We start from the raw sequence: 51,997 nt of genomic DNA, 5'->3' as shown, positions 1-51,997 counted from the left end.
GACGAAACCACAGCCTTCACCCCACCCGCAGAGCTCGCTGCTTGACTTCCTAAACACGTGAGATGTCTGCGTCGCTTATTTCCTTTCGAAGATTTCCAGCACCTTGCCCTGGCGGGAGGAGACGCCTCTGTCGGCCCCGTAGAGCACTACGTGCCAGCAACAAAAAAGCAACTGGGGGAGAGGGGAGCTGGCCGGTCACCCAGGCCGCCCGACTCACCCACCATTTCGGCAAAGAATGGAGCACCACCACATGAACGCAGCACCCACACTGGAAATGCTCGACCCGGCAACCTTGAGCGTTGATCTGAACGTCCGCAAAGACGCCGCCCTGACCGCTGACTTTATTGCCAGCATCAAGGAACACGGCGTGATGGAACCCGTGATCGCGCACCGCAAGGACGACGGCACGGTGCATGTGCTGATGGGACAGCGCCGCACCCGCGCCGCAGTCGAAGCCCAGCGCCCTGAAATCCCGGTGATGATCATCGGGTCCCCGGAAGAGGCCCAACGGATCGTTACGCAGGTCGTGGAGAACATCCAGCGCGCGGAACTGACCGAAGCGGACGAGGCAGACGCCTACCACCAGCTGTCCCTGATTGGTGTTTCGGCGGCATCGATCGCGAAGAGGACCGGACGGAAAAAGGCCGCCGTCGAGGGTGCGTTGAAGGCCAAGGCATCCGAGGCCGGGACCGCCGCCCTGGACCGGGGGTGGAGCATCGAGACGGCCCTTATCATGGCCGAGTTTGAACAGGACGAAGCCGCGACGGCCGAGCTTGAATCAGTTCTCATGGACGACCCCGACCAGCTGCTCCACGTCGCCCAGCGGTTGCGGGATCAGCGCGAAAGCGCCGCAGCCTTCGCTGCGCTGATCGCCGAACTCGAAGCCCAGGGTAAGACGATCGTGGAGGAGGCCGGACACCACTCCGACGACGAGAACCTCTACGTCACAGCCGCCAAAAGGGAAGACGGGGAACCGGCCACCGAGGAGGACGCGAACGCCGTCCTGATCACCACGGATTACCGTGGCCAGCACCGGACCCACTCAGTTATCGCTGGCTGGAAGGACACGGACTTCGTCCCGAAGTACGAACGCTACGACGGCGGCAGCAACGTCCAGAAAGGCCCGATGACCGAGGAACAGAAGGCCGAACGGAAAACCCTGATCGCCAATAACAAAGCGGCCGAGTCTGCCACCATCGTAAGGCGGGAGTTTGTCCGGAACCTGTTGGCGAAGAAGCAGGCGCCGAAGGGCTGGCAGCACTTCACCGCGTACGCGCTCACGCACCACCCTGAAACGGTCAGCGGCTACGACGGAAAGGTGGCCGCTGAGATGGTGGGAGCGAAGTCCGACGAGTCCGATCGGTGGGGATGGAACCCGCTGCGGGATCACGTGGCTGCGTCCACGGCCCGGCCTGAGTTCTCTTTGATCGCACTGGTTTGCGCAGGGTATGAGAAGACCATTGCCAAGGACTCATGGCGGTCCCCATCTCAGACCCACCGGGACTACCTGAACCAGTTGGTCGTCTGGGGATACACCGCAAGTGAGACCGAGCAAATGATCATCGACAGCGGCAAGCCAGCCGAAGAAACCGAAGCGGCATAAGAAGCCCTTGCCGGGCGGAACCCCCACCGCCCGGCAAGGACCCGGCCACTCACCACGGGCAGGGCCAGGAACCTCCCGCAGGTCGGGCGGTCCGCCGCCCAGGGCGAACCAGGTTGCCGCTCACCAGCGGCGGACCGCCATAAACGCGCCCACCGTTCATGAAAGTAGGTGCCGCGACTTCACGACAGTCCAACAGCTTGTTCAGTTGTAGTCATGTGCACGGCTTCAGCTAAGCTGGGGCCATAGATTTCCTTTTTTGCCGAAGGACACGAAGGGCCGGCTAACAAGCCGGCCCTTCGTGTTTAAGCCCGTCTTTCAAGAAAGTGGACCCTGCGCTGTTCCTGGTTGTGGTGATCCCCGCCAGTAGCTCGCTGGGAGCCCCCCTGTGCCTTAGAAGCCGGCCATACGGCCCCGGTTCCTGTGCCCGCCCATGCCGGCCCCGCGCAGTAGATATGTTTCGTCCCGGCTGAAAAGAACCCGACCGAGACGGTAGGGGAGACGGCAACGCTCAGGCTTGGACCATGGGAAACTGTTCCGGTTTTTCCTGCCCCGATGGACGGAGGCTGTGCACGGCCACCGCTCGCCCAGGGCAAGGTGTGGACGGTTGGTTACGTGGTGGTTGTGTGCAGCCGGTTCGGTGGGTCCTGTCGTCCACATGTGTGCGGGGCAAGCCCGGAGGAAATAGCTTGCGCCGTGCACATGTGGGCGAGGGGTGACGCTACCAGTTTTCGCTAGTTGTCCCGATCAGTTCCTTCTCACGTGCGGCATCATTAGCTGGCTTTGACTGGCGCGTCGTCCTAGCGCCTTTGGGACGCCCGCCGGCCTTCCTGGCCGGTGCGTCCAGCCCGAAGCCCCGCAGGTCAGATTCGGTCCAGTCGGCCCTGAGGGCTGCCTGGTAGTCCTTTGCATACTTCTGCTCTGCAGCTGCGAGCAACTGCACGGCTTCTTGCAGTTCGACGCTGCTGGCAGCAGCGGTCTTCACTGCGTTGACTCTTGCGTCCCTGACGGCGTCAATTTTCGCGGCCGCCTTTGCGGCAATGTTGTCGATATCCATGCCGTCAGCCTAGTAGTTGAGTTCGGCACCAGAGGCGAGGTTTTCGGGTGAGTTGCACAATTGGTGCCAAAACAGCCTAACGAAACCGTGCGGAGCAAGCTATACATTTACACGGGTGTAAATGGGCGTGTCCTGCACTGCTCCTGCGTCGCTGTTTGGCACACTGGCTTGTGGGTCCCCGTTTGGGGTCGCTGCGCTGGGCCTTTGGAAGGGGGGATTGGAATGTCCGATGAGGAGAACGCTCATCGTCCCAATCTGTCCCGCCGTCGTCGTGCGAACACTCCGGCCGGGACGAAGAAGCGCCGTGACGTGTGGGTCACGGTGGAAGAGGAGGCAGCGCTCGTTGCGAGGGCCGAGCGGGAGAAGGTGACCGTTCCGAACCTGTTGGTTTCGGCGGCGTTGGCCGAGCGCACGGACTCGCCCACGGAGCGTCGAGCTATCGGCGCTGAGCTGATGCAGCTGCACAATCTGTTGGCTCGTTCCTCGAACAACATTAACCAGCTGGCACGTCACGCCAATGCCACGGGTGAGTTTCCCATTGAGGCTCGTGAAGCCTTGAAGCATATCCGCTCGGTTGCTATGCGCATTGACAGAGCTATTGAAGGGCTGATGTAGCCGGTGATCCCGAACATCACCCGCGGTTCCCGGATGGCCGGCCTGATGGTTTATCTGGCCTCCACAGACTCGGACAAGACGAAGAACGCGCACACCGACCCGCACCTGGTTGCCGGCGATGCTGCCGTGATGAGTTGGTACGACGACGGCGTCCTGGACAACGCGGATGCCCTTGCCATCGCCAAGCACCTGGATCAGCCACGGAAGCTGTTCGGCGTCTCCGTTCAGATCAAGGATTTCGCTTGGGATGCGACCAAGAAGCAGCGCGTCCACGTCGGCTACAAGGACGCGAGCGTGTGGCATTGCTCGCTGAGTTTGCGCGCCGAAGAAGGTGCGCTGACGGACCAGCAGTGGGGCGACATCGCGAACGATTTCGTGGACGCTATGGGTTTCACTGCGGCCAGCGGAAAAGCGCAGTGCCGGTGGGCGGCGATCAACCACGGCACGAGCGAGAACGGCAACCACCACATCCACATTGCCGTCTCCCTGGTCCGGGAAGACGGTACCAAGGCATCGACCCATGGGGACTATAAACGCGCACAAAAGACTTGCCGTGAGCTGGAAGCCAAGTACGGCTTGGAGCAACTTTCCAGTGTGTACGCCACCCGTGGTTACGACCGGGCGGAGAAGGCGACCGCCGTACGGGACGAGCGCGAGATGCACAGGGCTTCACTGGCACGGAAGGTCCGTGCCAGCGCCGGCGCCTCAGCGACTGAAGGGGAGTTCGTCCGCCGCGCCCGTAACACGGGCATCCTGATCCGTCCGCGCTATGCGAAGAACACCACCGACGTCATCACCGGGTACTCCGTGGCCGAACGGCCCAAGCCCGGGGAGAAGCCTGTCTGGTTCGGTGGCGGTACCCTCGCATCCGACCTGACTTTGGGTGCGCTCCGTCAAGGATGGATGGACTCACCGCACGCGGCGACCGAGGCAGCAGCCGAGTGGAACGCAGCGGCACGCAACAAGCGCACCGTCTCCAGGACCGGACCTGAACGGGCAACACCGTCGCCCCAGCTGTGGGTTGAATACACCCGCAACGCGACCGCTTTGGCAGAGCAATTGCGGTCCATCCCACTGGACGATCACGCGACCTGGTCGAAAGTAGCACGGGACGCTTCCGGAGCGTTCGCTGCATGGTCCCACCGTCTCGAGCCCACGCCCGGACCACTGGCGGCCACCGCGGCTGAACTGTCGCGCACAGCCCAGCTGCGCGCACCCCGGGAGCACGGACGGCCTGTGGCTTTGCCGTCCATTGCCGGCACGGCCATGCTGTTCCTGGCGGCATCGAGCAAGAACAAGACAGCGGCGCAAGCAGCACTCATGGTGCAACTGGCGAACATGGCCCATGCCATCTACGAGATGCATAAGCAATCCGGCCGAACACGGGAAGCCGAAAGGATCCGCGCCGTTGTCGCGACGCAACTGAAGCCCTTTGCGACCACCATGCCGCCACCGGCTACCGTGGGCGGGCCGGCCCCGGCACCGGAACGCGGCCAGGAACGAAACGCCGTGGAGCTTGGCCTGCGCGGGATGGCTCCGATCCGTCCCGGCTCCGCCGTTCCCGCCACGGCCATACCCGCGAAGACACCCACCCGGACGGGACGGGATGCCGGGCCTGTACTTGACCGATAAAAACACCACTAGTGCGAGGGGAACACCATGAGTGAATCGGACGGAATGGACGACCTGCTGGACGGCGGATTGCGGCAATCGCTGATGATCGCATCCCGGATTGCCGAAACGCTGGCCCGCCACAGGCAGGAAGCACGACGCCAACAGGAACACCACGACGCCCAGGCTGTACACGACGCGCAGGCACGCCTCGCGGCGGAACGCAGCGCCGCCCACGCGGCGCTCGTCCCGGTGGAAAAGGACCAGTGGTGGGACAAAGCCCAGCCCTCCGATATCGCTACGGCGTACACCGTCGCTGAATCGTGGAAGGACCACGACCCGACGGCTCTTTCGGCATCGGAGAAGATCCGTCAGGAAGTCCTGACACGGTACGGCATCGACACCCGCGACGTCGGTACGGACGCGGTGTACCTTGAATCAGGTATCCACACCATCGCCGCCGAAAAGGCACGGCAGGAAGCCCTCGACCGCAGCCAGGAACAGACCCGCAAAGCTGCCGCCGAACACGAAAAAGCCATGCAGCTACTGGCGGCCGCCCGTGCCGAAGAACTCCGTGCCCAGGCTGCAAAACTCGCACCCGAAATGGAACGCCACCATGTGCCAGTGGAATACCTGGCCAACCCCGAACTGGCCCAAGCGCTCCAGCGGGCACACAACGCAAGGACTCCCAAAGCGATGGAAGCCGCGGACGGAGCTATTAGGGAACGCATGTTCCTCATCAGCAAGGACGGCATCAACGGACCCGACATCGACCACCTCAGGCAGGAAACCACCGCGAACGTAAACGGGGCAGGAGAAGAACACTTCAAAGACCCTGCCTTCGTAGACGCCGCCAAGAATCTCCACGAGGCCAAACTCCTGGCCGAGGGCGGATTCACGGGCGACAAATGGTCGACCCAGGAGCAGCGGTACGAGCGAGCTGAGAAGGAACTTTTTGCCCGCATGGAAGGCGTCGGACACGAGATTGAGAAACGCGTCACCGGCAAGAACAGCGGCCGCCTTGAAGACCAAGGACTGAAAGCCGAGACGACCTCGGCCGCCGACTACGGCTCGGCCGAACGTCAAAACGCTTTCGCCGCATCACTTGCCACCACCGGCGCCAACGAGTCACAGGTACGCGGCCGAGTAGCAGCGGAACGCAGCGAGGCCACGCACCCCCGCGCAGGCCTCACCACAGGCAAAAAGGCAGCTAAAGCACGAAAGGCCCCATACGGGGCATCAAGAGGGGCTGAGCGAAGCAAGAACGGACTAGGCCGCTAGCGCTGCTAGTCATCATTCGAGCAAAGCCAGGCCCGAATGTAACGCAAACGCTGCTTCCGATACATAGATAACGGACACGGGTCATCAGACAAGACACGCCGGTGTTCCGACCAGTTCAGCTGTCATTTTCAGAAGTCGTCTGCACTTAATATCCGAAGTCGTCTGCACTAGCCGTCCCCGCGGTGGCACGACTGCAAGTGTGCAGAGACCAAGGACGGATGAGAGCCACCTGTCAGGGCCACAAACTTACCCGGATCGCTGACTGCTCCATGGGGAGGCTTGACCTTCCCCTCTGGTGGAAGGTCGACACTGGTTTCAGGAGATTGTTTTCATTCTTGAGGAGTAATCGTATGTCTAATCGTCCGTCCGCCCCTTCGGGGGGAATCCGGGGCATTTTGTTCGCCGTCGGGGCCGTTACCCTGGCCGTTATCTGTTGTGCCGGCCCGGTTCTGATCGCAGGGGGTGGTCTCGCCTTGGCGGGCGGGGTGATTGGAAATCCTGCCGTCCTCGCAATCGGTGCGCTCGTTGTTGCGGGAGCCGTCGCGTTTACTGTGAGCCGCCGCCGCGCCCGTGCGCGGGCAAATGAAGTACCGGGCGGGCAATCCGAGGGCGGGTCATCCGCTGCTGAGGCTCGTGCCCCGAAGATGGCTGACTGCTGTGACCCCCGGAAGACCGGGGCCAACGCTTCCGCGCAGAAACCGGAAAGCCGGGACACTTCATCCACGAACGGAAGGAACAGCCGCCCATGACCACTTCCACATCACCGTCAGCAACCCGTCCGACACGGCAACACCCGCGCCAGCGGCCCGCAGCACGCGCAGGTGCACTGATGGGCGCGCTGCTGACCGCAATACTGCTCGCCGGCTGCGGCTCGACTACCGGCGCAGGCGCACCGCCGAGTGCAGCGGCTTCCTCAAGCGCCGGCACCGGTTCGGGGTCCGCGGTTGCGTCTGTCTCGGTGAAGACCCTTAACGGCTCGCCGCTGACGCTTCCGACGGGTAAACCGACTGTCATCTATTTCTTTACCGCCTCCTGCGGCCCATGCGCCACCGGGGTGAAGAATGCTGCCTCTGCCCTGGCCAAGGCCGCCCCAGGCGCGCAGGCCGTGACCGTCGATCTTGATCCCAGCGAGCCGACCGAGGTCCTGAACCAGTTCATCGCCTCTCTCGGCAACCCGCCGGTCACGATGGTGCGGGACGACGGGACCCTGTTGAAACACTTCAACGTCGATTCCCTCGGGACGACGGTCGTCCTGAACTCGTCAGGTAAGGAAATCTTCCGCGGCGTCGATCCCTCCGCCGACGAAACTGCCAAGGCCCTCGCGGCCGCCGGCTCGTAGGAGGCAACGCCAAATGACTGGAACACTCGCCTTCGCATTCGGCGCCGGCATGCTTTCGACCGTGAACCCCTGCGGATTCGCCATGCTTCCGGCTTTCTTGGCCTACTACATCGGCCGGGACGACACCGCCACCGGCTCCGCAGGTCCGGGACTGCTCCGCCGAGCCCTCAGCGGCCTCGGCGCAGGGGCCCTGGTCAGCCTCGGATTCGCCGGGATCTTCACCATTACCGGACTGCTCGTTGCTTTCGGGCTGCGCAGCATCATCGGCGCCGTCCCATGGGTGGCCGTCCTGATCGGGGTCCTGCTCGCCGGAGTCGGCATCGCGATGCTCGCCGGCCGGCGCGTGGGGCTGGCCCTGAACTCGAACCGGATCAACCGGCCTGGTCGCGGTCCGGGCTCGATGATCGCCTTCGGAGCCGCCTACGCCGTCGCCTCGCTCTCCTGCACCCTGGCGGTGCTGCTGGCAGTCATCGCCCAGGCCCTGGCAGCGAACAGCATCACAGCCCTGGTTTCGGTCTTCGTGGCCTACGCCGGAGGGGCGAGCATGGTCCTGATCCTGCTGGCGCTCTCCTCGGCACTGGCCAGCGGAGCCTTGGCCAAAGGACTGCACCGGGCCTCACGCTACCTGCCCCGGGTCGCCGGAGCCGTACTCGTACTTTCCGGCGCCTACCTTGTCGCTTACTGGGCGCCCGCGCTGGCTACAGGCCGCCCCAATCAGGGCATCGCCGGAGGGATGAACGTCGTATCTTCGGCAGTGACCGGGTTCATCGGGGCCAATACCGCCATCATCGCGGTTCTCGCCCTCTCCCTCGCCGCGGCCGTGCTGCTCGCGGCCCTCGGGACACGCAGGCGCACCGACGGGCAGGCGCCGAAGGAACCTCAAGAGGACTGCTGCGCACCCGCAGCCGAACCGCATGTAAATGCCGCCAACCACTCCGCCGCGGACCTGAACCGCACGACCCCTGCATCACATGACGTCCCGCCAGCCTGACGGCGGAACACGGAGGCGCCGGGGCAAAGCGGTTTGATGAACACACCTGGACCCCGGCGCCGTCGAGCCCCCGGCCGGCAGTCAGCTGAGCTTGGGTTCGAGACCGTCGGGGAAGATCACGGTCGGCGGCCCCGCAGTGCCCAGAGCGTCTCGCAGGTTGCGGCTACGGCGAGCCCGAACACCTGGTGGGCGGCAAAGCCGCGCAGATGCGTGACCAGCGGGTAGGCGCGATTCGGGGCGCTGAACCCGGCCAAGGGTGTCAGCACTTCATCGGCGATCAACGACATCGCCGTGCCCGTGGCGAGGCCGGCGGCGACCACTCCCATGCCTGTGCTGCGGCGCAGCAGCACATACAGGGGCGACCAGCTCAGCGCGAGACCGTAATGCATGAACAACGAAGCGCGCTCCAGCGCTTTTCCTTCCAGCCGTATCCCGGCGGCACCGAAGATTTTCTTCGCTGCCAGCTCATACGGCGGACCCGGCCGGGCGGCGTCTTCCCGGGCCCGGTCCTGTGCGGATTCCAGTTCGTAGAGTTTCATGCTCACCGGTTCCATGGCCTTGGTCCCGACGTAGCCGGCGACCCAGGCGGTGACCAGGTCTTCGAATGCTTCAGTGGCTTTCATGATGGCCTTCTCCCTTGGTGGCAATCGTGTAATCCCGGATTCCCCGGAGGCAGGCAACAACCTTTGGGGTGTGTGCGGTGGCTAGATGTCGAGTGTGTCCAGGGCGGCCTGGTAGGCCTCGTTGTAGGTCGGGTACTGGGCGACCTGGTCCCGCAGGGTGTCGATGGGGATCCGGGCGCGGATGGCCAGGGAGGCCTGGTGTATCCATTCCCCGGCCATCGGGGCCACTGCCCAGGCGCCGATCAGGACCTTGCGGTCGGTGTCGGCCAAAAGCCCGAGGTGTCCGCGGGGATCCCGTTCGTAGGTCCAGGGCCGGGTGATGGCTGCGGCGAGGTCGATTTCCGTCGCTGTGGTGTTCAGTCCCTGCTGGTCTGCCCGGGCTTGGGTGAGGCCGGCTGCGGCGATTTCCGGGTCGGCGAACACTACCCGGGGAATGCCCTCGTAGAAGGCCTTCCGGGGTTTGCCGAGAATGGCGTCGGCCGCGATACGGCCCTGGTATTTCGCGACGTGGGTGAAGGGCATGATGCCGGTGACGTCCCCGATCGCCCACACGTTCTCGCCGGCCCGGCAGTGTTCATCGACCTGTACCTGCCCGCGGTCGCCCAGGACCACTCCCGCCTGTTCGAAGCCCAGGTCCTGGGTGCGCGGGGTGCGGCCGGTGGCGAAGATGAAGACGTCGGCCGCCACCTCGGTGCCGTCGTCGAGGTCAAGGACGCTCTGCCCGCCTGCACGACGGCCGCGGCGGGCGTTGACTCCGAGGCGGATGTCGATCCCGGCTTCGGGCAGGTATTTGCGAGCCAGTTCACCCGCGCGGGGTTCTTCGCGTTCCAGGAGCCGGTCCCCGCGGTGGATCAGGGTGACCTTGACTCCGAAGCTGGCCAGGAACGTGGCCGTCTCAATTCCGACGGCGCTGCCGCCGACGATGACAGCGCGCTGCGGGAGGGTCGTGGCCGTATAGGTTTCCCGGTTTGTCCAGGCCGTGATCTGATCCAGGCCCTCCAGAGCCGGGATGACCGGGTCGGAGCCAGTCGCGATGATGATGTGTTCCGCGCTCAGTTCCCGGTCGCCGGCCCGGATCCGTTCCGGGCCGGTAATCCGGGCTTCCTCTTTGATGACCACCGCACCGTGGCGGGCGTACCCCTCGATCTGGGCCTTGTCATCAAGATGCCTGATCATGTAATCGCGGTAGTCGCTGGTTTCGGGCCAGTCCAGCTCCGCCCCCGACACCCCGGCCGCCCGGTGCGCTTCCGTGCGGACCTCGGGTGGCCTGAGCACGGTCTTGGACGGCACGCAGGCCCAGTACGCGCATTCCCCGCCGATGAGCTCGCGCTCGATAACAACGACCTTCTTCCCGGCCTTCAGCAGACGGCCCGCGGCGACTTCCCCGCCAGGTCCCATCCCCAGCACTGCCACATCGAAATGTTCGCTCATCGTTTGTCCCTTCAATCGTCATTGGCCGTTCAGGTTCTGGTCGAGCGTCCCGCAAGGGCCCGGTTCCCGCGGAGGATGTTAGCCGCTGTGTAGGGTCTTCTCCCCGGTCTCATGCCGGTGCGGAAAGGTTGCGGGCGGTGGTTGCTGGAGGCACTTGTCGTTCAGAGGCCGGGCGGGAACGCGTATTTCGGCTGGATCATGGCCACTTCGTTCCCGTATACCAGCGCGATCTCGTCATGGGCAGCCAGGACAACTTCCGTCAGACCCCATGTCTTGGCCTTTCCGTTGACGTACACCGTCCACTTGCCCGCTTCTGAACTGCATTCGGGGCCGATACATCCGGTGCCGCCGAGCATTCCCCATTCTTGGAGAACCTGGCCCAGGGTATAGCGCTGGCCTACCGTGGGCGCCTCGATGTGGATTATCCCGGAGGTGTCATGGGTGTGCAGGGAGGATATTCCATTGGGTTTACCGTCCGGGCCGAGAGTAATCCCGATGCCCTCCGGAACCGTCACGGGTTTCCCGTGCACGACCACGTCAAGATGGGCATGAAAATGCTCCGCCGTCCCCTCGGCCGTCAGGACAGGCAGCCCTGCGGCCTGGATCCGCCCGGCAGCGCTGGCCGGATCCAGGCCCCATGTGGGTACGGACGGTCCCGTAGGAGTGGCCGAAGCGGTCGGGGCCGGGGTTGTCCCCGGTGCCGAAGACGTCGGGGCACCGGAACACCCGGCCAGAGCCAGCGCTGACAGGGCGGCGGCGGGCAGGGTCATCCAACGCTGTTTCATGCGTGAGGGGTGGCCTTTCGGCGGGTCCGGGATAGGGGAGGGCGTCGGGGCGGTGGGTGTTAGCAGCTGCAGCTTTGTGCTCCGTTGTCCGGTTTCGTCCTGTTCTGCGGGGTGATGCCGGCGAGCATTTGTTCGGCCATGGCGGAGGCCAGGCGGTATGCCTCGTCGACGGGGATGACGGTGCCGTCGGGGTGGTTAATGAGCCAGGGTTCCGCTTCTTCGGGTGAGGCGAAGAAGTGCACCTGGTTGCAAAAGGATGAGCGGACAGAACTCATGTCCTCCGGATTGACCAGTGAGACCACGGCGGTGGCCGGCTCAACACTTGTCACACCGGCCTTGTCGACCCGCACCCGTACGGGAGCTCCGGTTGATTTGTAGGCGGATTCGATCCGCGCGGAACCACCCAGGAGGGTCGGGAAGATGAGTGTGTCCAGTGCGCACCAGGTGTAGAGCTGTTCGCCGTCGACTTCGAAGCGGTGCTGGGTGGGGCGCTGAGTCAGACCCTGCCCGATGATCCGCCCGGACCCGTCGTACTCGGTGTCGGCCATGGTCTCCAGTGAGGCGCGGATTTCCTCGGTGGTTCGGCCGGTGGCAGCGGTGAGGTCATTGACGTCGACCGGGTCGCCCTGGGCGAGGAGTTTCAGTAGGGGCAGCCACAGCCAGGGCTGCATGCTGGTTTCGGAGGAGGCGAGGCGGTCGGTGACCTGGTTGATGTTGTTTGTCATCGTTTTTCCCTTCTGTTGGGGATTGGGTGTGAGGCTGAGGGTAGGGGTCAGGAGGCGCAGCAAGAGAGTTTGGAGATGTCGGTGGTGAAGGACTGTGCGGCGATCTTGATCCCTTCGGCCATGGTCAGGTACGGGGACCAGAGGTTCGCCACTTGGTCCACGGTCATGCCTGCTTCGAGGATGTAGACCCCGGCGGCGGCGAGGTCTCCTGCTTCCTTGCCCACGGCGGTGATTCCCACGATCCGTCCGGTGGAGGCGTCGGCGACGATCTTGATGAAGCCGCGGGTGTCCCTGTTCACCAGGGCGCGGGGCACGTATTCCAGGGGCAGGACCCGGCACTCGCACCGGATGCCCGCCGCGTTGGCTTCCTTATCGGTCATGCCGACCGCGGCCAGGGCGGGGCTGGTGAAGGTGACGCGGGGCAGGTGCCGGTAGTCGACCTCGCGGCCGGTGTTGTTGAAGGCGTTGTCGACGGCCAGGGAGCCGTGGGCGGCTGCGACGTAGACGAATTCGCGGTGTCCGGTCACGTCCCCGGCAGCCCAGACCCGTGCGTTGGAGCTGGCCAGCTGGCTGTTGACCAGGATCTCGCCGCCGTCCCCGGTCTTGACGCCGACTGCGGCCAGATTCAGTCCGTCCGTGACCGGTCGGCGGCCGGTTGCGACGAGCAGCCGGGCGCCCCGGAATTCCTCCTGTCCGCCGGAAACGGCCGCGGTCGCAATGATCCCGCCGGTGGCGGGGTCCGTCCGTACGGAGGACACGGCCGCACGGCGGACTACCCGGATTCCTTCGTCGGCGAAGACACTCATCAGGGCCCGGGAGGCCTCGGGTTCCTCGGCCGAGGCCAGGCGGGAGCGGACCAGCATGGTGACTTTGGACCCGAGTCGGGCGAAGAGTTGGGCCTGTTCCAGCGCCACGTACCCGCCACCGAGAACCAGCAGGGACTCGGGTACCTCGTCCAGTTCCATCGCAGTCGTGGAGGTCAAATAGCCCGTGTCCGCCAACCCGTCGATGGGCGGCGCCCACGGGGTCGACCCGGTGGCCACCAGATAGTGCGCCGCCCGGACCGATTCCCGGGCACCGTCCTGCCCGGTGATTTCGAGGACCGGATCGTCCTGGCTGCCGGCGAATACGGCATTGCCCTGGCGCAGCTCCCAGCCGTAGTCCGCGATCAGGTCCACATATTTATCCGACCGCATCGTCTCCACCAGGGAACGCTTCCCGCCGATCAGCCCGGCCATGTCCACTTCCCCGGCGGAGGTGCTGATGCCCGGGAACCGTCCGGACGCATCCAGGGCAACGTGCCTTGCCTCGGCCGCCGCCAACAACGCCTTGGAGGGAACACAGCCGGTGTTCACACACGTCCCGCCCACGGTGGACCGCTCGATCATCAGCACGCGCTTGCCCAGGTTGGTCGCCCGGATCGCAGCCGCGAACGCCCCTCCGCCGGAGCCGATGACGGCCAGATCAAAATCAGGTGTCGGTTCAGACATCAAATCCTCCAAAGTCGTACAGCAGCGCCGTCCAGCAATACCCACAACAGCGCCTCGTGAAAGGGTCCGACCCCAGTCTGCACCTTCCACCACAGGGGAAGGTCAAGAGGTGGACTTATCGCCGGCATACATGCGCGGAGCCCCATCCCGGCTTCATGCCGCCGAAAAAGATGAGTTCCCCTCGGTCCGGGGCGGCCCGCACCTGTTCCTATGCCCATCTTTGACCTTCCAGTAAACTGGAAGGTCAAGAGGGAAATTCCCCGGGACGAAGAGGTGCATGATGCGCATTGGCGAAACCGCCGCAGCGGCCGGCTTGACCGCCAAGACACTGCGGTTCTACGAGGACCGGGGCCTGCTGCCGGCCGCCGACAGGGCCCCGAACGGATACCGCGACTACTCCGAGGAAACGGTCAGCCGACTGGAATTCATCCGCCGCGGCCGCACCGCCGGACTGACCCTGGCCCAGATCAGCGACATCCTCTCCGTCCGCGACCACGGGAAGGCCCCCTGCGTACACGTCACGGATCTGTTGGCCAGCCAGCTCCGCGACCTCGATGCGCAAATCGCCGAACTCACAGCGCTCCGGGCAACCGTCGCCGAATTCCATGACGCGGCGGCCGCAGGGGACCCCGCAGCCTGCGACCCCGAACGCATCTGCAGCTACCTCTAACGAAAATCAAAGCCATGCCCCCACTGTGTTCCCCCGACCGGCAACTTGCCCTCGAGTCGTAGGTGCGACCACGAGGGGACAGTTTCAAGCGCGGGTGTTGGGGCACCCGGGGAAGACTCTCAGTTCGTACTCCGCTGCCTAACTGTCTCAGCCTGCATTGCGGGGTGGGAACATGATAACGGCCACTCCGAGCAGGCAGATTGCTGACCCTGCAACGTCCCAGCGGTCGGGTCGGAAGCCGTCAAAGGCGATGCCCCACAGGAGCGATCCGGCGACGAAAACACCGCCGTAGGCGGCGAGTATCCGGCCAAAATGCGCATCAGGCTGCAGCGTCGCTGCGAACCCGTAGATACCCAGGGCGATGACGCCCAGTCCGGCCCACCACCATTCCTTGCCTTCCCTCACGGACTGCCAGATCAGCCAGGCACCGCCAATCTCAGCGGCGGCGGCCAACATGAACAGAAGGATGGTCTTGGCAAGAGTCACAACACCCATCATGGCAGGCAGCCCAGCGGCCGTGCTGCTGCAGGCAGCGGGGGCAGGATACGGCAGCGGGCCGACTATTGCTGTGGAGGCCTCAGGCTGAGTTGCCTGGAGTGGAAGTCGAAGTGTTTGGTCGGGTACGCGTAAACGTCGTTGATGGTCATGGTGGGAGCGAAGAAAGGATCCCAGTGGTCCGGGAAGGGCATCAACCTCCCCAATGAACTGTTGTTTTCGCGTTCCAGCCTTCGGGTGATGGCGTTGATGGTGGTTTCCAGTTTCCGGGACATCCGGCGCTTATTGAAGTAGAGGGCTGCGCTGCGGGAGCCCCAGTAGTTGATGGCGTCGAAGGGGCGCGTGCCCGCGTTCAGGAGTGCGGCGAAGCCCCTGCCGACGGGGGCGGGGAGCCGGCTGATGAGGTGAACCAGCGGCAGCAGCGCGCGGACGACCATGTAGCCGAAGACCATGTGGAAGAGCAGCTCTTCGTTGGTCCACTTGGTGCCGCTGCTTTTGCGGCGAAGATCCGCCAGGGTGGCGTCCGCCAGCCAAGCATCAAGGTCGGTCCGGGCCCGGCGGTAGCCGGCCAGGATCTCTTCCTGTGTCGGTTCCACCTTGTCCTCCACGGTGCCGGTCGGCTGTCTAGATGTTGTCGGAGCGGCGTTCGATCAGGAGCGTGTCGCGCCACTGCCCGGCCATCGGGCCGTGGGTCATCCGGGCGATCCGCTGGCGGCGTCCCACAGTGGTGAAGCCGTGGGCGAGGTGAAGTCGGAGGCTGGCGTCGTTTTCGGGGAAGACGCTGGCTTGGATGGTCCAGATCCCGGCGTTCGCGGTGGAGTTTATGAGTTCTTGGAGGAGGGCTGTGCCGATGCCCTGCCCGCGTGCGGCCGGGTCCACGTACACGGAGTGTTCCACGACCCCTGCGTAGACGGACCGGGCCGAGGCGGGTGAGACGGCAGCCCAGCCCAGGACCGCGCCGTCGGCCGAGGCGGCGACGTGACGGTGGCCGGGCAGCCTGGACTGGTCAAAGGACTCCCATGCGGGGGCGGAGGATTCAAAGGTCGCATGCCCGGTGTCGATGCCTAGCTGATAAATGGTCCGGACCTGATCCCAGTCCGCCGGTTCCATGGCCCGGATCCTCAGGGTCGCGCTCACAGGTTGGCCAGGAGATCTGCGACGTCCTCCAATGCGCCGGGGGCAAGCGAGAAGTACGCCCAGGTGGCACGCTTTTCACGCAGCAGCAGTCCCGCTTCGACCAGGATTTTCAGGTGATGGGACACCGTGGGCTGGCTCAGGTCCAGGGGCTCGGTGAGGTCGCAGACGCAGGTCGACCCGGACGATGAGGCCTTGATGATAGACAGCAGACGGAGCCGGTTCGGGTCAGCCAAAGCCTTGAAAACGATGACTTTCTGCTGTGCTTCCTCAACACTCAAGGCCGGCCTCTCTGCCGGCACACAGCAGGAAACATCGACCACAGGCTCAAGAGTTGGCAGAGAGTTCATGCTCCCCATTATGCACACAAATTGACAACCATCGATATAGCTGGGTTTACTTCGTACATTGATCTTCATCAATTTAAGCGCCGAGATTCAGAGGAGACCCGTGAGTACCCGGAAAGATACAGTGCTGCCCCGTCAGGACAATGCCGCCGTCGTGGGTAAGTTGTCCACCGTTGACCGCTTTCTGCCGGTGTGGATTATCGCCGCCATGGCCTTGGGCCTGCTTCTGGGCAGCCTCATCCCCGGACTGAATACCGCATTGGAGGCGGTAAAAGTCGGTGACGTGTCACTGCCAATCGCCATCGGGTTGCTGGTGATGATGTATCCGGTCTTGGCGAAAGTCCGATACGACCAGGCGCATCGGGTCTTGGCTGACCGGAAGCTGATGATCACCTCACTGGTGATCAACTGGATTCTGGCCCCTGCTTTCATGTTCGCACTGGCGTGGATCTTTATCCCGGACCTGCCCGAGTACCGCACCGGCTTGATCCTCGTGGGTCTGGCGCGCTGCATCGCAATGGTGATGATCTGGAACGATCTGGCCTGCGGGGACCGCGAATCCGCTGCCGTGCTCGTGTTTCTCAATTCCCTTTTCCAGGTGATCGCCTCCAGTGCACTGGGATGGTTTTACCTTCAGTGGCTGCCATCCTTCTTGGGCCTGCCTACCACCAGTGCCGACTTCTCCTTCTGGGCCATCACGCTCTCTGTCCTGATCTTCCTGGGCATCCCGTTGCTGGCCGGCTTCCTGACTCGCACCGTAGGCGAGAAGGCCAAGGGCCGGGACTGGTACGAGAGCAAGCTGCTACCGAAACTGGGGCCTTGGGCTCTCTATGGACTGCTGTTCACCATCACACTCCTTTTTGCCCTGCAGGGCGGGACCATCACGTCCCGGCCGCTGGACGTGGTCCGCATTGCGGTGCCACTGCTGGTCTACTTCCTCCTGGTCTTCGGCGCAGGCATGGTTCTTGGGAAGCTACTCAACCTTGGCTATGCCAAGACCACCACCCTGGCGTTTACCGCGGCCGGCAACAACTTCGAGCTCGCCATCGCTGTTGCAATCGGCACCTTCGGAGTCACTTCCGGACAGGCCCTCGCCGGCGTCGTGGGCCCACTCATTGAGATCCCCGTCCTTGTCGCGCTGGTTTACGCCGCCCTCTGGGCCCAGAAGCGGTTCTTTGCTGACGACATCCTCACGAACGCCTAGCCGGCACAGAGAACAATCGGGTTGACTAAGAAATATATCTCAGTCAAAATTGAGTCAATGAAAACTGATCCAGCTGATGCGTTCCAGTTGCGGGTGGCCCGGCATGCGGCTCTCGCCGATCCGGCGCGCCTGCGCATGGTCGATCTGCTGACCGTTGGCGACTTTTCACCCACGGAACTCCAGGCCGAATTGGCCATGCCGTCGAACCTGATGGCCCACCACCTCCGGGTGCTGGAAGATGCGGGCCTGACCGTCCGCCGCCGGTCCGAGGCCGACAAGCGGCGCAGCTACATCCGCCTGGCAGCCGGTGCCCTGAACGGACTGGCGCCAGGTGCCGAGCGCGGCGCCGCCCGGGTCCTGTTTGTCTGCACGCGCAACAGTGCCCGCTCCCAGATGGCCGCCGCGCTCTGGCGCCAGGTCAGTGAGATACCCTCGACCTCCGCCGGAACGCACCCGGCGGACCGGATCGCGCCCGGCGCCCTCGAGGCGGCCCGCCGGCACGGCGTGGATCTGCCCGAAGTTCCCCCGCGGAAGCTCGAGGAAGTCAGCGCCGGCGATTTCGTCATCACCGTCTGCGACAACGCCCACGAGGAACTCACCAGCCTCGACGGCGTCCACTGGTCGGTGCCCGATCCACTGCGGATCAACACCGAGGAAGCCTTCGAGTCCGCCTTCAAGGACCTGTCCGGCCGCATCCACGACCTCGCCCCCAGGCTGCGCGCCGCCTGACACGCGGCACGTTCCCCAGGGCCTGCCACGCGTCACCCCATGGCGCCAGGTCCGCCCCAAGCCCAATATTGACAATCATCAATAAAGCGTTCGATACTCCATACATTGATAAACATCGATATGTAGATGTGGGATGTGTGGTCGTGGCGACTTCTTTCACACCGATCCACCAACTGATTCCAGGAGAAAACCAGTGAGCACTGAAACCGCCAAGAAGCCCTCCGTCCTGTTCGTCTGCGTCCACAATGCCGGCCGCTCCCAGATGGCCGCCGCGTTCCTGACCACGCTCGGCCAGGGCCGGATCGAGGTCCGCTCCGCCGGGTCCCAGCCCGCCGACAAGATCAACCCCGCCGCAGTGGAGGCCATGGCCGAGCTGGGCATCGACATGTCCGCCGAGGTGCCCAAGGTCCTGACCACCGAGGCCGTGAAGGAGTCCGACGTGGTGATCACCATGGGCTGCGGCGATGAATGCCCGTACTTCCCCGGCAAGCGCTACGAGGACTGGGTCCTGGAAGACCCGGCAGGGAAGGGCGTCGAGTCCGTCCGCCCGATCCGGGACCAGATCAAGACCCGCATCGAAGACCTGATCGAATCCCTCATCCCCGCGGCCAAGTAACCGGCCAAGGACACCAGGAGACGCACGTGAGCACCAACGAAACGCCCGCGGCCGCCACGGCCGAACAGCTGATCATCATCGGCTCCGGCCCCGCCGGCTACACCGCAGCCATCTACGCCGCCCGCGCCGGCCTGGAACCGCTGGTCCTGGCCGGCTCCGTCACCGCCGGAGGCGCGCTGATGAACACCACCGAGGTGGAAAACTTTCCCGGGTTCCCCGGCGGCGTCCAGGGCCCGGAGCTGATGGACGGACTGCAGCAGCAGGCGGAAAAGTTCGGCGCCAAGGTCGTCTTCGACGACGTCATCGAAGTCCAGCTGCAGGGCCACCTCAAGCACGTGGTCACCGGCGGCGGGGAAACCTATGAGGCGCCTGCGGTCATCCTTGCCACCGGGTCCGCGTACAAGGAGCTCGGTCTGCCGGAGGAGAAGAAGTTCAGCGGCCACGGCGTGTCCTGGTGCGCCACCTGCGACGGGTTCTTCTTCCGCGACCAGGACATCATCGTGGTCGGCGGCGGCGACTCCGCCATGGAGGAGGCAACCTTCCTGACCCGGTTCGGAAAGACCGTCACCATCGTCGTCCGCAAGGACGAACTGCGCGCTTCCCGCATCATGGCCCAGCGGGCCAAGGACAACCCGAAGATCCGCTTCGCCTGGAACTCCGCCGTCACCGCCATCCACGGCGAGTCCAAGGTCACCGGCGTCACCCTCACGGACACCATCACCGGTGAGACCCGGCACCAGGATGCCACCGGGATCTTCGTGGCCATCGGGCACCTGCCGCGCACCGAACTCGTGGCCGGCCAGGTGGACCTGGACGACGAAGGCTACATCAAGGTCGATGCGCCCACCACGGTCACCAACCTAGCCGGCGTCTTTGCCTGCGGCGACGCCGTGGACCACCGTTACCGGCAGGCCATCACCGCCGCCGGCACCGGCTGCGCCGCGGCCCTGGACGCCGAACGGTACCTGGCCGCGCTGGCCGATGCCGACAGCATCGCGACTGCCCTGGTCGAGGAACCCATTCACGCATAGACCCGCGCGGGGAGGGAGGTGAGCTGAATGAGGACAGGATGCTGCGGCGACTCCGGCTGCTGCGACGATCAGGACTGCTGCTAACCCCCGCCGCCTGCCGGGCACCCCAAGGGCCCGGCAGGCACCAACCACCATCAGGAAACATGGAAATGAGGACAGCATGGATTCAGCGAACAGCCTTCCCGTTGCCGTGATCGGCGCCGGACCCGTTGGCCTGGCGGCCGCGGCCCACCTGCTCGAACGCGGCCTGGAGCCGCTGGTCTTCGAAGCAGGACCCACGGCGGGCGCCGCCATCGAGCAATGGCGCCACATCCGGCTGTTCTCACCCTGGCGGTTCAACATCGACGCCGCCGCCGCCCGGATGCTCGAAGCCACCGGCTGGGAATCACAGCGCCCCACCGCCCTGCCCTACGGCGGTGAACTTATCGACAACTACCTCGCGCCGCTGGCCGCGCTGCCCCAAATCGAATCCCGGTTACAGACAGGTGCCCGCGTTATCGCCGTCACCCGTCAGGGCCTGGACAAAACCCACGTCCGGAACCGGGACACCACACCCTTCACCGTCCGCGTAGAGCACGCCGACGGCGAAACCCGCGACCACACCGTCGCCGCCGTCATCGACGCGTCCGGCACCTGGTCCCGCCGCAACCCGCTGGGCACCTCCGGCCTGCCCGCCATCGGCGAAGACACCGCCGCGGGCCGGATCTCCGCCCCGTTGCCTGACGTCACCGGCCGGGACCGGGCAGCGTTCGCCGGCCGCCGCGTCCTGGTCGTCGGCGCAGGCCACTCCGCCGCGAACACCCTCATCAGCATCGCCGACCTGGCCAAAGACGAACCGGACACCCGCATCCTCTGGGCAGTCCGGGGGGCTACAGCCGAGAAGGTCTACGGCGGCGGCGACGCGGACGGGCTCCCTGCCCGCGGCCAGCTCGGCGGACGCGTCCGCCGCCTCGTCGAAGCAGGCAAAATCGAACTCCACACCACCTTCGGTATCGCCTCCCTCAAAACCCTCGACTCCGGCGTCATCATCGAGGCCGTTGACGGCCGCACAATCGAAGCTGACGTCATCGTCCCCTGCACCGGGTTCCGACCGGACCTGGACATCCTGCGCGAACTCCGGCTCAACCTCGACCCCGCCGTCGAAGCGCCGGTGGAGCTCGGCCCCCTGATCGACCCCGAATTCCACTCCTGCGGGACCGTCCCGCCTCACGGGGCGAAGCTGCTGGCCCACCCGGACAAGGACTTCTACATTGTCGGGATGAAGTCCTACGGCCGGGCCCCAACGTTCCTGCTGGCTACCGGCTACGAACAGGTCCGCTCTGTCGTCGCCGCCCTCGCCGGGGACCACGAAGCAGCGGACACCGTCCACCTCGAGCTGCCCGAGACCGGGGTCTGCTCCACCGACGCCGGGACCAGCTGCGATGTCCCCACGACCGCCGGCAAGGCAACCGCAGCGGCAGCGGAGGAGAGCGGGTGCTGCGCCGCACCCGAACCGGTCCTCGTCGGATTCCCCACCGGGCTCGCCCACGGCCGCTCCGGAATCAACTGACCCGCAACAAAAAACACTTGGAGTGCTGTCATGACTGAGAACCGTGAGACCAGCCTCGGGCTGCAGGACAACACCGAAATCCTGCACCGCATCAGCGCCCGCCTCGGCGAGAAGTTCCACGGGATCTTCGCACCCGAAACCGTGGAGCGGTACGTCTTCGAGTCATACGCCGCGTTGGCCCGGACGGCAAAAATCAGCAGCTACCTGCCCGCCACGACCGAACACTTCGCCGACGACAGACTGAACGCCCTGGCCAAGTCCAAGGGGGCCATCGCCTCCGAGGTCCCCGAGGTTCTGTTCGTCTGCGTTCAGAACGCCGGCCGGTCCCAGATGGCCGCCGCACTGCTCACCGTCGAAGCCAAAGGCCGGATCCACGTCCGCTCCGCAGGATCCCTGCCGGCCCACGAGCTGGACCCCGCCGTCGTGACCGTCATGTCCGAGATGGGCCTGGACGTGTCCCGGAACTACCCCAAGCCCCTCACCGATGACGTCGTGCGCGCCTCCGACGCGGTCATCACCATGGGCTGCGGGGACTCCTGCCCGATCTACCCGGGCAAACGCTACGAGGACTGGGACCTGACCGACCCGGCAGGCCAGCCCCTCGAGAAGGTGCGGGAAATCCGCGACCAGATCCACGACCGCGTCAAAACCCTCGTCGACTCACTCACCAAGGAAACAACCCACTCATGACTGAAGAAACCACACCCACGAAACCGGCCGTACTGTTCGTCTGCAGCAAGAACGGCGGCAAATCCCAGCTCGCAGCCGGCCTCATGCGGGACCTCGCAGGCGATACCGTCACCGTCTATTCCGCCGGCACCAAACCAGGCAAATCCCTGAACCTGCAAGCCGTGGACTCCCTGGCCGAGCTCGGCATCGGCGTCACCGGCGAACACCCCAAGCCCGTCACCGACGACGTCCTGGACACTGTGGACGCCATCATCGTCCTGGGCACCGAGGCCAAACTTGAACCGCGGGAAGGCACCCGCTTCGAGATCTGGGAAACTGACGAACCCTCCGAACGGGGCATCGAAGGCATGGAGCGGATGCGACTGGTCCGGGACGACATCAAGACCCGGGTGCAGGCCCTCTACACGGAGCTCACCGGGAACTAGCCATGCCCGCCCCTGCGGTATCCCGAACACTGGTCACCGAAGGTGCACCACGCGGCGGGCTCGCCGCGCTGTGCATCACCCAGACCACCGCGTGGGGCGTGCTCTACTACGCGCTGCTGACCGCGGCCGGGCCCATCAGCGAAGACACCGGCTGGGACCAGGCGCTCGTGACCGGAGCCTTCTCCGCCGGACTGGTCGTCTCAGCAGCCGCCGGGATCGCCGTCGGAAGGATCCTGGACCGAACCGGCCCGCGCAACCTCATGGCGGCCGGCTCGCTGATCGGCGTGCTCGCCGTGGCCCTGGCCGGCCTGTCACCAAACCTGATCTGGTTCGCGGCCGCCTGGCTGCTGGCCGGAACCGCGCAGGCAGCGGTGCTCTACCAGCCGGCCTTCACCGTGATCAGCCGCTGGTACGGCCCGGCCCGCATCCGGCCGCTGACCATCCTGACCCTCGTGGCAGGATTCGCGTCCACGATCTTCGCCCCGCTCACCGCAGCCCTCTGCACCGGCATCGGATGGCGTGGAGCCTTCCTCGTTCTCGCCGGCCTGCTCGGCGCCGTGACCGTGCCACTGCACACCCGATACCTCAACCAGACCTGGCCGCAAAAACCGTCCGCGGCCCAGATCCTCGAAGACGCCGCCCAGATACGCCGCATCCGGCGCAGCCGCGAATTCCTGGCCCTGCAAGTCCTCATGGTCCTGCTGTGCCTCGGACTCTATACCGTGACGCTGAACATCATCCCCCTGCTCATGGAAAAAGGAGCCGACTACACCCTGGCCGCACTCGGCCTCGGACTCGTAGGAGCAGGACAAGTCGCCGGCAGGCTGCTCTTCGCAGCCCTGCCCACCAAAGCACGCATCCCCGCCGTCACCGGCACAGCCACCCTCGCGCTCCTGCTGCTGGCACTCCCGCCAGGACCCGTGCCGCTGCTGATCGGCGCCGGAATGATCGCCGGCGCCGTCCGGGGCTGCCAAACACTGCTGCAAGCCACGATCGTCGCCACCAACTGGGGCGCCACCGGTCTTGGCACCCTTCAGGGCCTCTTCGCCGCGCCCCTCACCATCGTCACAGCACTCGCCCCGGCCCTTGGCCCGGCACTAGCCACCTGGTGCGGCTCCTTCACGGGCATGACCTACACCCTGGCAGCCGCCACCGGAACCGCCCTGCTCATCTCCGTCGCACACACCGTGCGAGGCCGCCATGTCCGATGAGGAACGGCTGGAAGGCCCCATTATCCTCGGCGTGGGATGGTGCTTCTCAGAGCATCTGATCCGGACAGCAGCCGCCCTGGCAGCTTCCATGGAAGAACATCTCATCTGCGCATTCGTCGACCCGGCCAGCTACCTCACTGAATGGGAACCACCGAACCACCTCACGGCCTTATCGCTGGACCCCAGCATCAACGAAGAAGCCCAATTCCCGTCGCAGTACCTACAACACAAACTGGAAACCATCCTCGGCAAGCCCGGACAGTCCTGGTCCTTCCGCGTGCTCCACGGCGCTGTCCCCAAAGCCCTCAGCCGCCTCGCCGAGAACACAAGCGCAGCCCTGCTCATCGTCGGGGCTGGTAGGCCAGGTTCCCTGGCGAGGCTGGACCGCGCCCTCGAAGGGTCTGTGTCAGCGGCCCTCGTCCATCGCCAGCGGCGGCCCGTCCTCATCATCCCGGAGCCCCGTAACAAGCCCCAATAGGCTGGGCCGCCCAACTTAGACCCGCCGGGAGCAGGCGAAAGTCTACGAGAGGACGCCATTGGCTTCTAATCCTGTTGGGAACGGACGTCAGGGAACCACCCTTCTGGGGCTTTCTTGGGCTCCAGGAGTTCGGGTTCCCGGTGTTCTTTCATGTCGCAGTTGTAGAACGGCCCTTGCGGATCCAGAAGCACCCGCATGTGGTGGTCTGCGTGGTCTTTCCACCAGACGCTCATCCCGGTCGCAGGATCCAACCGCAAGTGCTCCCAGGCCCGCCACAGCGCTGCCACACGGGAGACGGCCTCGGGGTGGAAATACCACTCGATGCACCACTTGGCCGATTTTCCCGTGACGCTTCGGACATAGGTGGGCAGCAGCTGCTCATGGAGAAATTCTTCGGCGGATCCATAGACGAGTTCCGGTGCTTTCTCCGCCCCTTGGGCGGGTGTAGCCGGTGGCGGCGTATCCGTGTCGTACAGGTCGAAATCATTCGCCATGTAAAGAGGGTCCTTCCTACGTCGTAACCCAGGGATTGGCCACCGGCTCAGCTGGCATCACGACGGCCGGTTCTTCAGGGCGAGGGCTGTACTTCTTGATGGACGCCTCCACTGATTCCTTGTGCGGGCCCGTGTACCAGGGCATGGTCCGCACCAGGGTGGCGGGTGCGCCGGAGGCGAGGACCACGGCGCGGCCGCGGTCCAGCTCGGCCAGGTTGGAGACATCAAAGATCCGTTCCTTGGCTTCCTGCCGGGATCGGCTGGAACCGGATTTCCCCGAAGACGTAGAGACATTGATGTAGCTGTAGTCCCCGATTAGATCGGACAGCGCACGGAGGAAGCCTTCTTCCGCGACGCCGCCGCCGTAGACCTTCACGTTCGCCGCGGACCAGATCTTCCGCATGTTCGCCTCTCCCCACAGCTCCATGCCTTGGGACCAAGACTGCAGGATCCCCATCACGATCAGGCCCTTGGAGCCGTAGTGGCTGAACTGGTCCGGCAGGCCGGCCCAGCGGACCACGTTGGCCAGCTCATCGAGAGCGAACAAGGCCGGCTTAGGAAGCCGGCCGCCGCTGCGTTCGGCACGTTCTTCCATTGCCTCGGCAATCGCTACCGTCAGGGCCGTGGTGAGAGGGGCGGCGGATCCGGCACCTTCTTTGGACAGGATGTAAATGGTCTCCTGTGACGCGGCGAAGGCGTGCGGGTTGAACTGGCGGCGGGTATCCGTGGCCACCGTCGCCCCAGCAGTGGGAGCGACCCACCGCAACGTGTTCCGGCTCTTGAGGCACTGAATCATTTTCTCGGCGGTACCGAAAATGCCGTCACGCTGCTTGTCCGCCAGCTCCAGCGTGGACTCAAGGCCCTTGTACTGCAGCTCGTAGTCGTGCTGCTTGAGGATGTTGATCGGTTCCCGGTTCACCTGCTCCGTCACCCACAGATACACCTGCGTGATCGGCAGCTCCCCGAGCGCGGCAGCGAGGAAGTAGGAGGACAGAATGTCCTCTGCCTTGGGATCGAAGTAGGCGTCAGGCTTTGACCCAGGCACGCGGGAACCCACGGAGAAGTGCTGCGTGAGCTTGTACGCCTTCTCTTCGTCGGTGACGTAGGAGAGCGGGTTCCACCACCAGTCCGGCTCTTCCTGGGCGATCTTCTGCGGATCGAACACCCACACGGGCGCGGTGCTCTCACGGACCCCACGGGTACCGTCCACGACGTCGCGCTTATTCGACGTCGAGACCACCGCCCCGGGTGCGTCCAGGATGGCCGGCATCACCCGTGAGGTTGATTTACCGGTCCGAGGCCCCCAGATGTCGAGGCTGAGGTCTTCCCAGGACTGAAGGAACTTTTGCCCGGTGGAGACGACTTTGCCCACGACGATGCCTGGCGTGTCCGTCACGCCCAGCCGCTCAGCTGTCGCTTTCGCTCCCTTCTCGGAGAATGCGGCCAACGCCTTGCCGCGGCCCAGGTAGCGGGCGGCTTTGTCGACGCGGGCACGCTTGGACGCACCTTGCCGCCACGCCGCGAGCACGACGATGGCCAAAGCCAGGACGAGCCCGACCATGACGCAGACAACGATGGTGGCTTCCGCAGGCCACGGCACGCGGCCTTTGATCAGACCTGCGATCAGATCGATCGGGTGCGCTGGCGGGGCGTCGATGCCAGCCATCCACGAACCGACATGCAGGGCGGCGTAGGTGCCGCCGACGAAGACGACGATGAAGCCGATGGCCAGCCAGACCAGCAGGGCATCACCGACGCCGATTCCTTTGCGGTTGGGTGCGCTCATTCTGATGCTCCTTCACTGGGCAGGGCCGGGGCCGCCGGTTCAAGCAGGGTTTCCGATGTGGTGCTCCACTTGGCATTGGTGTCGTTGATGCCTTCGGGGCCTTTCTCCAGGGATGTGAGTCCGACCTGGACGGGGATTCCGGGACGGCCGCCGACCTTGATGAGGAACTTTCCCCGGCCCGGCGGCTCAGCATCGACGCCGCGGGAGTCCCACGCGGGCGGGTCCTGCCAGCCGACGAGCTTTTGCTGCTCCTGGCGGGAGAGCGGGATGGCGGAGGTCAACTGGGGCATCTCCGAGGCCGGCAGGCCGCCGCAGATCACCATGCCGGAGCGTTCGACGAATCCGCGGGCTTTCATCCGGTCCTCTTCGGCCGGCAAAGCCAGCAGGTCGGACATGGTGTGGGAGATCATGATCTGCCCGACGCCGACGGAGCGGTTGAGCCGGGTCAGAGCGTCCACACGGTCCACCATCCCCTTCCCAGCCCGCAAAGCACGCCACAGTTCGTCCAGGACCACGAAATAGTTCCTACGTGGCTCCAGCCCGGCGTCTGCTAGGGCGTTGGCGACATTGACGGTGCCGAAGCCGTAGGACCAGCACGCCAGCAGTACCGCGGCCTGCAGGTCCGTTTCTGTCTCATCAATGCTGGAGACGTCAAAGACCACGGCACGGTTGCGCACCATCGGCTCGGAGGTTTGCCGGGAGAAGATTTCCCCGAGCTTCCCGCCCCCGGTCAGCCCCAACAGGGTGGCTTCCAGCGCCCGCGTCTCCTGCAGGTAGACAGACTTGTCTCCACGGTCGAGGGCGACCTGGCGCAGCTCGTCAGGTGCGGACACGATCACGTCCAGCAGGTCTTTCAATACCGGAACCCCGTCAAAGCGTTCATCGAGGATCCGCAGGGCACGGTCCAGGATCGTCTGTTCCTGATCGGTGGGAGGGCTGTTGCGGCTGATCGTGATCAGTGAAACAACCATGGTCAGGCGGCGGCCGTGCGCGTCGGCGCGGACCCGTGCCGCGTCTTCAGGATGGCCGTTGTCTTCCAGGAGCTGGGCGGCTTCAACGGCCTGGCCGGGGTCAAGGATGTTCAGGTACCCGACGCCGCGGCCAAGCCGGATCACCTGACCGCTCAGGGCCCTGACGGCTTTGACGTGCTCGCCTTTGAGGTCGCCCAGGATCAGGGGGTGCACCCCTTGTGCGGAGAGTCCGATGAACATCCGCCGCACGACCGTGGACTTCCCCAGACCGGGCTTGCCTAGGATGAACGCCGAGGGGTTGGAAATCAGCCGGGCCCGCTGGAACCAGCTGATCGGGTCGCAGCAGACCGTGGCCTGGGTTTCCTCGTGGCGTCCGAGCGGGATACCGATCATGGGTGAGGATGCACCGGAAGAGAACGGCCACAGCCCGCACACCTGAACTGTGGTTCCCCGGTACTCCTTCACGGACGGAACGAGCTGTGCCATGCCCCCGCCCCGGCCGGGCCAGCCACGCGCACCAGGGGCAGCCTCGCGAGGCTGCTTCCCCGTCTTCTTCGGGGCCGCAGCGGCCTTGTGCTCGGAGGGTCGGGTGAAGAGCTTTACTCGGGCCATTACAGGGCATCCTTAATCTCGGACGGAACCATGCTGTGCTTGGGCAATACCAGCCCCAGGGGCAGGGACGCGGCGAACGCGGTGTCCTGGGATCCATAGGCGCGGCGCAACAGCACCCGGGCGGTGCCGGAGGTCTGCTCGATGGCAGCGACGGCATCCGGGAGGCGACCGGCGTCGGTCACGGTGGCCGTGACGACCATGCCGAAGTTCACCAACCCGGCGCCCTGGGCTTCCTCCTGGGCGGTTTGGGCCGCTGAACGGGCATCGACCAAGGCGCGGGCCGATGGCCTCGTGCCGGAAGTGATGCGCACATTGGCGTTGTTCTGGTCCCGCTCGACCACGGCGGCAGCGCGGGCCGAGTCCATCGGACGGTACAGCAGCGAGATGCGCTTGCGGTCAATGTCCCCATGGGGTGCCAGCAGCCGGGACAGGACGGAAGAGTTCACCGATCCCCGCGGTGCACCAGTCATGGTCCAGGACACGGAGAAGGCGGAATCGTGCCGGTAGTCATCCCAGCTGGCCTGTGTCGCTGTGGGGCCGACTTCGCCCCAGGTCAGGGACACCGGGGAACCGGCGGCGTGGGCTTCATCAATGATCAGCGCCGCCGGAGGGTCGTAGGCGACGCGCACGACCTCGCAGAGCTCCTGGGCGGACATGGGACGTGCGATCCCGGCGCCGGTGGACTGCAGCCGTGCTGAGAGGCCCGGGATCCGGGACGCGAGGTCACGGGCAACGTCTTCCGGGCTCCGCTTCTTGGCCCCGGCCCGAATCGCGGCGTTGAACGTCAAGGACACCCAGGCCCGTACCGTTGCCGATCCCTCCGGGTACGTGTCCACGACTTCGCCCAGCATGTTACGGGCGAACTCAGGGGCATCCGGGTCGATATTCATCATGACCTCGTTCCGCAGCCGGTAGCCGGAGTCCGGTGCCGTCTCAACGGTGACGGCCGCGGCGTCCAGGCCGGCTTCGTCGGCCAGGGAAGCGAGCCAGCCGCCCCAGTTCGCCACCCAGGCATCGACCTGTTCCGGGTCAACGAGGGAAGCCCCGTCAGGTTCAGTCGAGAAAATCACGGTGAAGTGACCCGTGGTGGGGACGTGCAGCATGGCGAAGAGGCGCTTGTAGGAGTCGGTGAACTCGTACAGGGTGGACTTCGCTGCCAGCCCGGGCAGCTGGTACATGCCCCACTCTGTGACGCCCAGAGGGCCGGAACGGTAAAGATTGGTTCCGGAGGACCGGGAGAGCTTGAACGCCATCCGCGTGCCGAACCGGTCAACAATGGACTGGCCGTGCTTGTCCTTGACTGTCAGCAGCAAAGCCATGACACCGGCAAAGGCAAGGACGCCCAGGCCCGCGAGCAAACCCCACACAGCGAAGCTCACAATGCCCATCAGGAGTCCGGCAAAGACAATAGCCGTCCCGATCGCCCCAAGGTTGGCCAGGCCAGCTGAGCGCGGTACGCGCCAGTTGCCGTAGGACGGTTCTTTGTACTCGGTGTTAATTGCTGCCACTGGGGCCCTCCCCTGCTGAATCCTGCGCTGTCTTTTCAATTGCCTGCGACGTCCTGGACGCCAACTTCGCACCTGTGGCCACAGCCACTCCGGCCGGCCCCGCTGCCGCTGCACTACCACCGGCTCCTGCCGCTGACACCGCTCCACTGGAGCCAGATACTGCTGCCGTTCCGGCGGTTGCTCCGGTCCCTGCCTTGGCTGCTGCATCAGTGCCGGCGGCCCCGCCCGGTCCGCTACTGCTCGGAGTGGGCTGCCCGCCTCCACCCCGAGGGCCGGCGGGGCCGTCGCTGCCCTTCGGCGAACTGCCGCCGTGCATGCCCTGCGTGTTTGACGTGCTCGTTGAAGATGCGGGAACGGGGGATGCGTTGCCCCTGCCGCTGCCACCCCGGCCAAGCGAAACCGCACCGGTTGCGATTGCTCCCACAGCTGCTCCCGCCCCCGCGCCTCCACCAGAGGCAACTGCACCGACCATCGGGGTCACGAACCGCATCAACGCCGGCAACGCGAAAAGTGCCACGACCATCAGCGTGAATCCGGTGATGGGCTGAACCAGATTGGCGCTGCTGCTACTCCCATTGCCCATCAGCAGGAACGCGACCGAATACACGATCGCAGCGGCTGGTTTGTAGAGGATGAAGGCGATAGTCCAGCCAACAGCTTTTTGGAACCACTGCCGGCCCATCTCAGTGTTCGTGAACGCGGCCGTGGTTGGGAGGATCCCTGCAAGGATTACCAACATGCCGCTGCGCACTACCATCAACACGACCTGGACCAGGGACGCGATCAGCCCGATCAAGCCCAGGACGATCAGGATGAACACCCCGACGCCGGTCTGGTTTGTCATCACCAGGATCTTCAGGGACTCTGCGAAACCCTTACCGTCGGTAGCACGATTGATCACCACCGCGGAGAAGGCATCAGCGGCGACCACCAGAATGGAGATGACGCCGAGGCCGAGGCCGGAGACAAGCGTCAGGGTCAGCAGGGACCGGAGCAGATCCTTCAGGGGCGCACCCCGCTGCTCCCAGATCAAGCGAATACCACCCAGGATGACCGCCAAGACAGCAAGGGCCAGAGTCCACGGCATCAGCTCACTGTTCACCACCGAAACAACGGGGCTTGCAGTTCCGTCCTGGCTGGCCAAGTTCACGGTCGGCATTGAAACCCAGAAGGTCGACAGCGTGGTCACCATCTGGCTCATCCCCTCCATGATGGCTTTGGCGAGGTTGTTGATGGCATCGTCTGCAATACCGGCGGCAACATTGCTGGCACCCTGTTGGGTCCAGCAGAGGGCGTTCCAAACTTCGCACTCTTTCTCTGCCATGTCAGGCGCCGGCCCAAGGGATGAATGAACTCAGGTCACTGATTTGGCGGACTGCATTTCCACCGGCGGCGGGGATGTCCATCTTCCAGTCGCCGTCTTCCCACAGCAGGGATGTCGAGAAAGCGCCGTATCCCCCGTCACTGCTCTTGATTGCTAGCTCTACGACCGCAGCTTTGGGCGTATACGAGTGGATGATGAAGCCGGCGATCTGCACCTTCGGGGTGGTTCCCCCTCCGACGTCCTTGCCCTCCCTTATTGCCTGTACTGCTTTGTCCCGAGTGGGACTGTCAGCTGAGAGTTCCAGGTAAACCTGCTTCGCATAGCCATTGAATGAGGCAGCCCAGATGTTGGCCGTGGCGTAGAGCGCTCCCGTGGGCGACTGCGCGAAGCAGGACCTCAGACCGTCCTTGCCTACCGCGCCAGGGCCAACGTTGGATGGGTCGGTTGGGACGGCCATGGTTCCCACTAACTCCCACTTGGACTTGGGTGCGGTGCCCAACGCTGTGTCGTTACTGGCAGCGAGTCCGCAGACACTCTCGTCAGAGGCAGTAGACGTGCTGGGGATCGCCGGGGCGGAGCTGGTCTGCGTGGGTGCTGGTTGGGCGTTTCCCTGTTCTTTGGGGAGCAGGAAGATGACGATGGTTGCTGCGATCAGCGCGACGACCAGCGCGGCCGCGATGATGAAACCGGGCTTGGTGAACGGATTGGACTCGGTGGTGCTCTCTGGTGACTGGCTCACGGTGAACCTCCCGTTGTTGGTGCTGGTTTAGACGAAGGCGCGGACGATGCCTGAGGAGCCGGTGATGATGATGCAGCCCATCAGGACCCAGCCGAGTTTGGCGATTGATTCCCCGCCTTCTCCACGACGGAGCTGGATGACCATGCCGATGCCGACGATGATCACGCCCAGGACGCCAAGGACGAGGCCGATACCAGAGGCCCAGTTCAGGACGGTGAGCAGTCCGCCGGCTTCGGCGGGCACGACAGGAGTCGGGTCCGGAATGGTGCTGGTGCTGATGGCAGTGATGACGTTCATGGTGAGACCTTTCGGTGATTAGTGCTGTGGATTAGGTTCCGTAGCCAGAGCAGCTACGTCGGTGATGAAGCGTTGGTATTCCCTGCCCGGTGGCGTCGTTGTGCAGTCGCCATGCCGCCATGCCTCGACCCAGGGGAGGACCCAGAGTCGTGGTGCGCCCCCGCCGATAATCGCTGCGAAGTCGCGCAGCGCCTTGGGGGTCTTTCCTGGTGCATCTGCCAGGATGGCGAGGCCGATAAGGTCAACCTTGGGTGTTGCTCCTGATGCCCATTGGGTCAGGGCGCTTTGCGCGGTGGTGAGGCCGCGCATATCGTTGCGGCAGACCAGCAGCACCCGGGGCTTGCTGCTGTCCTGCATAACAGGCCAGCAGTGCCCGGTAGGGCGTGCTCCGTCGATCAGGTCTGCGGTGCGGCTTTCACCGGCTCCCCCGTGGCTACCAACAATCCACAGCATCGCGGACCCGGATACTACGCGGTTGGCCAGTCGGTCCGCGGTGTCCGGCTCCACCATGCCCCTCAGCGGTGTGCTGATCACGGCAGCTGGCGGGACGTGCACCTCGGGTGTTTCCTCGTCGTTGCTTTCGTCTGGGCTGGTGATCCAGGGGTTCAGAGACAGTTGCATGGTTCCTCCTTCCTTTCGTTCGCTGTTGGGTGTCTAGAAGCCCTTGGCGACGGCGGCCGCGGCGGCCAGCCATGCCCGCTGGGTCGCGGGCTGGAGGGCTTCATAACGGATGGGGCCGTTGACCAGGGCCGGGTCGTACGGGATACGGACGACGGCGCGGACAAATGGCTCGAAACCGTCCGCGATCCGTTGCGCCTCAGCCTTTGCCCGTTTGAGGGCGTCCCCGGTCATGCTGCGCTTGGCGTCGGTGGACTCGGAGACGATCACCACGGCGTTGCGTGCCAGCTCGGCGTCGTGGCCACCACGGGATTCGAGGGTCTGTAGTGTCAGCCGGGCTGCTTCTGCCCGGTCCTCGATGGCGGTGACGGGGACGACGAGCTGGTTGGTGTGGTCGATCATCCGGCGCCAGTTCGCTGCCCGGGCGGTGTTGCCGGAGTCCATGATGACCAGCCGGTAGTAGCGGGTGAGGACCTGGTGGGCGATGTCCACTTCCTCGGCGGTGACTTCGTGGTCGCCTTCTTCGTTTTCATCCGAGCGCAGCACGTCGAACTTGTCGGCGGTCTGGTGGTGGACGAACTTGGCGATCTCGGCCGCGTTCGTGGATGGAGAGAGAAGTTCGGTGGAGGAATCGATCAGGTCCAGGACGCTGCGGTCGTGGGCGCCTTTCTCGGTTCGCCAGCCGAGGGTGCCTTGGGATTCGTTGTTGTCCCAGGCGACCGTTGCCGCTCCACTGTAGCGGGCAAGGATGGCCGAGAGCATTACCACCGTGGGGGTTTTGTTGGCCCCGCCCTTGCGGTTGACCACGGCGATGGTCCGCGGACCGGGCCAGTGCTGACTCACTGTGCGGATGTCTTCGCGCTCGGCCAGTTCCTCTGCTGAGGGGTCCATCCGGAGGCCCAGGCGGGTCAGGGTGCCGCGCCAGCCTTGCGTGGCTGGCTCCAGCACCGGGGTGCTGACCAGGAAGGAGGTCTCCTTCAGGCTGCGCCGGGACAAGGGTTCCTCGGGAGCCGCAGCAGCTGGCGATTCAGCGTCAGCGACGCCGATCCTCCGGACGGCCGGACTCACAGGCTCCGTTTCCTCAGTTTCTATGGGGGTGGGCGGCCACGGCTGGCGCTCAATCGCCTCCGCCGTAGCTTCAACCGGGGCAGGCTGTGCAGGAATGGTTGCCGGCTCAGCAGCAGCCAAGGGGATGGCCTCAACGACTGCCGGGCCTACCGTCTCGGCAGTCGTCGCCGGGGCCTGCGATCGACGACGGGCCGGTCGGGGCACGTAGCTGATGGATTCGATCTTGTTATCGGGGTGCACGACTAGTTCACCGTGCCCTTCGGGATCCTCGATCTGGACCCTCACGGGGCGCTGCAAGGTCTGTGCTTCGGCAACGATAAGGGCGAGGGCGTTGTCGCGGAGCTCCTGCAGTGTTTGGCCGTCCGGAACTGCGCGGGAGTTACCGGCAACGACGACTTCGGCGGTGCCGTTGTCGCGGACGATGGCCTTGATGTTTGGAAAGGCCAGGACCTCGGTTGGTGTAGTAACCATGAGCTTTCTTCCTTTGCGTGTCTGGTGGATGAGGTGGCGCTTAGGACGTTGGTGGAGTGAACCGGTTAACCTTCCACGGGGCGTCCCTGCCTGTGCGGAGCAGCTGCAGCGAGTAGTTCCCGGCATCGGTGGGGACAGCAGCCGTAACCCCGTAGCCGTTGGCTTCATCCACCGTCAACGTGGCCGGACCGGTGACGCGGTTAGCCGGGATGTTGGTAGGGTCCACGGCCGAGTAGTCGGCGGTGGCCTGCGGGGTGAGCCACCGGGCGAGATCATTGGCCCACTGCTCTTCGCCGACCGAGGGACGGGCGAAGTCCGCCATTGCCCTCCCGGCGACATCCACGGCCCGGTCCTTGCTGTCTTGATCCCAAGCAATGCCCATCGTGGGCGGCACCGTCCCGCCCGGTGCCTGCGGACCGCTGCCGGCGCTCAGGGACACCGGAGCCGAGGCAGTTGCCCGCGTTTCCGTGGAAGCTGGATTCGTGTGCGCTGGCTGCGCGCAGCCAGCGCACAGCAGGGCCGCCGCGACGAGAACAACGGGCTTTCTCATTTCTTCTCCTCTTGGTTGGGCAGGTACAGGAACGCAGAGGGGACACTGCTGCTGACGGTGCGGGTGTAGTAGTTGTGGTCATCCGGCGGCGGGTTGCCGTTGTAGCCTTCTTCGACATATGTCCCGTTGGCCTTGACTTCCTTGACCACGGCCACGTGGCCAAACGTTGGGTCCGATCCACCCACGCCTGGTGCGTACCAGACGACCGCACCGACCCGGGGTGTGTGTCCGTTGGGCCAGCCCTTGGCGTCCCATCCGGCTTTCCACGTCACGGCGGAACCGAGGCCCTGCCCGTCAGGGCGGAAGTTCCCGTTCAGGAACTTGAACGGGGCACTGGTGGACCCCATCTGCTGGTTGACCCGCCACAGGGCGAAGTCAACGCATTCGCGGTAAAACATGCCCAGCGGTGAGGCGGCCGCGGAGCCTGCTCCAACCTGCAGCCAGGTCGGAGAGTCTTTCCACGGGTAGTCATCCCCCGCGCCGGAGTTTCCTGGGATGGCGCAGTCACTGCCCTCGAGGGAGAAGTCCCCGCCCGAGAGTGCCTGGACGATCTTGACGGCTTCGGGCCAGTACTTCTGGTAGTGGTACGGGTCCGCGTTCCGCTGGACCTTGTTCCCGGCGATGGTCGGCTCCAGAAGTTCCCAGCCGGGTACAGCCTGTAGCGCCTTGATGAAATTGGTGGCGCTGATCGTCGGATTCATGCGATCCGCGTAGGAGCCCCATGCACCGTTGTCGCGCTGCTGGAACAAGCCGCGGGAGTCCGGTCCGGGCCCGTCGCCGTAGTCCAGTACGCGCAGTCCCGACTCCCCCAAGGCAACCATGACGCTGATGGTTTGGCCCTTTACGGAGAGGTTCAGCGCTTTACCGGCTCCCATGACAGCGGCGGCGTTCTTCAACTGTTCAGCGCTGTATCCCTCCACTTTCGTGTTTCCGTCCAGGGCCACAGAGGCCGGGCCACAGTAGGCCGCCGCAGGTCTCGCAGGATTCAGCAGAAGGATGAGTGAGAAGACCAGCCCGAAAAACATCCCGGGAATGACGATTAGGGCCACGAGTGCCAACGACTTCCGTTGGCTCATCGTGTGGTCCGTTCTCTGACGAACGACCTTAGGTCTTGCACAACCGTTCCTTCCCCCGGGGCGCCGAAACTTGCGCCTTCGACTAGGCGTCTGGTCAAAGTGCTTGGAGTGCGTCCCCTGATGGGCGGAACCCCTCCCCGGCTAAACTCGGCCAAGAAGCTAAAGTAAAGATGGATACCAAAAAGTGAGTTTTTGAAAATACTTAACTATTGGTAGCAGTTTAGCAGGTTCATTGTCATGCGTCCTGTCACGTCAAGGAGTGTTTGTGCCCGTCTCAGCCAAAGAGTTCAAGAGCTGGCTGGACACTTCGTCCATCAGCCCTTCCCCGGCTGCCCTCAGTGCACTGACGGGCCTTAATCGCGGAACCCTGGGAAACCAGCTGCGGAGAGGGAACGTGGCTGAATCGACGGTCGTCGCCGTAGCTCGGGCAGCCGGGTTAGGGGTGCTTCAAGCTCTCACGGCCTTCGAGGGATACCGCGACGTTCTCTCCCGGCCCGTGGAACCGTCCGCTGCCGAAGTTTTGAGCCAGGTCCACCACGCGGATCTCATGGCAGAACTGCAATTCCGGACGTCAAAGACCCATTACCCCCGCGAACTCAGAAGCCACATTCCACTTATTGAATTTCCGCATGATGGTTCCCACCGTGCCTGGGTGGACGCCCTGGATCCGGGAGACCTCCGACACCGCATGGCCGCGGAATCGGGAATGGCACTGACGTACATCATCACGTCCCTCACGGAGAACCGTCTCTCGCCGCACCTTGCCGTAGCGGCGTCCAGGGCGACCGGAGGGTCCTTCGCCTCAGGACTCGTCGTTGTTGGCTTGATAACGCCGGCAGAGGGCGGCTGGCAGGTGCGTGCACGCGAGGACGAACTGCTGGAGGTTTCCGATGACGCCCTTGTGGAGCTGATTTCAGCGCGCATCAACCTCCTGCAGCGCAGAGTGAAACAGCGCAAAGAGGCCCGCGAATACGCAGAGAAGATGACGGAGCTCCTGGGATGAAGGTACTGGCCGTTGTACCCACTCTGATGCTCATTCTCTTGGGGAGCCTGACGTTCAAGCGCCTCAATGCCCCTACAACGGGATATCAGCATGCACTCAAGGGAAAAGGCAGAAACGTCGCGCTGTCAGGAATATTCCTCACACTGGCTTACCTGCTTCTTGTACCACCCGTGTATTACGCAGTCGACTCCATCATGCCCATCACGAACGCGACGGACTTGCTTTCGAAATACTGCGCTCTGGTCGCCGTGGCGTTTCTTGGAGGCCACCTCAGCCAGGCCTACGGTTCAACATTCGCCAGACGCTGGACTGTAGGCATGCCCGGTGCGGTCATGCTCGGCCTCACCGCTACCGGCCTCCTGTTGACGGTTCTGGCCACGGACGGCCCCGCTCCCTCTCCTCAACTGCTTGATTATGCAACGCAGCCCAGCGTCCGCCTTAACACCTGGCTGGTCCTGATCTATGTTGCCTACGTCGTAGCACCCCTGATTCGGCCGGCCTACTTGGACGCCCGTCGGAACCCTTTGGCCATTGGGAAAGTGGCGTCCGGGATGATCGCTGGAGGCTTCACGCTGTCCTTGCTGCGGGCCGGTAGCTATCCCGCGGAATGGTATGGGTCCAAAGACCTCGCCTACGTCTACATGCTCATCTCCTACGCCTCGACCGCCTTGGTCGTCATCGGCCTTGCGCTGTTTGCATATGCGCGACGCCAGAAAAAGCCAGAACGTGAGCTGGGATCCGCACTGTCGATCGACTAGAAGGACGCCATGACTACTCCCCAACATGCAAAGACAGCAGTGCAGAAGGTGCTGGCAGAGGTCCCACGCGAGCACGAGGCGGCGTACCAGGTCATCTACGCCGCAGTCCGTATCTGTGTGGAGGCTGGCATGGAGCGGAAGGCGGCCGCTAGCTTTCTCGGCATCTCACGTTGGCGCATCGACAAACACGGCCGTTACTTCCGCTCGCTCAGAGCCACCCGGGAGCTGTTCCGCGGAGGCTCCGGTCCCGTCGATGAGATAGTGCGACGGGCATGGTCGTGACATGCAGCTTGACCCATATCCAAAATTTTTGGAGTTTATGACATATTGGAGTCATGGACTTTTTACCACGTGTCATGAGGGGCCGCGAAGCCACAGGATGGACGCCGAGCAAGATTAAGCTCGACACACCCGCGCGGATCCCTGCGTATGCATTCGTCGCGTGACACGTTAAAGCTATGAGTGCACAACCAGGACGCGTCCGTCACCCCGACGGCATTGATCTGGTGCTCCTGCAGGGCCGAGTGAGGCCGGAGCGCCGCAAAGCCATAAACAGCGCAGCTGCGAACTCTGGCCGGTCAGTCGGCCTCTACCTTGAGGATCTGGTCCTCTACTTGGAGAAGAACGGCGGCCTGCCGGTCTTCCCCAAGATAAACCGACAAGCTGAGGAGCTGCGCATACAGGCCGCTTCTTAAACGAAAGACCCCGCACTAGGTGCGGGGCTTCCGAAATCCTTCCATCACCGTCTCTGTTTGGCGACTGTGCCGGCGATGGATACCAGAACCTTCCCGCGAGGGACGGTCCCTTTGTGTTCCCTTCAAACTGAAAGGTCTTGTCCCCCTTATGGTACCGGACCCTGCCCGGGCGTCAACGCACGTCCCGGCCCGAGTTGTGCCTTGCGGCGAGCAGGGACAGGCCACGCCGAGAATCCCCGGCTATGTGGCGGTGCAGGGCTTGCCTGGCGTCTGGAAGCAGCGCGACCACGCGCTACTAGGCGAGCATTCGAAACGCACCGAAGCCCCCCGGCGCCTTAACCGGATGGTGGAACGGAACGAGGAAAACGTCCTTCGCGCTGTCCCTGAGGGCAGCTGCGCGCTGACAACGGACTTCGACTGGCTGGAAGCTATCCGCCAACACCCCAAGCTCACTTGGCGCAGATCCGACTTCCGCCGAAACCTCCTCGCCGTGGCCTCGCTTTTACTTCTGGGCTTCGACTTCAACAGCCATACGGTGACCCCGGGCAACGCCTATCTGTTGGCCTCAGCCGGTATCGGCCAAGGCACCCTAGGACGCATCAAACGCTGGCTGATGCGCCACGGTTTCCTCGCCATCGTCGCTGGCGGCCGCTCAGCGATCTACACCCCCAAAAACTGCAGCGGAGAGACCAACCTCTTCAAGGCCGGCGAACGCGACGAACGGATGGCCGACAGGGCCGTCTACGTCCTCTGCCGTCCCGCCACCGAAGAGGAACTGGCCAGGTTCGGTGAAGAAGAAGTGCAGCGCATGGAATCCAAGTGCAAACTGGATCCGCTTCTGGGCATGTTCGGACTCGCTGTGGACATAAATGGCAACCCTAACCTGCCCAAAGGAAAATCAACCCCCAAAGGCATGAAGGCGTGGGCTTCGCCCACACTGAAATCTTATTTTGAGGCGGCCACTAAATGGGTGGCCGATATAGCGACCGCTCGTACAGATCTGCAATGGCCTGCTGATAAAACGACAAGCGCCAACGACAAGGCAACCCGCGACTTCAACGAGTTGCAAGCGGCCCGTACCGTCCAATGGCACTCACCGCCCCTCCGTAAGCTGCGCTCACGCCACCTCGCCCGGATCCTGGCACCCTTTTTCCGTGCCGGTTACACACCAAACGATGTCCTGCACGCTCTCGATACTAAGCCCGACGGCACCGAGCACCGTCACGACGGTTTCCACGGAGCGTTGAGCCTTCCCGCGCTCCTTCAAAGCAGACTCAACCACTGGCGGGTGAACGGCCAGCCTGTCTACAGCCGGCGGCAACGCGCCTTGCAGCGCTCCGAGGCGGCAAAAACCCAAGCGCGGGCTGAAGCCCAGCGGATCCAGCAGCAAACAGCTGAACGCCGCTCAGACCCTGTGCGTGCTTCCTGGCGAAAAAGGTTCGCTGATGACTACCAAAAGGGACTTCAAGAGGCTGCCGCACGCGGCACCACGCGCTGACGCCCAATGTGGACCGCTTTGAGATTTATCCTCCGGTCTCCACCGCCCCACAGTGGGGACAGCGCAAAACCGGAACACTTCCCCATGGTCCAGGCCTCAGCGTTGCCGTCTCCCCTACCGTCTCGGTCGGGTTCTTTTCAGCCGGGACGAAACATATCTACTGCGCGGGGCCGGCATGGGCGGGCACAGGAACCGGGGCCGTATGGCCGGCTTCTAAGGCACAGGGGGGCTCCCAGCGAGCTACTGGCGGGGATCACCACAACCAGAAACCATACAAATGGAATATCTTTTCCTAGGGGGGATTGAACAAAAGTTCCTAGGGGGGCTAGAATATAAGTATTAACAGCCCACTGAGAGGAACCGAAAAATGCTCACTGAAACCATCTATGCAAGCGGAAACGCCGTCACCTTCGACCACGAAGACAAGTGGTTTCAGACCTTCGGAGTCCCCAACAACATCCTCAGCGGCGACTACGTGGTCGCCGGGGGAACCGGGCGCCAGGACTTCTGGATCGATAAGGAGACGCTGCAGGCATACGTCCCCGCGGCTATCCGCCACGAGTAAGGAGCGCCCCATGATCCGCAAGTGCACCGCCTTGGTTATCCCCGCCCGACTCAGCGACGGAGTCACAGCCAACCCCCAGGACGTCCGGCACGGCACCCTTGAAGCGCTATACGGACAGCTGGACTGCATCGTCAACGGCGATTGGCAGGTCTACCTCAGGGCCGACAGCCGGAACCTCCGCCCCAACGTACGGGCGGGGCAATTGCTTCGGGAGACAGGCCTCTACCTGCCCGAGGTTGCAGGCATCGCAATCTACCTGGGGCGTGCGGAACACGGCTGCGACACCGACGCCCCAAGCCATCTGATCCGCCTCGCGGAAAAGTTGTTCGACATCCGCCTAGCCGCCGCGGAACTCGTCTAGCCAGCCCATGGTGGCCGGGAACCCGGCCACCCCCTCCCCAGGAGCCCGGAACCATGAGCATCACCGTCTACACCATCACCGATGAAACAGGCCGTGAGTGCAGTAACTGCACCGCCACCAAGAAGGCCATGGACCGCCAGAGAATCACCTACCAGGTAAAGGAGATGACAGCGATGGAGCGGGACACTTTCCGGCAGGCCGGCCACATGGCCGCGCCCGTCGTCGTCACCGATTCAGATTCATGGTCAGGCTTCCGCCCCGACAAAATTCTCACCCTCAAATGAGTAGCTACTCATTTACTCAGTTGAGTATCAATCGCGAAAGGAAAGATCATGACGGAGTTAGCCGGCCAGCTCACACTGTTCGACGTAGAGCGGTTCCCCAGCGTATTTGACCCTGAAGGCTACGAAGTCGCCTACTGCCCGGCATGCCATTCCAACTGGGGAGCCGTACGTGCCCGTACTCGCAGAAGCGAGCAAGAACGGATCGAGCAAGACCACGAACTCCAGGCGGATGGCCGCTGCGCCTACATGCACAAGTATCTCGTTACGGAGCCCTTTTACACGCTCGAAGAGATGCAACTGATCCGCATGGGAGGATGGCCCCTGCCTTACCCACGCCCTGCCGGTTTTACGGGGCTATACCAGCTCAACGAGGAATCCTGCTAGTCCCCCTGCGATAAGTGCTCTAGGGGGACTAGCGTAGACACGGACAGCTGCCCGGGCCGCCAGGAAAGGACTCCCCCAAAGCATGACAAGCAAACGTGAGTTTGAAGCAATCGCCCATAAAGAGGGCAAATGGTGGGAGATACGTATCCACCAGATCAACCAGGCAGCCCGCGCCAGCCGCGCGAAAGACATCCAGGATATCGCTGCCGACCTCGTGGCCACGACGCTCAACCTCGATCCAGAAGACATAACGGTGCACGTCACCCTCAGGGCGCCTGGAAACATCATGGAACGCTGGACCCAAGCCCGGAACGATCTGGAGAAGGCCCAAGAACTATCGACAAAGGGAGCCGCGGAATCCCGCGCCGTCATCGCCGAACTGAGCGAGGACTTCACCATCACCGAAGTGGCCCGAATGCTCGGCATCTCCACGCAGCGCGTATCCCAGCTGAAAGCGAAGAAGGCCCCCACCACATAAGCCCGACATAGGCAGTCAGACCACAACCGACTCAGAAATGCCCATCTCAGAGAGGAACGCACCATGGATGACGAGACCCCCGAAGTGGTCCGCGCGGCCGATGACGCCTATGAGGCCATTCGCTCAATCAACCACCTGACCATCACGCAGATCCACCCGGCCCCTACCGTTTATAGCGTCTTAGGAAATCTCAAGGGCCTAGGCCACATGCTGCCGCAGGCGTGCACGCAGCTCGCCAAATCCCTTGGCCGCTCTCTGGACGAATACGACGTGTACGAAGATGACGGCCGCGATCCCATTCAGAGCGTGGCCGCTGCTACCGACCATCTCACAAGGGCCGCGCAGTTGGCTGCCGAACTGGGCGCCGAGCTGGAGAAAGCGCAGAGCGCCATTTCCCGCCAAGGTTATAGGGACACGCCGCTCCCCTAGCCTCACTCAAATACTCATTTACTTATGAAATACTCAAATGAGTATTAGCTCAAATACTCATTTGAGTATTTCGCGTAGAACAGGACGCCGCACGTGAAAGTCATAGCAGTTCTCAATCAAAAAGGCGGGGCCGGCAAGACAACCATTGCCACGCATGTCGCCACGGCGCTTAGATTGGCCGGCCATACCGTACTGCTTGTGGACTCAGATCCTCAAGGCAGTGCGCGGGACTGGGCCGCAGCCCGCGAAGATCATCCGATGCCTGTAGTGGGGATGGACCGACCAACGATTGAACGGGACCTTAAGAGCATCGCCCCCGTGGACTTCGTCATCATCGACGGGGCCCCACAAGCCGCAGACCTCGCCGTATCGGCCATCAAAGCCAGCGACTTTGCCCTCATCCCCGTGCAACCGTCGCCCTACGACATCTGGGCCACATCCGACCTTGTTGACTTGGTGAAGCAGCGAATCGAAATTACAGACGGAAAGCTGCAGGCGGCTTTTGTTGTCTCCCGCGCCATCACTGGAACGAACATCGGAAAAGAAGTCTCCGGGATCCTGGAAGGCTACAACCTTCCTGTTCTGCAATCGCGAGTGCACCAGCGGGTTGACTACCCAGGAACCGCAGCGGGGGGATCCACCATCCTGGAGGACTTCCCGGGGTCGCCCGGGGCCAGAGAGATCCAAGAGCTCACCAACGAACTCCTTACGCTCGTGAGGAAATGAGTAAATGAGTAGCTTCTCTAAGCTGTCCACGGGGCGCCCCAGCCAGTCCGCCACAGCCAAAGCCAAACTGATGGAAAGCCTCAAGGACGAGGCTTCCACCGAGCAGCTCCAGCGGGTGAACTTCGAGGTTCCCAGGAGCAAACACGCCAAACTAAAGATCCTTGCCGCGAAGCGTAACCAGAGCGTCAAAGAGTTTCTGACTGCCTACATTGATTCGTTCCCCGACGAGTACTGAATGACGGCCTTGTGGCTAACCAGGAGTTGGAAACCATGACACTCGAGCAACTTCTCCTTGCGACATCATCGGTCATCCTCGGCCTAATCACGATCTTTCTGACCATCCGAAACTGGATCTATGGGGGGAGCGTGATTCGGGTGGAATTCGAGCTAAGCCGACGGGACTCAATGGGGGGACTCATCACCGCGCCCATCGCCACTTGGCGCAAGAAAGGTATCGAGGCTGTTCCCCCTCTGACCGGCAATGCCCAAGTGGACCTCGTGAAGGTGACAGTTCGAAATCTTGGGCGCACGCCGGCGACAATTCACGACGTCGGCTTGCGTGGTGGCAAAGCCCCAATCCCGTTTAGTCGATGGACAGTTCGACCTAACGTCTTTTCAGAACCGGGGGAGAGGGAAGAACCTCTGAGGATCGAGGCTCATGACGTGAAGGTGTTCTATTTCCATTCGATTCCCCTCCTGCGCGCGGCCCGTCAACGATTCGGGGAGCAGCCGCTTGCTTTCAGGGCCTCGGTGATGTCGGGTACAGGAAGGGAGCGCGTTTCCAGATGCTTGAAGGGTGGCAAATGGAACGTCTGGACCGTCGAGGAAACAGGGGATCGGTCAATCACAGGCCGCCTACTGACCACGAGAGAGCAGGCCCGTCTGTGGGTCGAGTTGACCGAGAAGATATACGAACCAAACTTCGTCTGGGTCCGGCAAGCCGCAGACCACGCAGCCGAACTAGTAGACCAGGGCCTTGGGGCAAAAGAAGCCTACGAACAGATGACAGAGAGGATCCGCATCTTCGATGTAGCCGAAAATGACCCTCGCTGGCGAAGCTTCGCCCATGCCCTCCTGTGGCACCTCATCGAACTCAGGACGGCTGACGACACGAGCAAACCTTCGGAAGATAACGCTCCTTCCGTACTCAAATGAGTATTCACTCATTTGAGTACGGAAGCTTTTCGTATCTGCTGTGCTGAGCTTCAGATACGACTTTCAACCACAATGGCACCATCCGCCGTATTCAGCTGCACGGGATGCCCCTTTGGTGTCCAGTCATGACTGCTCACTGGCTGGACATCATTTTTGAGACCGTTGAGCCGCGATGATCGCAGCCCTGCTGAAATTGAGCGATCCCTTAGTTCCGACGATCCACCGTTTGCTGTTCTTCGCAAGCAGCTGATTAAGGGGAACGTCGTCTGGGAGATCATCTCCGATCACGAGTAGTTGGGTGGGGGAGAGCGGGAAGGAGACGGTGGTGATTTTGGCACCGTCGGTTGCCCGCCAGAGCAGGACCGCGCCGTCCCCGGTGGCGAGTCCCCTAGCCTCTAGCACCTGCCACGGCCACTGTTCGAGTCCTAACGTGGCCAGCCTGAGGACATCCTGGAAGGACTGCGACAGGAGCAACGCGTCCCCGAGGGCAAGCTCCGTGTGTTCGATCCGTCCATCTGTTCTCAGTGCAACGGCAGGGGCTCGGACCTTGGTTCGATCCGCGTATCGTCCTCGGTCAAAGTGCATGTCCAGGAAAGCGATCACGGCGCGGGCTTCCGCCTCCGTCAACGGTACCCCTTTACGCATTTTAACGAGGGCCGGAGTGCCGGCGTTTTCAATAAGTGAGTAGTCGTGCTCAAGGTTTCGGGTGAGGAAATTGGGGTCGTAGACGTAATTCACGACTGTGGCGCTCAGATAAGAAGCGGGATAGCCCAGGCCCTCTTGAAGATCGAGCACGTCGACGACGTTTCTCTTGTCTGCCCACGCGCGGATATAGCCTTTCGACACCATGTGTGCGTTTCTAACTGCGTCTTCTTTTTCCTTGACCATGAACGACACCCCCTCGCATCTCAAGGTATCCGATCCAACCTCTTGTTCTAAGGGAAACCCCCTTCATAAAAGTCGTTTTGACGTCTGCCATCATGAGTGCAAAGCAGTGCCGCCGCACGGAGGGCGGCTCAGAGGAGCGAGACGACCTGCCGCGCGGTTTCCTTGGCCGATCCTGGGTTTTGCCCGGTGACAAGCCGGCCGTCAGTGACGGTGTAGGAGACGAACGGCAGCAGGGCTTTCTCGTAGAGTGCGCCGCGGCTCTTCATTTCCTCTTCCGCGTTGTAGGGCACGTGTTTGTCGACGCGCGCGAGGATCTCTTCCTGCCACGCGAAACCGGTGATCTTGCGGCCGTTCACGGGGAGGCTGCCGTCGGAAAGCCTGGTGTTGAGCAGGCTGCAGTATCCGTGGCAGACGGAGGAGACAATCCCGCCGTGTTCCCAGATGTCTCGGGTGATTTTCTGCAGGCCTTCGCTGTCGGGGAAGTCGTACATGACGGCGTGGCCGCCGGTGAAGTAGATGGCGGTCGAAGTCGGACGCCATTCCGCTTGTAGCTGTCCGGAGTTCTATGTTGGGCGATTCGACAGAAGCGTGGGAACGGAGGTGTTTGATTCCAACCACGTGCCCAGACGACGGTCGATGATGCGGGCAAGTAGCAGGCACTGCTCATGTGCGTCAGCCGCGCTCATTCGTTGCCGTTGACCATTTAGAGGCATCCCATTGATCACGGGTTCATGGTGGGCCACCCGGTTTCTGAGGACATTGACGTTCTGGCAGATTCCGTGGACCCAGGCCCTTGTAAAGACTGTTGCATTCAGCCTCGCACGCGTAGCGGCGTCCGTTGGTTGTTGGGCCGTATTCTGAATGATCGTCCGCTGTGCCCTGGCTTCGATCCTGCCCCCGGGAAAAGCCAGCTTGAACACTTGCCACAGGTCTTCGTAGTTAGCCCTTACCTTCCTAGGCTCGCGGCCGGCATGATCGCCGGCGTCCAAGAGATTCGTCCAGAAGCCGAACATGCAGTGGGCAATCAACCGCCCCGGAACATCTGGGTCGCTGGCGCGCCGCTGCGTCGCGGTTGGGAGGTATTTCCAAGCGGCGTTTAGTTGACCAGCGCTCCGGTCGTCGAGGACAACGTCACGGCTTGAGTACCAGTGAGTTCCCCACTGAGCGGTGGCGACGTCATTCATGGCGTTTCGCAGTGCGACTTCCAGGATTGCGATATCGGCCAGGAAAGCTACTGACAGGTCCCTGTTCCACACGTACAGCCTTCTCGCGAGGTCGTCATCTCCTCGTGCGGCGTTCTTGAAGGTGGAAAAGCGGGCGGGGGAGATGCCACGGTCCAGGTCAGCCAGCGTCGAGGGCGTTCCTTGCGGTTGGGAAGTCATTCAAGTATCGTAGCTACCGAAGTCCCCTGGAACATGGCTCTTCGGTTCAGCCGTCGAGTACCCGGGGGTTTTTTTTGCCCAAAAACCGGTGTCGTCGTGCCCTGTGCTCTCCAGGCAGCGTTTGAGGAAAGCTTTGTGCTTCGGCCCTCATGAGGGAGGTTGGGCGGATCTGCAGCGTCTCATATCCGCACTTCTGCCGTCCCCTTTGCGGCCGGGCGCTCAGGGTTTCCGGGCAGGCTGAGCCTTATCGTCTTTTGTTGAGTGCTTGGGATGCATTCAGCCGTGTGGAGTCTGTGGGGCTGACGATTACCGCGTTAAGGGCTTTTAATAAATCCGGGGTGGGTTGGTAGCCGTTGAAGCCGCTGCTGTTCTGAGGTTCGTGCCATTGCGTGGCCGGCTGGGTGATGAGCAATGGCGTCGCTCGGCGATTTTCCCAGAGGTTCTTTGCCGCGACGACGGTTCCTATCACGGTGCTGTTCAGCGACTTCAATAGTCCTGTCATGGTGGTGAGCTCGTCCTCCAACAGATACATGGTCTCCATCGTGGAGGAGTCCCTGCTGAATCCTTGAACCGTTGTCAGGTCCGGGTCCCGGTCCAGCAGCAGGAAGCGTTCTGTGTCGAGTCCTCGTCCCCGGCGAGGAAAGGCCACTAACTGTAGTCGGCCCCCGCGGTGGGCGAGCTGGTTCCGCTTGTGGTCGAGCCAAATGTGCCACCCCTCCGGACCTGCCGCCATCAGGGAGGTCCTGAAGGAGCGCACAAGAGCCAATTGAAGGGCCTGTGCTGCGGGCTCAGGGTGCAGCGACTTGCCGACTCTGGTTTTCCTGGAGGGGTAGTCGGTGCCCATCGAGAATGGTGCAAACTTCGCCAGGTCGGCCTTCACCAAGGGGAGGTTCAGGCCCGCGACGCCGATCACCGTGCCTGCGAGGGTGTCCAACACGGAGCTTGCCGCGTTGAAGAAGGCATAGACAAAGGACTGCAGCTGAAGATCGGACTGCTGGTCTTTGGGCAGGTCCAAACCGCGGCCTACCGGATCTCCGCCGTTGTTGCGCATGCGACCGCGCAGGAGGAAGTCCGCCGAGGTGCGCTTGCGTGAGTATTCCTCCAGATAGAAATCTGCCATTGAAAGGTGCTTGCCGATGCCGCGGACTGCGTCGATCAGGTAGTCGGAGAGCCCGCATCTGGTCTCCGTGGCCAGGTCGTGACCGGACCACCACCGGATTCCGCCGTCGATTTCGTCGAGATCGCCGAGGATGCTCTCTTCCAAGGTCGAGACTTCGTTGCGGGCACGCATGGTCCAGGTGTTCGGAGGCATCATCCAATTCTGCGTGAAAGCCACGCCCCGCTGCCACATCCGTCACAGTGCAAATACGGCCGATTTTGTCGCAGCGGCCGGCGGTGCCGGCATTGGTCTGCGACACGCCGTACAGAGCGCGTCTTAAACGTGAGACATCCGTGGGGAGCGTTCTGAACCGCATCCCACAGGTTTTTGTCTCCCCTGATTATGGTGGAGCCGACGAAAGGGGACACCGTGGCATTGATTGGTCTCGTGCGGGTGAGCACGGACGCTCAGGAGACGCAGCGGCAGCACGATGCCCTGGACCCGATCTGCTGGCGCGTGTTCGAGGAAAAGGTTAGCGGCAAGCTCAGTATCGATGAGCGCCCCGGGCTTGCCGCCGCTGTGCACGAACTGCGCCCTGGGGACATGCTCACCGTCGTGGAAGTCGACCGGCTGTCCCGGAACCTCTTGGAGGGCTTACTGATGCTAAACGCGCTGTTCCAGCGCGGCGTAGCCGTGAAGATCGTGGAAGGCATTGCTGCCGGCGAACACACCGAGCGATCTTTCCTCCTGGATCTTGCCCTCGCTTTGGCGGAGGACCGCCGGCGTGACATCTCCCGCAAGACCCGGGACGGTTTGACCGCAGCTGCACGTCGCGGCCGTATAGGTGGCCGGCCAACCAAGATGACCCCGGACCGTCTGGAACAGGCACGGCGAATGCGGGCCGAGGAGATCTCTTACCGCCGCATCGGGGAAGCCTTGGGCGTCAGCGAAATCACCATCCGGCGCGCCCTGAGCACCATTTCGCGTGAGCGCCCCGCTTCGTAGGAGGTCCGGCATATGGGGACCGTCCCAACTCGCCGCCATGCAACTAGCTCTCTATCGCGTCTTCCGGCAGCCACGCGATCTCGCTCCGAACTGCTTCACCAAGAATTCTCGTAATCTCGTCGTAGCCGTCGTTGAGCTCCATCACCTTCGCGATGGCGAACCTCTCAAGGTGGTCTCCAGTCAGCTCTTTTAGGTCCTTTGGCGAAGAGGCAAGCTTGGTTGTCAGTCCGACAAATCTATCGACCGCGGCACGAACGTCTGGGGCGATAATTCTGCTTGCCAGACGACGGACTTCGACCAGGTTTGCGTGCGAGTCGTCACTCAGCGTGTCCGGTAGCTGGGTATATTTCCCCTGCCGGGCCTGCATGTGGTCAAAGTGAAGGGTCTTGCCAGTGAAGCGAGCCATCGCCTGCACCGCATCCTGCAATGAAAGCAACGTCTCGCGCTGAATTGTGTGTCGGTTGTCGTCAAGTTTGGACTTGCGCTCTGAAACCCTCAACCTGAGTTCGCGACGTAAGGCACGATCATCCCGGCGGCGCTCGTTGCGGCCGGCAAGCAAGTAACCACCTAAAGACGCGAGCAGGGTCGACGCGGCGACAATAATCTGGTTTACGAGTAACGGGTCCAAATGCTCTCCAATTCAGATATCTGTCGTACCGCCGGCCACCATCATCCCCCGAACGGTCGGGCTGGCTGGCTTGGAAGAGTAAGCAATCCTAATTACCCCTCCGGTGACGGCCAGAAAGCAGAGAAGTGGAACGCGAACGCGCGCGCCAACAGGGATGTAAGTTGACAACTGTGGATACCCCAAACGAGACACCAGGGCTTAGATGGCTGCCGGAAGACTTGGACCCTGTAGCTCTGCGTTTGGCGAGAGCAGATGAATGCGCCTTCAAGATCGGAGACCTGGCATCCAAGTGGTCAGCGGATGGGCCCTTGGATTTCGAACAGATCCGGCGCGGCAATACAGTCCAAATGGTGCTGAAATCGCTGCGTCCGGTTCCTGCTGAGGCATCACTTTTATTCAGCGAAGCCATCAACCACCTTCGGGCCGCGATCGACAACGTTATTTGGTATCTCGTCGAACAAGAACACGGCCAGCTTGAAGGGATGGTCGCAACACTGGTCAATATGCCCATCTTGGAATCCCAAGAGAAGCTGGACAACTGGACGAAGAGAAGGGTCAAGGAAAAGATTGCAGCCTTTGACGCTGCAACTGACCTGGGCAAACGCCTCAGGGCGCTTCAGCCGTTCGTAGACGAGCAAAGTTCCATTCCGTCAATGGGGGAAACATTGGCCCTGATGATGCGTCAGGAAGTCGAACGAGCGCACCCGCTCAGACTCCTCCAGGCATATTCCAACGCAGATAAGCACAGGTCCATACGCATCGCGGCCGCCCGTACCTTCAGTTCCACCGACTCTTCCCCTCTGGCAAGCCAAGACCTGGGCCACAGGGACTTAAGGGTTGGAGATCCAATGGGTCCGCCGACAACCTGGGGCGAACTCGCAATTGTGGAAACCAACACCGCTGTGATGGTCCAGAGGCCGGATCCGTTCATGGCCTGGGTGAATCCAGTCAAAGAAATCAATGCCATGCGCCGCCACATCGCACAGGTTGTTGTTCCCATGTTGCTCACTGGTTTGGAGGTGCCGAATGCCCTGCCGGCGTCAATAGATTTCGGGGATACCGGACAGACAGATCGGGAGCGCATCGCCGCGGGCGTCTGGGACGACGCGGACACGCGACTCCAAGAGATAATGCGGGCACGCCTTTACGAGGCCGAAGCGCGCGGCGTGCAGTTCATTCCCGTCATTGACGGTCCTGTCCAGGTGGAGGATTCCGAGCAGATCTGACCACACGGCGACATCCCAAGTTCCAGTGAATCGGGCCGGCGAGCAAAATCACAAGATCTGCGATGTAACGTTTTCTGTGAGTTGTCGGGACCGATGGTCCCCATAAGAACGGAAGGCTAGAACGTGAGTGTCGATCCCCAGCGGATATCCTCCGAAGACCTCCGCACGCTGGTCACCGAGATAGGTAACGGGAGCTCCCGACGGAGCCGTTCGGAACCTGACCTTCGGGGAACACCGTGGGATCCTGCCGTAGCCGAACCGGACATGTCTTGGGACGATATCAGGGCACAGATAGCGCGAGAACAACTGGAAGTAGACGAAAAGCTGCGGTCGAAGGAGCCCGTCTACGTCATCACCGCAAGTGGATCTCGACGGGTTCACCTCGCCGAATGCTTTCATGTCCGTCATGTCCTTGATCGGAAGCAGGCCTGGGCTCATGTGCTCAACGGCGATGGGGAACTAACGCTGAATCACCTGTCGCTGGTCTACGCTCAGCCACACATCCTCAGCAGGAATAAAGTGGAACAGCTCAATAGCTATGTTGCCTGTCAGGCTTGCTCTCCCACTCTGGACCACCAGCAAAAGATTTGGAGATTCAACCCCAAACCCATGTTGGCGGTGAATCTAGGTCCAAAGCACATCGGGCGGAATGTCACCACGCCTGAGGGTAAAGTGATGGGGCGGCTGATAAGCCATCAGCGGATTGTCGCCGCTGATGGCATCCGAAGCATTACTACAACGACTGCAGGCAGCTTCGAAGGCGATGGGAATGAGAAGTACGTCGTTGCTCGTGCGGAAGCATAGCTGAGGGGATAAGCCGCTTACCCTTCCTTGGGCGCCGGCCCATCCGGCAATCCTTGAGCCGCTTCCTGCGTGACGCCCCTGACCGTGGCAGCAATCGCCCGAATCGCTTCAGCGTCCTCGCCCCAATGCCGCCCGTTTCGGCTGCAGGCACGAAGGGACGTCACATTGGACTCGCTAAGGGCCAGGTTGAGTTCAACCAATGCAGCGTCCAGGTCTGCCTGCTCTGCAAGCGACAGCGGCGCAGGCTTAGCCGCGGCTACTGTCCCTGCCAAGGGCTCAGCGCGAGTGCCCCGCCTGTTAAGTAGGTTCCACAATCCCATGAGTCGGCCCTTCGTCGGAAAGATCATCCCACCACCGAATATGGGGGCAAGACCGTGGCGGGACACTGCCACCGTACCAAGTTCGCTGGTGCCAGGTCAGCGCAGCCGGAATTCGTCACCGCGATGGACAGCTTCCGCCCACGCCCTCACGGTCACATCCGGTACAACGAACCTGATTGCTTCTGCCTCTTGCCTGATGGCCGCCGTGATCTGACGGATTGGCTGACCCTCAAGTGCGGCGATCTTCGCGTTCATCCGGGCCAAATCCAGCAAAGTCCTATCTCGATTCATGTCCATCCCTTTCGGTTTGTTCTGATGTACCAATGCGAACGTAGGTCTGGATTTCAAAGATGTGGGGGAGGGCTGCCGGGTCGCGCCGGCAGGTTACCAGGGTGCTCGCGGGCGAGCACTGTTGGGCGTCCTCTCCGCTTCGCTCCGTGGCCGGCTGTTGGGTGCTGCCGGTCCGTCGCAGAGCTCCTGCCCGTCATCACCTGTTGCTTACAAGCATTTTTGTGGCTGTCCTGCGGATCATACGGTTCCGCTCCGGCTCAAGCTCCTGACCCCTTCGTTCCTCAGGGGTCCTGCGGCACTGGAATTCTTCGACGGCGCTCCTAATTCGTAGTTAAGCGGCTTCCAGGTGACCAGGTGGTGGGGCTCTTCCCGGGGCT

At 63.1% G+C, this 51,997-nt stretch carries 61 protein-coding genes; 33 read left to right on the top strand and 28 right to left on the bottom strand.

Annotated features, from left to right (window positions below):
- Positions 1-250: 250 nt before the first annotated feature.
- Positions 251-1,603: a ParB/RepB/Spo0J family partition protein gene (locus FDP28_RS19920; protein WP_144663337.1), complete on the top strand. Its 1,353-nt coding sequence runs from the start codon at positions 251-253 to the stop codon at positions 1,601-1,603.
- Between the two features lie 718 nt (positions 1,604-2,321).
- On the opposite strand, the gene FDP28_RS19915 is transcribed toward FDP28_RS19920, so the two are convergent.
- Positions 2,322-2,657, bottom strand: coding sequence for a hypothetical protein (locus FDP28_RS19915; RefSeq protein ID WP_144663336.1), 336 nt, complete (start codon positions 2,655-2,657; stop codon positions 2,322-2,324).
- A 222-nt stretch (positions 2,658-2,879) separates the two neighbouring features.
- Between FDP28_RS19915 and mobC the strand changes: the two genes are divergently transcribed.
- The 5 genes from mobC to FDP28_RS19890 all read left to right on the top strand — a co-directional run bounded on the left by mobC (position 2,880) and on the right by FDP28_RS19890 (position 8,494).
- Complete coding sequence (gene mobC / locus FDP28_RS19910; protein ID WP_186313729.1) at positions 2,880-3,272, top strand: plasmid mobilization relaxosome protein MobC; 393 nt, start codon at positions 2,880-2,882, stop codon at positions 3,270-3,272.
- A gap of 3 nt (positions 3,273-3,275) precedes the next feature.
- Positions 3,276-4,904 carry a relaxase/mobilization nuclease domain-containing protein gene (locus FDP28_RS19905; RefSeq protein WP_144663335.1) on the top strand — a complete coding sequence of 543 codons (1,629 nt, stop codon included), beginning with the start codon at positions 3,276-3,278 and terminating at the stop codon, positions 4,902-4,904.
- Positions 4,905-4,931: 27 nt separating this feature from the next.
- Positions 4,932-6,164 (top strand): hypothetical protein, encoded by a 1,233-nt coding sequence (locus FDP28_RS19900; RefSeq protein WP_144663334.1) that lies wholly within the window; start codon positions 4,932-4,934, stop codon positions 6,162-6,164.
- A 745-nt stretch (positions 6,165-6,909) separates the two neighbouring features.
- The gene (locus FDP28_RS19895) at positions 6,910-7,503 is read left to right on the top strand and encodes a TlpA family protein disulfide reductase (RefSeq protein ID WP_144663333.1); all 594 of its coding nucleotides are present in this window, start codon (positions 6,910-6,912) and stop codon (positions 7,501-7,503) included.
- Positions 7,504-7,516: 13 nt separating this feature from the next.
- Positions 7,517-8,494, top strand: a complete 978-nt coding sequence (locus FDP28_RS19890; protein WP_144663332.1) for a cytochrome c biogenesis CcdA family protein — start codon at positions 7,517-7,519, stop codon at positions 8,492-8,494.
- A gap of 116 nt (positions 8,495-8,610) precedes the next feature.
- Here the strand turns inward: FDP28_RS19890 and FDP28_RS19885 are convergent, their stop codons facing one another.
- The 5 genes from FDP28_RS19885 to merA all read right to left on the bottom strand — a co-directional run bounded on the left by FDP28_RS19885 (position 8,611) and on the right by merA (position 13,548).
- The gene (locus FDP28_RS19885; RefSeq protein WP_144663331.1) at positions 8,611-9,117 is read right to left on the bottom strand and encodes a DUF1440 domain-containing protein; all 507 of its coding nucleotides are present in this window, start codon (positions 9,115-9,117) and stop codon (positions 8,611-8,613) included.
- A gap of 81 nt (positions 9,118-9,198) precedes the next feature.
- Positions 9,199-10,548 carry a dihydrolipoyl dehydrogenase family protein gene (locus FDP28_RS19880; RefSeq protein WP_144663330.1) on the bottom strand — a complete coding sequence of 450 codons (1,350 nt, stop codon included), beginning with the start codon at positions 10,546-10,548 and terminating at the stop codon, positions 9,199-9,201.
- 161 nt (positions 10,549-10,709) lie between these two features.
- Positions 10,710-11,318 carry a hypothetical protein gene (locus FDP28_RS19875; protein ID WP_260842550.1) on the bottom strand — a complete coding sequence of 203 codons (609 nt, stop codon included), beginning with the start codon at positions 11,316-11,318 and terminating at the stop codon, positions 10,710-10,712.
- A gap of 74 nt (positions 11,319-11,392) precedes the next feature.
- Positions 11,393-12,058, bottom strand: a complete 666-nt coding sequence (merB, locus tag FDP28_RS19870; RefSeq protein ID WP_144663328.1) for an organomercurial lyase MerB — start codon at positions 12,056-12,058, stop codon at positions 11,393-11,395.
- 47 nt (positions 12,059-12,105) lie between these two features.
- Positions 12,106-13,548, bottom strand: a complete 1,443-nt coding sequence (gene merA, locus FDP28_RS19865) for a mercury(II) reductase (RefSeq protein WP_144663327.1) — start codon at positions 13,546-13,548, stop codon at positions 12,106-12,108.
- A 280-nt stretch (positions 13,549-13,828) separates the two neighbouring features.
- Between merA and FDP28_RS19860 the strand changes: the two genes are divergently transcribed.
- Positions 13,829-14,218: a heavy metal-responsive transcriptional regulator gene (locus FDP28_RS19860; RefSeq protein WP_144663342.1), complete on the top strand. Its 390-nt coding sequence runs from the start codon at positions 13,829-13,831 to the stop codon at positions 14,216-14,218.
- 147 nt (positions 14,219-14,365) lie between these two features.
- Here FDP28_RS19860 and FDP28_RS19855 read toward each other — a convergent pair whose 3' ends face one another.
- The 4 genes from FDP28_RS19855 to FDP28_RS19840 form a co-directional block, all read right to left on the bottom strand.
- Positions 14,366-14,704 carry a YnfA family protein gene (locus FDP28_RS19855; protein WP_260842549.1) on the bottom strand — a complete coding sequence of 113 codons (339 nt, stop codon included), beginning with the start codon at positions 14,702-14,704 and terminating at the stop codon, positions 14,366-14,368.
- Positions 14,705-14,778: 74 nt separating this feature from the next.
- Positions 14,779-15,309, bottom strand: a complete 531-nt coding sequence (locus tag FDP28_RS19850; RefSeq protein ID WP_144663326.1) for a DinB family protein — start codon at positions 15,307-15,309, stop codon at positions 14,779-14,781.
- 28 nt (positions 15,310-15,337) lie between these two features.
- Entirely contained in the window at positions 15,338-15,850 is a 513-nt protein-coding gene (locus FDP28_RS19845) for a GNAT family N-acetyltransferase (protein ID WP_397321072.1), read from the bottom strand.
- Positions 15,847-16,197 carry an ArsR/SmtB family transcription factor gene (locus FDP28_RS19840; RefSeq protein WP_144663325.1) on the bottom strand — a complete coding sequence of 117 codons (351 nt, stop codon included), beginning with the start codon at positions 16,195-16,197 and terminating at the stop codon, positions 15,847-15,849. Before FDP28_RS19840 ends, FDP28_RS19845 begins: the two co-directional genes overlap by 4 nt.
- Positions 16,198-16,318: 121 nt before the next feature.
- Here FDP28_RS19840 and arsB point away from each other — a divergent pair, with 121 nt between their 5' ends.
- From arsB to FDP28_RS19795, 9 genes are all read left to right on the top strand, one after another.
- A complete protein-coding gene (arsB, locus tag FDP28_RS19835) occupies positions 16,319-17,398 on the top strand; it encodes an ACR3 family arsenite efflux transporter (protein ID WP_397321073.1) in 1,080 nt (359 codons plus the stop codon).
- Between the two features lie 57 nt (positions 17,399-17,455).
- Positions 17,456-18,127, top strand: a complete 672-nt coding sequence (locus FDP28_RS19830) for an arsenate reductase/protein-tyrosine-phosphatase family protein (RefSeq protein WP_144663324.1) — start codon at positions 17,456-17,458, stop codon at positions 18,125-18,127.
- A gap of 193 nt (positions 18,128-18,320) precedes the next feature.
- The gene (locus FDP28_RS19825) at positions 18,321-18,743 is read left to right on the top strand and encodes an arsenate reductase ArsC (RefSeq protein WP_144663323.1); all 423 of its coding nucleotides are present in this window, start codon (positions 18,321-18,323) and stop codon (positions 18,741-18,743) included.
- 26 nt (positions 18,744-18,769) lie between these two features.
- Entirely contained in the window at positions 18,770-19,774 is a 1,005-nt protein-coding gene (trxB, locus tag FDP28_RS19820) for a thioredoxin-disulfide reductase (RefSeq protein ID WP_144663322.1), read from the top strand.
- Positions 19,775-19,934: 160 nt separating this feature from the next.
- Positions 19,935-21,323, top strand: coding sequence for an FAD-dependent oxidoreductase (locus FDP28_RS19815; RefSeq protein ID WP_144663321.1), 1,389 nt, complete (start codon positions 19,935-19,937; stop codon positions 21,321-21,323).
- A 30-nt stretch (positions 21,324-21,353) separates the two neighbouring features.
- Positions 21,354-22,013, top strand: a complete 660-nt coding sequence (locus FDP28_RS19810; RefSeq protein WP_144663320.1) for an arsenate reductase ArsC — start codon at positions 21,354-21,356, stop codon at positions 22,011-22,013.
- Entirely contained in the window at positions 22,010-22,438 is a 429-nt protein-coding gene (locus FDP28_RS19805) for an arsenate-mycothiol transferase ArsC (protein ID WP_144663319.1), read from the top strand. The genes FDP28_RS19810 and FDP28_RS19805 overlap by 4 nt, the downstream gene beginning before the upstream one ends.
- Before the next feature lie 2 nt (positions 22,439-22,440).
- On the top strand, positions 22,441-23,649 hold the full coding sequence (locus FDP28_RS19800; RefSeq protein ID WP_144663318.1) for an MFS transporter: 1,209 nt from the start codon (positions 22,441-22,443) through the stop codon (positions 23,647-23,649).
- Entirely contained in the window at positions 23,639-24,127 is a 489-nt protein-coding gene (locus tag FDP28_RS19795) for a universal stress protein (protein WP_144663317.1), read from the top strand. Before FDP28_RS19800 ends, FDP28_RS19795 begins: the two co-directional genes overlap by 11 nt.
- A gap of 65 nt (positions 24,128-24,192) precedes the next feature.
- Here FDP28_RS19795 and FDP28_RS19790 read toward each other — a convergent pair whose 3' ends face one another.
- The 11 genes from FDP28_RS19790 to FDP28_RS19740 are packed head-to-tail and all read right to left on the bottom strand — an operon-like array spanning position 24,193 to position 35,641.
- Positions 24,193-24,621: a DUF4913 domain-containing protein gene (locus FDP28_RS19790; protein ID WP_144663316.1), complete on the bottom strand. Its 429-nt coding sequence runs from the start codon at positions 24,619-24,621 to the stop codon at positions 24,193-24,195.
- Between the two features lie 16 nt (positions 24,622-24,637).
- Positions 24,638-26,407, bottom strand: a complete 1,770-nt coding sequence (locus FDP28_RS19785; RefSeq protein WP_144663315.1) for a TraM recognition domain-containing protein — start codon at positions 26,405-26,407, stop codon at positions 24,638-24,640.
- Positions 26,404-27,990, bottom strand: coding sequence for a helicase HerA domain-containing protein (locus FDP28_RS19780; RefSeq protein ID WP_144663314.1), 1,587 nt, complete (start codon positions 27,988-27,990; stop codon positions 26,404-26,406). The genes FDP28_RS19785 and FDP28_RS19780 overlap by 4 nt, the downstream gene beginning before the upstream one ends.
- Positions 27,990-29,498, bottom strand: coding sequence for an SCO6880 family protein (locus tag FDP28_RS19775; protein WP_144663313.1), 1,509 nt, complete (start codon positions 29,496-29,498; stop codon positions 27,990-27,992). The genes FDP28_RS19780 and FDP28_RS19775 overlap by 1 nt, the downstream gene beginning before the upstream one ends.
- Positions 29,485-30,822, bottom strand: a complete 1,338-nt coding sequence (locus FDP28_RS19770) for a hypothetical protein (RefSeq protein WP_144663312.1) — start codon at positions 30,820-30,822, stop codon at positions 29,485-29,487. Before FDP28_RS19770 ends, FDP28_RS19775 begins: the two co-directional genes overlap by 14 nt.
- A gap of 1 nt (position 30,823) precedes the next feature.
- A complete protein-coding gene (locus FDP28_RS19765) occupies positions 30,824-31,561 on the bottom strand; it encodes a DUF8175 domain-containg protein (protein WP_144663311.1) in 738 nt (245 codons plus the stop codon).
- A gap of 27 nt (positions 31,562-31,588) precedes the next feature.
- Positions 31,589-31,858, bottom strand: a complete 270-nt coding sequence (locus tag FDP28_RS19760) for a hypothetical protein (RefSeq protein WP_144663310.1) — start codon at positions 31,856-31,858, stop codon at positions 31,589-31,591.
- Between the two features lie 18 nt (positions 31,859-31,876).
- On the bottom strand, positions 31,877-32,479 hold the full coding sequence (locus FDP28_RS19755; RefSeq protein ID WP_144663309.1) for a DUF6668 family protein: 603 nt from the start codon (positions 32,477-32,479) through the stop codon (positions 31,877-31,879).
- A gap of 33 nt (positions 32,480-32,512) precedes the next feature.
- Positions 32,513-34,015 (bottom strand): chromosome partitioning protein ParA, encoded by a 1,503-nt coding sequence (locus FDP28_RS19750; protein WP_144663308.1) that lies wholly within the window; start codon positions 34,013-34,015, stop codon positions 32,513-32,515.
- Positions 34,016-34,055: 40 nt separating this feature from the next.
- Entirely contained in the window at positions 34,056-34,565 is a 510-nt protein-coding gene (locus tag FDP28_RS19745) for a hypothetical protein (RefSeq protein ID WP_144663307.1), read from the bottom strand.
- Positions 34,562-35,641, bottom strand: coding sequence for a CHAP domain-containing protein (locus FDP28_RS19740; RefSeq protein ID WP_144663306.1), 1,080 nt, complete (start codon positions 35,639-35,641; stop codon positions 34,562-34,564). The genes FDP28_RS19745 and FDP28_RS19740 overlap by 4 nt, the downstream gene beginning before the upstream one ends.
- 265 nt (positions 35,642-35,906) lie before the next feature.
- On the opposite strand from FDP28_RS19740, the gene FDP28_RS19735 reads away from it, so the two are divergent.
- The 14 genes from FDP28_RS19735 (at position 35,907) to FDP28_RS19670 (ending at position 43,977) form a co-directional block, all read left to right on the top strand.
- The gene (locus FDP28_RS19735; protein WP_144663305.1) at positions 35,907-36,644 is read left to right on the top strand and encodes a hypothetical protein; all 738 of its coding nucleotides are present in this window, start codon (positions 35,907-35,909) and stop codon (positions 36,642-36,644) included.
- On the top strand, positions 36,641-37,402 hold the full coding sequence (locus FDP28_RS19730; protein ID WP_144663304.1) for a hypothetical protein: 762 nt from the start codon (positions 36,641-36,643) through the stop codon (positions 37,400-37,402). The genes FDP28_RS19735 and FDP28_RS19730 overlap by 4 nt, the downstream gene beginning before the upstream one ends.
- A gap of 9 nt (positions 37,403-37,411) precedes the next feature.
- Positions 37,412-37,684 (top strand): hypothetical protein, encoded by a 273-nt coding sequence (locus FDP28_RS19725; RefSeq protein ID WP_144663303.1) that lies wholly within the window; start codon positions 37,412-37,414, stop codon positions 37,682-37,684.
- Between the two features lie 176 nt (positions 37,685-37,860).
- On the top strand, positions 37,861-38,097 hold the full coding sequence (locus tag FDP28_RS19720) for a hypothetical protein (protein WP_144663302.1): 237 nt from the start codon (positions 37,861-37,863) through the stop codon (positions 38,095-38,097).
- 244 nt (positions 38,098-38,341) lie between these two features.
- Complete coding sequence (locus FDP28_RS19715; RefSeq protein ID WP_144663301.1) at positions 38,342-39,595, top strand: hypothetical protein; 1,254 nt, start codon at positions 38,342-38,344, stop codon at positions 39,593-39,595.
- Positions 39,596-39,962: 367 nt separating this feature from the next.
- Positions 39,963-40,160, top strand: a complete 198-nt coding sequence (locus tag FDP28_RS19710; protein ID WP_144663300.1) for a hypothetical protein — start codon at positions 39,963-39,965, stop codon at positions 40,158-40,160.
- Between the two features lie 10 nt (positions 40,161-40,170).
- Positions 40,171-40,521, top strand: coding sequence for a hypothetical protein (locus tag FDP28_RS19705; RefSeq protein WP_144663299.1), 351 nt, complete (start codon positions 40,171-40,173; stop codon positions 40,519-40,521).
- A 53-nt stretch (positions 40,522-40,574) separates the two neighbouring features.
- Positions 40,575-40,805 (top strand): thioredoxin domain-containing protein, encoded by a 231-nt coding sequence (locus tag FDP28_RS19700; RefSeq protein ID WP_144663298.1) that lies wholly within the window; start codon positions 40,575-40,577, stop codon positions 40,803-40,805.
- A gap of 48 nt (positions 40,806-40,853) precedes the next feature.
- A complete protein-coding gene (locus tag FDP28_RS19695; RefSeq protein WP_144663297.1) occupies positions 40,854-41,189 on the top strand; it encodes a hypothetical protein in 336 nt (111 codons plus the stop codon).
- Positions 41,190-41,271: 82 nt separating this feature from the next.
- Positions 41,272-41,667, top strand: coding sequence for a sigma-70 family RNA polymerase sigma factor (locus tag FDP28_RS19690; protein ID WP_144663296.1), 396 nt, complete (start codon positions 41,272-41,274; stop codon positions 41,665-41,667).
- A 63-nt stretch (positions 41,668-41,730) separates the two neighbouring features.
- Positions 41,731-42,096 (top strand): hypothetical protein, encoded by a 366-nt coding sequence (locus FDP28_RS19685; protein WP_144663295.1) that lies wholly within the window; start codon positions 41,731-41,733, stop codon positions 42,094-42,096.
- A gap of 93 nt (positions 42,097-42,189) precedes the next feature.
- Positions 42,190-42,822, top strand: a complete 633-nt coding sequence (gene parA, locus FDP28_RS19680; protein WP_144663294.1) for a ParA family partition ATPase — start codon at positions 42,190-42,192, stop codon at positions 42,820-42,822.
- Positions 42,823-42,826: 4 nt separating this feature from the next.
- The gene (locus tag FDP28_RS19675; protein ID WP_144663293.1) at positions 42,827-43,057 is read left to right on the top strand and encodes a chromosome partitioning protein ParB; all 231 of its coding nucleotides are present in this window, start codon (positions 42,827-42,829) and stop codon (positions 43,055-43,057) included.
- Between the two features lie 35 nt (positions 43,058-43,092).
- Complete coding sequence (locus FDP28_RS19670) at positions 43,093-43,977, top strand: hypothetical protein (protein ID WP_144663292.1); 885 nt, start codon at positions 43,093-43,095, stop codon at positions 43,975-43,977.
- Between the two features lie 147 nt (positions 43,978-44,124).
- On the opposite strand, the gene FDP28_RS19665 is transcribed toward FDP28_RS19670, so the two are convergent.
- From FDP28_RS19665 to FDP28_RS19650, 4 genes are all read right to left on the bottom strand, one after another.
- On the bottom strand, positions 44,125-44,865 hold the full coding sequence (locus FDP28_RS19665) for a DUF4238 domain-containing protein (protein ID WP_144663291.1): 741 nt from the start codon (positions 44,863-44,865) through the stop codon (positions 44,125-44,127).
- 128 nt (positions 44,866-44,993) lie between these two features.
- On the bottom strand, positions 44,994-45,383 hold the full coding sequence (locus FDP28_RS19660) for a type 1 glutamine amidotransferase domain-containing protein (protein WP_260842551.1): 390 nt from the start codon (positions 45,381-45,383) through the stop codon (positions 44,994-44,996).
- A 45-nt stretch (positions 45,384-45,428) separates the two neighbouring features.
- Positions 45,429-46,247, bottom strand: coding sequence for an Abi family protein (locus FDP28_RS19655; protein WP_222120661.1), 819 nt, complete (start codon positions 46,245-46,247; stop codon positions 45,429-45,431).
- Between the two features lie 244 nt (positions 46,248-46,491).
- Positions 46,492-47,559, bottom strand: coding sequence for a hypothetical protein (locus tag FDP28_RS19650; RefSeq protein WP_144663290.1), 1,068 nt, complete (start codon positions 47,557-47,559; stop codon positions 46,492-46,494).
- A gap of 216 nt (positions 47,560-47,775) precedes the next feature.
- On the opposite strand from FDP28_RS19650, the gene FDP28_RS19645 reads away from it, so the two are divergent.
- Positions 47,776-48,351: a recombinase family protein gene (locus FDP28_RS19645; RefSeq protein WP_144663289.1), complete on the top strand. Its 576-nt coding sequence runs from the start codon at positions 47,776-47,778 to the stop codon at positions 48,349-48,351.
- A gap of 43 nt (positions 48,352-48,394) precedes the next feature.
- On the opposite strand, the gene FDP28_RS19640 is transcribed toward FDP28_RS19645, so the two are convergent.
- Positions 48,395-48,979 (bottom strand): hypothetical protein, encoded by a 585-nt coding sequence (locus FDP28_RS19640; RefSeq protein ID WP_144663288.1) that lies wholly within the window; start codon positions 48,977-48,979, stop codon positions 48,395-48,397.
- 308 nt (positions 48,980-49,287) lie between these two features.
- On the opposite strand from FDP28_RS19640, the gene FDP28_RS19635 reads away from it, so the two are divergent.
- Together FDP28_RS19635 and FDP28_RS19630 are read left to right on the top strand one after the other, a co-directional pair.
- Positions 49,288-50,205 carry a hypothetical protein gene (locus FDP28_RS19635; RefSeq protein WP_144663287.1) on the top strand — a complete coding sequence of 306 codons (918 nt, stop codon included), beginning with the start codon at positions 49,288-49,290 and terminating at the stop codon, positions 50,203-50,205.
- Between the two features lie 123 nt (positions 50,206-50,328).
- A complete protein-coding gene (locus tag FDP28_RS19630) occupies positions 50,329-51,009 on the top strand; it encodes a hypothetical protein (protein ID WP_144663286.1) in 681 nt (226 codons plus the stop codon).
- Positions 51,010-51,026: 17 nt separating this feature from the next.
- On the opposite strand, the gene FDP28_RS19625 is transcribed toward FDP28_RS19630, so the two are convergent.
- Both FDP28_RS19625 and FDP28_RS19620 read right to left on the bottom strand, forming a co-directional pair.
- On the bottom strand, positions 51,027-51,281 hold the full coding sequence (locus FDP28_RS19625) for a hypothetical protein (RefSeq protein WP_144663285.1): 255 nt from the start codon (positions 51,279-51,281) through the stop codon (positions 51,027-51,029).
- A gap of 144 nt (positions 51,282-51,425) precedes the next feature.
- Positions 51,426-51,620: a hypothetical protein gene (locus FDP28_RS19620; RefSeq protein WP_144663284.1), complete on the bottom strand. Its 195-nt coding sequence runs from the start codon at positions 51,618-51,620 to the stop codon at positions 51,426-51,428.
- Between the last annotated feature and the right edge of the window lie 377 nt (positions 51,621-51,997).

This window comes from Paenarthrobacter nicotinovorans, assembly GCF_007670255.1.
Lineage (GTDB): Bacteria > Actinomycetota > Actinomycetes > Actinomycetales > Micrococcaceae > Arthrobacter > Arthrobacter nicotinovorans_B.
This window is presented reverse-complemented; position numbering and strand designations above follow the sequence as displayed.

Excerpts from the sequence above, each read along its gene's own strand:
- FDP28_RS19675 (WP_144663293.1), top strand. The coding sequence starts at position 42,827 with ATGAGTAGCTTCTCTAAGCTGTCCACGGGGCGCCCCAGCCAGTCCGCC.
- FDP28_RS19840 (WP_144663325.1), bottom strand. The coding sequence starts at position 16,197 with ATGAACTCTCTGCCAACTCTTGAGCCTGTGGTCGATGTTTCCTGCTGT.
- FDP28_RS19815 (WP_144663321.1), top strand. The coding sequence starts at position 19,935 with ATGGATTCAGCGAACAGCCTTCCCGTTGCCGTGATCGGCGCCGGACCC.
- FDP28_RS19705 (WP_144663299.1), top strand. The coding sequence starts at position 40,171 with ATGATCCGCAAGTGCACCGCCTTGGTTATCCCCGCCCGACTCAGCGAC.
- FDP28_RS19670 (WP_144663292.1), top strand. The coding sequence starts at position 43,093 with ATGACACTCGAGCAACTTCTCCTTGCGACATCATCGGTCATCCTCGGC.
- FDP28_RS19755 (WP_144663309.1), bottom strand. The coding sequence starts at position 32,479 with ATGCAACTGTCTCTGAACCCCTGGATCACCAGCCCAGACGAAAGCAAC.
- FDP28_RS19730 (WP_144663304.1), top strand. The coding sequence starts at position 36,641 with ATGAAGGTACTGGCCGTTGTACCCACTCTGATGCTCATTCTCTTGGGG.
- FDP28_RS19780 (WP_144663314.1), bottom strand. The coding sequence starts at position 27,990 with ATGGCCCGAGTAAAGCTCTTCACCCGACCCTCCGAGCACAAGGCCGCT.
- FDP28_RS19805 (WP_144663319.1), top strand. The coding sequence starts at position 22,010 with ATGACTGAAGAAACCACACCCACGAAACCGGCCGTACTGTTCGTCTGC.
- FDP28_RS19920 (WP_144663337.1), top strand. The coding sequence starts at position 251 with ATGAACGCAGCACCCACACTGGAAATGCTCGACCCGGCAACCTTGAGC.
- FDP28_RS19770 (WP_144663312.1), bottom strand. The coding sequence starts at position 30,822 with ATGGCAGAGAAAGAGTGCGAAGTTTGGAACGCCCTCTGCTGGACCCAA.
- FDP28_RS19685 (WP_144663295.1), top strand. The coding sequence starts at position 41,731 with ATGGATGACGAGACCCCCGAAGTGGTCCGCGCGGCCGATGACGCCTAT.
- FDP28_RS19720 (WP_144663302.1), top strand. The coding sequence starts at position 37,861 with ATGAGTGCACAACCAGGACGCGTCCGTCACCCCGACGGCATTGATCTG.
- FDP28_RS19760 (WP_144663310.1), bottom strand. The coding sequence starts at position 31,858 with ATGAACGTCATCACTGCCATCAGCACCAGCACCATTCCGGACCCGACT.
- FDP28_RS19885 (WP_144663331.1), bottom strand. The coding sequence starts at position 9,117 with ATGAAAGCCACTGAAGCATTCGAAGACCTGGTCACCGCCTGGGTCGCC.
- merB (WP_144663328.1), bottom strand. The coding sequence starts at position 12,058 with ATGACAAACAACATCAACCAGGTCACCGACCGCCTCGCCTCCTCCGAA.
- FDP28_RS19740 (WP_144663306.1), bottom strand. The coding sequence starts at position 35,641 with ATGAGCCAACGGAAGTCGTTGGCACTCGTGGCCCTAATCGTCATTCCC.
- FDP28_RS19860 (WP_144663342.1), top strand. The coding sequence starts at position 13,829 with ATGCGCATTGGCGAAACCGCCGCAGCGGCCGGCTTGACCGCCAAGACA.
- FDP28_RS19900 (WP_144663334.1), top strand. The coding sequence starts at position 4,932 with ATGAGTGAATCGGACGGAATGGACGACCTGCTGGACGGCGGATTGCGG.
- mobC (WP_186313729.1), top strand. The coding sequence starts at position 2,880 with ATGTCCGATGAGGAGAACGCTCATCGTCCCAATCTGTCCCGCCGTCGT.
- FDP28_RS19785 (WP_144663315.1), bottom strand. The coding sequence starts at position 26,407 with ATGAGCGCACCCAACCGCAAAGGAATCGGCGTCGGTGATGCCCTGCTG.
- FDP28_RS19665 (WP_144663291.1), bottom strand. The coding sequence starts at position 44,865 with ATGGTCAAGGAAAAAGAAGACGCAGTTAGAAACGCACACATGGTGTCG.
- FDP28_RS19750 (WP_144663308.1), bottom strand. The coding sequence starts at position 34,015 with ATGGTTACTACACCAACCGAGGTCCTGGCCTTTCCAAACATCAAGGCC.
- FDP28_RS19915 (WP_144663336.1), bottom strand. The coding sequence starts at position 2,657 with ATGGATATCGACAACATTGCCGCAAAGGCGGCCGCGAAAATTGACGCC.
- FDP28_RS19895 (WP_144663333.1), top strand. The coding sequence starts at position 6,910 with ATGACCACTTCCACATCACCGTCAGCAACCCGTCCGACACGGCAACAC.
- FDP28_RS19620 (WP_144663284.1), bottom strand. The coding sequence starts at position 51,620 with ATGAATCGAGATAGGACTTTGCTGGATTTGGCCCGGATGAACGCGAAG.
- FDP28_RS19800 (WP_144663318.1), top strand. The coding sequence starts at position 22,441 with ATGCCCGCCCCTGCGGTATCCCGAACACTGGTCACCGAAGGTGCACCA.
- FDP28_RS19790 (WP_144663316.1), bottom strand. The coding sequence starts at position 24,621 with ATGGCGAATGATTTCGACCTGTACGACACGGATACGCCGCCACCGGCT.
- FDP28_RS19875 (WP_260842550.1), bottom strand. The coding sequence starts at position 11,318 with ATGACCCTGCCCGCCGCCGCCCTGTCAGCGCTGGCTCTGGCCGGGTGT.
- FDP28_RS19710 (WP_144663300.1), top strand. The coding sequence starts at position 39,963 with ATGCTCACTGAAACCATCTATGCAAGCGGAAACGCCGTCACCTTCGAC.
- FDP28_RS19655 (WP_222120661.1), bottom strand. The coding sequence starts at position 46,247 with ATGACTTCCCAACCGCAAGGAACGCCCTCGACGCTGGCTGACCTGGAC.
- FDP28_RS19810 (WP_144663320.1), top strand. The coding sequence starts at position 21,354 with ATGACTGAGAACCGTGAGACCAGCCTCGGGCTGCAGGACAACACCGAA.
- FDP28_RS19650 (WP_144663290.1), bottom strand. The coding sequence starts at position 47,559 with ATGCCTCCGAACACCTGGACCATGCGTGCCCGCAACGAAGTCTCGACC.
- FDP28_RS19725 (WP_144663303.1), top strand. The coding sequence starts at position 37,412 with ATGACTACTCCCCAACATGCAAAGACAGCAGTGCAGAAGGTGCTGGCA.
- FDP28_RS19890 (WP_144663332.1), top strand. The coding sequence starts at position 7,517 with ATGACTGGAACACTCGCCTTCGCATTCGGCGCCGGCATGCTTTCGACC.
- FDP28_RS19745 (WP_144663307.1), bottom strand. The coding sequence starts at position 34,565 with ATGAGAAAGCCCGTTGTTCTCGTCGCGGCGGCCCTGCTGTGCGCTGGC.
- FDP28_RS19795 (WP_144663317.1), top strand. The coding sequence starts at position 23,639 with ATGTCCGATGAGGAACGGCTGGAAGGCCCCATTATCCTCGGCGTGGGA.
- FDP28_RS19695 (WP_144663297.1), top strand. The coding sequence starts at position 40,854 with ATGACGGAGTTAGCCGGCCAGCTCACACTGTTCGACGTAGAGCGGTTC.
- FDP28_RS19690 (WP_144663296.1), top strand. The coding sequence starts at position 41,272 with ATGACAAGCAAACGTGAGTTTGAAGCAATCGCCCATAAAGAGGGCAAA.
- FDP28_RS19700 (WP_144663298.1), top strand. The coding sequence starts at position 40,575 with ATGAGCATCACCGTCTACACCATCACCGATGAAACAGGCCGTGAGTGC.
- merA (WP_144663327.1), bottom strand. The coding sequence starts at position 13,548 with ATGTCTGAACCGACACCTGATTTTGATCTGGCCGTCATCGGCTCCGGC.
- FDP28_RS19880 (WP_144663330.1), bottom strand. The coding sequence starts at position 10,548 with ATGAGCGAACATTTCGATGTGGCAGTGCTGGGGATGGGACCTGGCGGG.
- FDP28_RS19830 (WP_144663324.1), top strand. The coding sequence starts at position 17,456 with ATGAAAACTGATCCAGCTGATGCGTTCCAGTTGCGGGTGGCCCGGCAT.